53 protein-coding genes (2 of these 53 cut by a window edge) are annotated in these 57,671 nt (G+C 32.0%); 19 read left to right on the top strand and 34 right to left on the bottom strand.

Annotated features, from left to right (window positions below; genetic code table 11):
• Both ACYEKI_RS06880 and ACYEKI_RS06875 read right to left on the bottom strand, forming a co-directional pair.
• Positions 1-1,034 carry the 5' portion of a tetratricopeptide repeat-containing sensor histidine kinase gene (locus ACYEKI_RS06880; RefSeq protein ID WP_459210436.1) on the bottom strand. It extends 901 nt beyond the left edge of the window, so the window shows 1,034 of its 1,935 coding nt (coding positions 1-1,034); its start codon is at positions 1,032-1,034; the stop codon falls past the left edge of the window.
• 88 nt (positions 1,035-1,122) lie between these two features.
• Complete coding sequence (locus ACYEKI_RS06875) at positions 1,123-1,302, bottom strand: hypothetical protein (RefSeq protein ID WP_459210435.1); 180 nt, start codon at positions 1,300-1,302, stop codon at positions 1,123-1,125.
• A 346-nt stretch (positions 1,303-1,648) separates the two neighbouring features.
• Here ACYEKI_RS06875 and ACYEKI_RS06870 point away from each other — a divergent pair, with 346 nt between their 5' ends.
• The 4 genes from ACYEKI_RS06870 to ACYEKI_RS06855 all read left to right on the top strand — a co-directional run bounded on the left by ACYEKI_RS06870 (position 1,649) and on the right by ACYEKI_RS06855 (position 6,688).
• The gene (locus tag ACYEKI_RS06870; protein WP_459210434.1) at positions 1,649-2,452 is read left to right on the top strand and encodes a hypothetical protein; all 804 of its coding nucleotides are present in this window, start codon (positions 1,649-1,651) and stop codon (positions 2,450-2,452) included.
• Positions 2,453-2,569: 117 nt separating this feature from the next.
• On the top strand, positions 2,570-4,030 hold the full coding sequence (locus ACYEKI_RS06865) for an alkaline phosphatase PhoX (protein WP_459210433.1): 1,461 nt from the start codon (positions 2,570-2,572) through the stop codon (positions 4,028-4,030).
• 3 nt (positions 4,031-4,033) lie between these two features.
• Complete coding sequence (locus ACYEKI_RS06860) at positions 4,034-5,848, top strand: cytochrome-c peroxidase (RefSeq protein WP_459210432.1); 1,815 nt, start codon at positions 4,034-4,036, stop codon at positions 5,846-5,848.
• A 123-nt stretch (positions 5,849-5,971) separates the two neighbouring features.
• Positions 5,972-6,688: a hypothetical protein gene (locus ACYEKI_RS06855; protein WP_459210431.1), complete on the top strand. Its 717-nt coding sequence runs from the start codon at positions 5,972-5,974 to the stop codon at positions 6,686-6,688.
• Positions 6,689-6,725: 37 nt separating this feature from the next.
• On the opposite strand, the gene ACYEKI_RS06850 is transcribed toward ACYEKI_RS06855, so the two are convergent.
• From ACYEKI_RS06850 to ACYEKI_RS06825, 6 genes are all read right to left on the bottom strand, one after another.
• On the bottom strand, positions 6,726-7,589 hold the full coding sequence (locus tag ACYEKI_RS06850) for a hypothetical protein (RefSeq protein ID WP_459210430.1): 864 nt from the start codon (positions 7,587-7,589) through the stop codon (positions 6,726-6,728).
• Between the two features lie 10 nt (positions 7,590-7,599).
• Positions 7,600-8,292, bottom strand: coding sequence for a DM13 domain-containing protein (locus tag ACYEKI_RS06845; RefSeq protein ID WP_459210429.1), 693 nt, complete (start codon positions 8,290-8,292; stop codon positions 7,600-7,602).
• A gap of 65 nt (positions 8,293-8,357) precedes the next feature.
• Entirely contained in the window at positions 8,358-10,955 is a 2,598-nt protein-coding gene (locus ACYEKI_RS06840; protein ID WP_459210428.1) for a TonB-dependent receptor plug domain-containing protein, read from the bottom strand.
• Complete coding sequence (locus tag ACYEKI_RS06835) at positions 10,956-11,864, bottom strand: FecR family protein (protein WP_459210427.1); 909 nt, start codon at positions 11,862-11,864, stop codon at positions 10,956-10,958.
• A 94-nt stretch (positions 11,865-11,958) separates the two neighbouring features.
• Positions 11,959-12,471, bottom strand: coding sequence for an RNA polymerase sigma factor (locus ACYEKI_RS06830; protein WP_459210556.1), 513 nt, complete (start codon positions 12,469-12,471; stop codon positions 11,959-11,961).
• 83 nt (positions 12,472-12,554) lie between these two features.
• Positions 12,555-12,953, bottom strand: coding sequence for a DUF2452 domain-containing protein (locus ACYEKI_RS06825; RefSeq protein ID WP_459210426.1), 399 nt, complete (start codon positions 12,951-12,953; stop codon positions 12,555-12,557).
• A 155-nt stretch (positions 12,954-13,108) separates the two neighbouring features.
• On the opposite strand from ACYEKI_RS06825, the gene ACYEKI_RS06820 reads away from it, so the two are divergent.
• Together ACYEKI_RS06820 and ACYEKI_RS06815 are read left to right on the top strand one after the other, a co-directional pair.
• Positions 13,109-14,140 (top strand): M12 family metallopeptidase, encoded by a 1,032-nt coding sequence (locus tag ACYEKI_RS06820; protein WP_459210425.1) that lies wholly within the window; start codon positions 13,109-13,111, stop codon positions 14,138-14,140.
• 125 nt (positions 14,141-14,265) lie between these two features.
• A complete protein-coding gene (locus ACYEKI_RS06815) occupies positions 14,266-14,808 on the top strand; it encodes a hypothetical protein (RefSeq protein WP_459210424.1) in 543 nt (180 codons plus the stop codon).
• On the opposite strand, the gene ACYEKI_RS06810 is transcribed toward ACYEKI_RS06815, so the two are convergent.
• The 6 genes from ACYEKI_RS06810 to ACYEKI_RS06785 form a co-directional block, all read right to left on the bottom strand.
• A complete protein-coding gene (locus ACYEKI_RS06810) occupies positions 14,798-15,460 on the bottom strand; it encodes an HAD family hydrolase (protein WP_459210423.1) in 663 nt (220 codons plus the stop codon). The two genes, ACYEKI_RS06815 and ACYEKI_RS06810, sit on opposite strands and share 11 nt — an antisense overlap.
• A 10-nt stretch (positions 15,461-15,470) precedes the next feature.
• Positions 15,471-17,864, bottom strand: coding sequence for a TonB-dependent receptor (locus ACYEKI_RS06805; RefSeq protein ID WP_459210422.1), 2,394 nt, complete (start codon positions 17,862-17,864; stop codon positions 15,471-15,473).
• Between the two features lie 13 nt (positions 17,865-17,877).
• Positions 17,878-18,591 (bottom strand): DNA repair protein RecO, encoded by a 714-nt coding sequence (recO, locus tag ACYEKI_RS06800; RefSeq protein ID WP_459210421.1) that lies wholly within the window; start codon positions 18,589-18,591, stop codon positions 17,878-17,880.
• Entirely contained in the window at positions 18,592-20,874 is a 2,283-nt protein-coding gene (porZ, locus tag ACYEKI_RS06795) for a type IX secretion system anionic LPS delivery protein PorZ (RefSeq protein ID WP_459210420.1), read from the bottom strand.
• 207 nt (positions 20,875-21,081) lie between these two features.
• Positions 21,082-22,425 (bottom strand): NADP-specific glutamate dehydrogenase, encoded by a 1,344-nt coding sequence (gene gdhA / locus ACYEKI_RS06790; protein ID WP_459210419.1) that lies wholly within the window; start codon positions 22,423-22,425, stop codon positions 21,082-21,084.
• A gap of 184 nt (positions 22,426-22,609) precedes the next feature.
• Positions 22,610-23,749: a cystathionine gamma-synthase gene (locus tag ACYEKI_RS06785; protein WP_459210555.1), complete on the bottom strand. Its 1,140-nt coding sequence runs from the start codon at positions 23,747-23,749 to the stop codon at positions 22,610-22,612.
• Positions 23,750-23,957: 208 nt separating this feature from the next.
• Between ACYEKI_RS06785 and ACYEKI_RS06780 the strand changes: the two genes are divergently transcribed.
• On the top strand, positions 23,958-24,701 hold the full coding sequence (locus tag ACYEKI_RS06780) for a DUF3298 and DUF4163 domain-containing protein (protein ID WP_459210418.1): 744 nt from the start codon (positions 23,958-23,960) through the stop codon (positions 24,699-24,701).
• On the opposite strand, the gene ACYEKI_RS06775 is transcribed toward ACYEKI_RS06780, so the two are convergent.
• Complete coding sequence (locus ACYEKI_RS06775; protein ID WP_459210417.1) at positions 24,696-25,151, bottom strand: DinB family protein; 456 nt, start codon at positions 25,149-25,151, stop codon at positions 24,696-24,698. The genes ACYEKI_RS06780 and ACYEKI_RS06775 overlap by 6 nt on opposite strands.
• A 171-nt stretch (positions 25,152-25,322) precedes the next feature.
• Between ACYEKI_RS06775 and ACYEKI_RS06770 the strand changes: the two genes are divergently transcribed.
• Positions 25,323-25,670, top strand: coding sequence for an arsenate reductase family protein (locus ACYEKI_RS06770; RefSeq protein ID WP_459210416.1), 348 nt, complete (start codon positions 25,323-25,325; stop codon positions 25,668-25,670).
• Between the two features lie 3 nt (positions 25,671-25,673).
• Complete coding sequence (locus ACYEKI_RS06765; protein ID WP_459210415.1) at positions 25,674-26,573, top strand: DMT family transporter; 900 nt, start codon at positions 25,674-25,676, stop codon at positions 26,571-26,573.
• Here the strand turns inward: ACYEKI_RS06765 and ACYEKI_RS06760 are convergent, their stop codons facing one another.
• Positions 26,574-27,086, bottom strand: a complete 513-nt coding sequence (locus ACYEKI_RS06760; RefSeq protein WP_459210414.1) for a lactoylglutathione lyase family protein — start codon at positions 27,084-27,086, stop codon at positions 26,574-26,576.
• A 134-nt stretch (positions 27,087-27,220) separates the two neighbouring features.
• Here ACYEKI_RS06760 and ACYEKI_RS06755 point away from each other — a divergent pair, with 134 nt between their 5' ends.
• Positions 27,221-27,538, top strand: coding sequence for a winged helix-turn-helix transcriptional regulator (locus ACYEKI_RS06755; RefSeq protein ID WP_459210413.1), 318 nt, complete (start codon positions 27,221-27,223; stop codon positions 27,536-27,538).
• A 50-nt stretch (positions 27,539-27,588) separates the two neighbouring features.
• Here the strand turns inward: ACYEKI_RS06755 and ACYEKI_RS06750 are convergent, their stop codons facing one another.
• On the bottom strand, positions 27,589-28,080 hold the full coding sequence (locus ACYEKI_RS06750; RefSeq protein ID WP_459210412.1) for an acyl-CoA thioesterase: 492 nt from the start codon (positions 28,078-28,080) through the stop codon (positions 27,589-27,591).
• Positions 28,081-28,207: 127 nt separating this feature from the next.
• Between ACYEKI_RS06750 and ACYEKI_RS06745 the strand changes: the two genes are divergently transcribed.
• The 4 genes from ACYEKI_RS06745 to ACYEKI_RS06730 all read left to right on the top strand — a co-directional run bounded on the left by ACYEKI_RS06745 (position 28,208) and on the right by ACYEKI_RS06730 (position 39,317).
• Complete coding sequence (locus ACYEKI_RS06745; RefSeq protein ID WP_459210411.1) at positions 28,208-29,176, top strand: YheT family hydrolase; 969 nt, start codon at positions 28,208-28,210, stop codon at positions 29,174-29,176.
• Between the two features lie 203 nt (positions 29,177-29,379).
• Positions 29,380-32,439, top strand: coding sequence for a M4 family metallopeptidase (locus tag ACYEKI_RS06740; RefSeq protein ID WP_459210410.1), 3,060 nt, complete (start codon positions 29,380-29,382; stop codon positions 32,437-32,439).
• Positions 32,440-32,738: 299 nt separating this feature from the next.
• Positions 32,739-36,278, top strand: a complete 3,540-nt coding sequence (locus ACYEKI_RS06735; RefSeq protein WP_459210409.1) for a S8 family serine peptidase — start codon at positions 32,739-32,741, stop codon at positions 36,276-36,278.
• Positions 36,279-36,410: 132 nt separating this feature from the next.
• Positions 36,411-39,317 (top strand): M4 family metallopeptidase, encoded by a 2,907-nt coding sequence (locus ACYEKI_RS06730; protein WP_459210408.1) that lies wholly within the window; start codon positions 36,411-36,413, stop codon positions 39,315-39,317.
• A gap of 57 nt (positions 39,318-39,374) precedes the next feature.
• On the opposite strand, the gene ACYEKI_RS06725 is transcribed toward ACYEKI_RS06730, so the two are convergent.
• The 4 genes from ACYEKI_RS06725 to ACYEKI_RS06710 all read right to left on the bottom strand — a co-directional run bounded on the left by ACYEKI_RS06725 (position 39,375) and on the right by ACYEKI_RS06710 (position 42,999).
• On the bottom strand, positions 39,375-40,088 hold the full coding sequence (locus ACYEKI_RS06725) for a 3'-5' exonuclease (RefSeq protein WP_459210407.1): 714 nt from the start codon (positions 40,086-40,088) through the stop codon (positions 39,375-39,377).
• Positions 40,089-40,095: 7 nt separating this feature from the next.
• On the bottom strand, positions 40,096-41,259 hold the full coding sequence (locus ACYEKI_RS06720) for a serine hydrolase domain-containing protein (protein WP_459210406.1): 1,164 nt from the start codon (positions 41,257-41,259) through the stop codon (positions 40,096-40,098).
• Between the two features lie 115 nt (positions 41,260-41,374).
• Positions 41,375-41,869, bottom strand: a complete 495-nt coding sequence (locus ACYEKI_RS06715) for a methylated-DNA--[protein]-cysteine S-methyltransferase (RefSeq protein ID WP_459210405.1) — start codon at positions 41,867-41,869, stop codon at positions 41,375-41,377.
• 2 nt (positions 41,870-41,871) lie between these two features.
• Complete coding sequence (locus tag ACYEKI_RS06710) at positions 41,872-42,999, bottom strand: CNNM domain-containing protein (RefSeq protein WP_459210404.1); 1,128 nt, start codon at positions 42,997-42,999, stop codon at positions 41,872-41,874.
• 142 nt (positions 43,000-43,141) lie between these two features.
• Between ACYEKI_RS06710 and ACYEKI_RS06705 the strand changes: the two genes are divergently transcribed.
• Positions 43,142-43,555: a DUF3995 domain-containing protein gene (locus ACYEKI_RS06705; RefSeq protein WP_459210403.1), complete on the top strand. Its 414-nt coding sequence runs from the start codon at positions 43,142-43,144 to the stop codon at positions 43,553-43,555.
• Between the two features lie 60 nt (positions 43,556-43,615).
• Here ACYEKI_RS06705 and ACYEKI_RS06700 read toward each other — a convergent pair whose 3' ends face one another.
• From ACYEKI_RS06700 to hemB, 7 genes are all read right to left on the bottom strand, one after another.
• A complete protein-coding gene (locus tag ACYEKI_RS06700; RefSeq protein ID WP_459210402.1) occupies positions 43,616-44,557 on the bottom strand; it encodes an SDR family NAD(P)-dependent oxidoreductase in 942 nt (313 codons plus the stop codon).
• Positions 44,558-44,583: 26 nt separating this feature from the next.
• Positions 44,584-45,174, bottom strand: coding sequence for an SRPBCC family protein (locus ACYEKI_RS06695; protein ID WP_459210401.1), 591 nt, complete (start codon positions 45,172-45,174; stop codon positions 44,584-44,586).
• A gap of 21 nt (positions 45,175-45,195) precedes the next feature.
• The gene (locus ACYEKI_RS06690) at positions 45,196-45,591 is read right to left on the bottom strand and encodes a DUF4345 domain-containing protein (protein ID WP_459210400.1); all 396 of its coding nucleotides are present in this window, start codon (positions 45,589-45,591) and stop codon (positions 45,196-45,198) included.
• Between the two features lie 84 nt (positions 45,592-45,675).
• Entirely contained in the window at positions 45,676-46,512 is an 837-nt protein-coding gene (locus ACYEKI_RS06685) for a helix-turn-helix domain-containing protein (RefSeq protein ID WP_459210399.1), read from the bottom strand.
• 131 nt (positions 46,513-46,643) lie between these two features.
• Positions 46,644-47,165, bottom strand: a complete 522-nt coding sequence (locus ACYEKI_RS06680) for a DinB family protein (protein ID WP_459210398.1) — start codon at positions 47,163-47,165, stop codon at positions 46,644-46,646.
• Between the two features lie 3 nt (positions 47,166-47,168).
• Positions 47,169-47,558, bottom strand: coding sequence for a c-type cytochrome (locus ACYEKI_RS06675; RefSeq protein WP_459210397.1), 390 nt, complete (start codon positions 47,556-47,558; stop codon positions 47,169-47,171).
• A 5-nt stretch (positions 47,559-47,563) separates the two neighbouring features.
• The gene (gene hemB, locus ACYEKI_RS06670; RefSeq protein ID WP_459210554.1) at positions 47,564-48,538 is read right to left on the bottom strand and encodes a porphobilinogen synthase; all 975 of its coding nucleotides are present in this window, start codon (positions 48,536-48,538) and stop codon (positions 47,564-47,566) included.
• A gap of 220 nt (positions 48,539-48,758) precedes the next feature.
• Between hemB and ACYEKI_RS06665 the strand changes: the two genes are divergently transcribed.
• Positions 48,759-50,264 carry a carboxypeptidase-like regulatory domain-containing protein gene (locus ACYEKI_RS06665; RefSeq protein WP_459210396.1) on the top strand — a complete coding sequence of 502 codons (1,506 nt, stop codon included), beginning with the start codon at positions 48,759-48,761 and terminating at the stop codon, positions 50,262-50,264.
• Positions 50,265-50,292: 28 nt separating this feature from the next.
• On the opposite strand, the gene ACYEKI_RS06660 is transcribed toward ACYEKI_RS06665, so the two are convergent.
• Complete coding sequence (locus ACYEKI_RS06660; protein WP_459210395.1) at positions 50,293-50,724, bottom strand: PaaI family thioesterase; 432 nt, start codon at positions 50,722-50,724, stop codon at positions 50,293-50,295.
• A 385-nt stretch (positions 50,725-51,109) separates the two neighbouring features.
• On the opposite strand from ACYEKI_RS06660, the gene ACYEKI_RS06655 reads away from it, so the two are divergent.
• The 3 genes from ACYEKI_RS06655 to ACYEKI_RS06645 all read left to right on the top strand — a co-directional run bounded on the left by ACYEKI_RS06655 (position 51,110) and on the right by ACYEKI_RS06645 (position 52,973).
• Entirely contained in the window at positions 51,110-51,655 is a 546-nt protein-coding gene (locus tag ACYEKI_RS06655; RefSeq protein WP_459210394.1) for a DUF2589 domain-containing protein, read from the top strand.
• Positions 51,656-51,727: 72 nt separating this feature from the next.
• Positions 51,728-52,417, top strand: coding sequence for a hypothetical protein (locus ACYEKI_RS06650; RefSeq protein ID WP_459210393.1), 690 nt, complete (start codon positions 51,728-51,730; stop codon positions 52,415-52,417).
• A gap of 19 nt (positions 52,418-52,436) precedes the next feature.
• A complete protein-coding gene (locus ACYEKI_RS06645) occupies positions 52,437-52,973 on the top strand; it encodes a hypothetical protein (protein ID WP_459210392.1) in 537 nt (178 codons plus the stop codon).
• A 554-nt stretch (positions 52,974-53,527) separates the two neighbouring features.
• Here the strand turns inward: ACYEKI_RS06645 and hemF are convergent.
• The 5 genes from hemF to hemC form a co-directional block, all read right to left on the bottom strand.
• Positions 53,528-54,430 (bottom strand): oxygen-dependent coproporphyrinogen oxidase, encoded by a 903-nt coding sequence (gene hemF / locus ACYEKI_RS06640; protein ID WP_459210391.1) that lies wholly within the window; start codon positions 54,428-54,430, stop codon positions 53,528-53,530.
• 10 nt (positions 54,431-54,440) lie between these two features.
• Entirely contained in the window at positions 54,441-55,226 is a 786-nt protein-coding gene (locus tag ACYEKI_RS06635) for an EI24 domain-containing protein (protein WP_459210390.1), read from the bottom strand.
• Between the two features lie 183 nt (positions 55,227-55,409).
• The gene (hemE, locus tag ACYEKI_RS06630; protein WP_459210389.1) at positions 55,410-56,435 is read right to left on the bottom strand and encodes a uroporphyrinogen decarboxylase; all 1,026 of its coding nucleotides are present in this window, start codon (positions 56,433-56,435) and stop codon (positions 55,410-55,412) included.
• A gap of 5 nt (positions 56,436-56,440) precedes the next feature.
• Complete coding sequence (locus ACYEKI_RS06625; RefSeq protein WP_459210388.1) at positions 56,441-57,163, bottom strand: uroporphyrinogen-III synthase; 723 nt, start codon at positions 57,161-57,163, stop codon at positions 56,441-56,443.
• A 6-nt stretch (positions 57,164-57,169) separates the two neighbouring features.
• Positions 57,170-57,671, bottom strand: partial view of a hydroxymethylbilane synthase gene (hemC, locus tag ACYEKI_RS06620; RefSeq protein WP_459210387.1) — the 3' portion only. It continues 413 nt past the right edge of the window; the window shows 502 of its 915 coding nt (coding positions 414-915); its start codon lies beyond the right edge, outside the window; it ends in the stop codon at positions 57,170-57,172.

Genomic DNA, 57,671 nt, shown 5'->3' with positions numbered 1-57,671 from the left:
TCTCCTCTTGGATTCGATGTATATTTAGCCGTTTCTATTCCTTCTTCTATATATTGCTTTGCGTTAGCATTTTCATTATAATACAAATAACACTCAGCTAATCTTGTATAACTAGAAATCATACCTCGATAATCATTTTCTTTTTTTCGATTTTCTAAAATTTCTTCAAGATCTTTAACATTACTAATTTGCGGATGTTGTTTCCATAAAGCATATAAAAGATTTTCATTAATTCTAAATCTTTCTTTATCATCAATTTTTATCAGTGTTAAATCCTTTTTAATCTCTTGTAGAATATTAATCGCTTTTTGATATGCTTTATTATCTATTTGAGTTGCTGCTAGGTTATTCTTGAATTTTATAACATCTACTGTATCTTTAGCTGTTTTTATTGCATCTTCATATGCCTTAATAGCTTTTTTAAGTATTCCTAACTTTCGATAATTTGTACCCGCAGTATTATATAGTTTTGCTAAATATTCCTGGTTTTCACTATTTTTTAAATACCTTAAACCTTCTACTACTCTTTCTTGACTGCCATGATAGTCTCCAAATCGTTCTTGAATACTTGCCATTGTTAATAGTTTTTTACCTACTTCAAAACTATCATTAGCTTTAATATAATTCACCCTTGATTGATTGTAATATTTGAATGCACTATCTGATATTCCTTTTCTTTTAAAAGCATCGGCTATATTAAAATATGCTATCCCTTGATGAGTACAATCTTTTAAACGTTTACTTTCTTGTAACAGTAACCTATCATAAAATTCAGAGCTGTCATATTGCTTTAAAGAATAATGTAGTTTAGATTTTCTTGCCAAAATCTTTAACCAAATACTATCCTTTTCTTCATCTAGATTAAAAGCTTTATTTATTAATTTTAATCGTTGCTTTCTCAATCTCTTTTTATCATAACTCTTCAAATAATATTGATACGAAGGATTTTTTTTATGCTTTGCATTACCAGTTTTCTCATTATCGCATGACAGACATATCAAAATAACAATGATACTATAGATATATTTATACATAATCTAGGGGAGGTTCAGTTATTTCCTAAAAATAAGAAAAGACGCTATGAGATAGCGTCTTTTCTACAATTAAATATCAATAACTTCTTTAATTACTTTCTTCCCCTTCTGCTTCCTCTTCTACTTCTCTCTCTTCTACTGTTTCACTATGATCTCCTTCTGTAGCTTGTAGTTCTTCTAAAGAAACTTCTTCTTGTATTGCACTTTTTTCACATGCAGTTAAGTTAATTCCACCTATAATTAATAGTAATATAAATACTCTTTTCATTTTGATCTTCTTAAAATTTTGACATAGCGGTGGCCTTCTGAGAATTTTATTTCTCAGCTTTTTTTGCAACATGCGATGCCGGTAAACCACCTGTTTGATTGAAATTTTGGGAAGTAGGAAAATGAAATACGATAGTTAATGTTCCTTCCCGAACAAACCTTTTAACAGTCGTATTACGGTTTTCCGTAAAATCAAGTATCGTACAATTCTTATGTTAGCAACGTGTAACAGAAACTAGTTATTAATGCAAATCTACACAGCAGTAATCTTTTCATTTACAAAGGATTCCGAAGATTCCGCTTAATTCCGAGAATTCTGAAAAATTCTAATAAAGAGTGATTGTTTTATGAGTTTACGAACTATAGAAACTTATCGAAAAGAAATTTTGGCGTTCTATAAAAGAACTTCTGGAGGAGCTTTACATCATTATTTAGCAACCCCTACTCCTAGAAGTTTGAAGGATGCCTGTGAAGACCTCTATGGAAGAAGAAATGATACTTTTGATGATTATATCTTACAAGCCTTCTTTCGTTTCAAACCAGACGAAGATCCGATCTCAGTTATTAAAAACTTTGACATTGATAAATTTAAACCTATACAGAATTTTTTAAAGGAAAAAACAGTCAATACTAATAAGAATAATCTCAATTTGATTGCTTGGCTTATTGATTTTAAACCAAGGCCTCACTTTCTCTATATAAAAGAAAATACTCCCATTGAGGAAAACATTGATATGCCTCCTCAAAAAGAAAATCACACCTATATTAGAAGAGTTAAATTAGCACCTCAAAACAAACCTACTAAGCCCATTGCTCTTCTTATTTCTTTTATTCTATTATTGGCTGCATATTACCAAATAGCATCTTTCCATCTTCAACTTCCGTGGATTATACAACCTTCGACCTTTGATATAGCTATTCTTCAAAATCAAAAAGTCATTAAAGATTCAAGCTTCTATATTCATACAAATAAAGATTTAGCTAATCATTTTCATTTAAACAAAGACTCTCTTAATTTTTTAATATTTTCTAATTCAAATCAACAAAACAGTACCGTTTTAAAAATAAAGCCATCATTTTACAGTAAAACCATAATGGTTAAGCAGTCCTTACCAGACACTCTGATTATCAAATTAATAGAAAAAAACTAGTAACATTAAGTTTACACACTAAACATTAGGGTGATATTAGTTTAAAGAATATACAATATCTGGATAAAACAAATGGAGTGATCACTATAATACATTTGCAAAAAAACTCACTCTATCATGAAAAAAAAATTCAGCTTTGCTGCTTTTATTATAGCTGCAATACTTATCTCATGTAAAAATGATGATAATTCTACAAATCCTCCGATAGGAGATGCTATCGAGTTAAAACAACATTCTATTTCTCCTGTTTTAATGAAAAAGCTACCTGGTTTTAACGATTTAGAAATTTACACTTTATTATCATCTGAAGATACTTATATCCCTGATTTCACATACGGTTCTATGGCTGATGGGGCTGGGTTACTACGTAACGAAGATGGAACTTTTACACTCATTAATAATATAGAAGCCGATTATGCTATCGCTCGTATTACACTAGATGAAACTTTTAAACCCATAAGTGGAGATCATATTCTTAATGCTACGGCAACTGCTCAAACAGCTCAATGTTCTGGATCTTTAATTACTCCTCAAGAACACGGTTTTGGTCCTTTATATCTTTCTGGTGGTGAATGGGGAGGAAGCTCTAAAGGTGTTTTTGTAACAGATCCTTTTAAACATACATCTGCTGCGGCTGTTCCAGAAATGTTAACTGCTATGGGGCAATGGTCTACAGAGAATGCAGTCGCAATAGGTAAAGATGCTTATCCAGATAAAACTGTCGTATTTATAGGTGATGACCATAGTGATAATGATATTCCTTCTGGTCAATTAGGTATGTATGTTGGTAATCGTGGTGATTTGCAAAATGGAAAATTATATGGTCTTAAAGTTACTGCTCCTGGTGTTACTTATGAAATGGATATGGAAGAGAGTACATCTTATGCTGTTGAATTTGTAGAATTAGAAGAAAGAGATATAGATCTTCTTGATGCCGAAACTAAAGCTAAAGGTGTTATGGGATTCTCTAGACTTGAAGATATTGATTGGCGAAGAGGCTCTGCTGCTCATAATCGAGAAGTTTATTTCTGTGTTACAGGAAGAGACAAACCTGGTTTAATCGGGAAAGGATCTCGATCTGGAAGGATATATAAGGTAACTTTAAACCCTAATGATCCTACTGGTATTGGAACTATTACGTGTGTTCTCGATGGGGATAAACCTAATGGTAAAGCAATAGCATTTCACAGCCCTGATAATATATTGGTTACAGAAAACTATGCCTACATTCAAGAAGATCCAAATGGTATCGATGATTTTAAACCTGAAGCAAATCATTATCCTAGATTGTATCAATACAATCTAAATACTGGTGATTTAAAAGCTGTTTTAGAATGTGATCAAGAAAAAGCTGCAACCGAAGGGTATGGTAGACTTGATAAAATTTGGGAAATCACAGGTATGATAGATATCTCTGAAACTATCGGTGTTGATAAAACATTTTTGATGATTACTCAAAATCATGGTTGGGAAAAAGCCGATGGAACACCATTTACTGATCCTAATGCAAATCCTGATGTTGCAAATAGTCGTAAAGAAGGAAGTATGATGTATATCGTAAAAGGTTTAGATAGATAATTTATGAATATTTTTTTTCCATCAAATTATAAAATTAATAAAGGGGCTTATTTTTCAATAAGCCTCTTTATCATAGGACTATTATTTACTAATTGTAATTCAGAAAAAACAACAGAAAAATCCTTAAGTCAATTACCATTTCAAGAAGAAATACAAGTGCAGTTTATAACTGATATTACTCAATGTATATCTTATCTCGATAGTATTTCTTCTCATATTAAGCACGCAAAAAAATACTATACACATTCACGACTACATTTTAAGAGACTTGAGCCTATTCTAGCTGCTATTGATGTAGAAAATTATGGTTACCTCAATCAACCTAATATTTTAAAAATTGAAGAAGAATCTATTACCGATATCAAAATCAAAAATCCCAGTGGTTTTCAGGTAATAGAAGAAGAGCTTTTTGCCAAAAACATTGATACTTCTGCTGTACTAAAAAATGTTTCATTGACTTTACAACGTTTAAAATTAATTAAAAAGAATGCTCTTTTTAGTCATTTAAAAAAATATCACTTTTTGTGGTTGTTCCGAAAAGCTATACATCGAGTAGCCTTAACTGGTATCACTGGATTCGATTCGCCTGTATTAGAAAATTCTATAAAAGAATCTGCCGAAGTATATAGAAGCTTACAACAGTATTTATCTTTTTTTGAAACTAGTTTTAAAAATGCTCAACTTTATCAAAACTGGAAAGACGAGATTACAAAAACAGTAGACTATTTAAAAGGAGATTTTAATGCATTTGATCGTTATCACTTTATTAAACAGCATACACATAAACAAATGTTATTATGGAATGCTACTGTTACCGATTGGGATATTAGTTTTCCTTTTGAATTAGCAATCAAAAACGATGCTCCTTCTTTGTTTTCTGATCAAACTTTTAATATTAATTATTTTTCAGATCCTAACTTAGGTAAATTAACCAAGGAAAAAATTGCTTTAGGCAAACTATTGTTTAATGACAATCGTCTTTCTCATAACAATACCCTAAGTTGTGCTAGTTGTCATCATGCAGATAAAGCTTTTACAGATGGTAAGAAAATTTCGCCTAAAGTAACTCGTAACAGTCCTACATTGCTATATGCAGCATTACAAAAAGGTTTTTTTTATGATAAACGTGCTGGAAACTTAGAAGGGCAAATCATAGGAGTTATTACCAATGAAAATGAATTTCATTCTGATTTAAAAACATTAGAAACTGTCGTTAAAAATGATCCTGATTATCGCAAAACATTTGCCCAAGCATACTCAGGACATACCATATCTAATCATATCATTAGAAATGCTATAAGTAGTTATATAAAAAGTCTATCGCCTTTTAATTCTAAATTTGATCGAAATATCAACAATTTGGAAAACTCATTGACACAAAATGAAATTAATGGATTCAACTTGTTTACTGGAAAAGCTAAATGTGCTACTTGCCATTTTGCACCTCTTTTTAACGGTACTGTTCCTCCTGATTATAAAGAATCTGAAATGGAACTTATAGGTGTACCGCAATACAATGATATCATTAATGCAAAAATTAGTGATGACTTAGGGCGATACTATGTTTTTAAAACTCCCGAACGTAAACACTTTTTTAAGACCTCAACTATACGTAATATTAACAAGACAGCCCCATATATGCATAATGGTGTATATAACACGCTAGAAGAAGTGATAGATTTCTACAACAGAGGTGGTGGTTCTGGAATAGGTATTGATCAACCTTTGCAAACGCTTCCTAGCGATAAACTTAATTTAACTACACAAGAAACTAATGATTTGATCGCTTTTATGAAAAGTCTTGATGATAACTATTAATATCTCATATAATTGCTTGCTTTTTTTTAAAATCTTAAATAAAATTATATTTTGCATAACACTTTATGGAATGATCCTTGTCTCATTTCTTTACATTAAAAATCAATTAAAAAATGGTTAATCATGAATTTTAAATTTTTATTCTTTTTCTCATTATTATCATTAGGAATAATCTCAAATATGAATAGTCAAGTTATTCCTACTAAATCGAAACTTTTGAATACAAGTAATAGTACTACTATTATTTATACTGCTAACCATACACCTATACCTATTGAAGAAGTAAAAGGATCTGTATACCTTGATGATTCTTTTTCAAAGGGAAAAATCATTAGCGATTTAACTAAAGCTTCTCAAAATGTATACTTAAGATATAATTTATATCGTGATATTTTTGAAGTAAAATATAATCTTGCTGATGAAGAAATATTAGATTTCACAAAAGCTCCAGATTCTCATGCTGAATATCATTCAAATAAGTTTTATTTAAAATCTTATAAAGATCATGAAGGAGTATTACTTGAAGGTTATTTACAACAGTTACATACCTCTGAAACGATAGCGTTATATAAAAGATATTATCAAAAATTTCATGATCCAAAACCTGCAAAAACATCTTATGAGCAAGATATTCCCGGTAAATTAACTAATCAAATTAGTTATTATGTATTACTTGATAATAATCTTGTTTTGATGAATTCTAAGAGAAGTAAAATCTTAAATTCTTTTCCTAAACACACTAAAAAATTAAAAGCTTTTATAAAAGAAAAGAAATTAAAATTTAAAAATGATAAAGATTTCGTTCAACTCATTCAATATTATGATAGTTTAAACGGATAAAAAAAATGCGACTTGAAAAAATCAAGTCGCATTTTTTTTATTTTATATCGAGAAAAATTCCTCCAGAGTATGTTGGACTTGCATAGATAATTCTTCCATCAATAGTTGATGCAAATGTAAACGATACTCCTAACTTCTTAGTTAGATAGTACGCTAATTCTCCTGCCACACTAGTATACTCTATATTATTAGCAAAAATACTTCCTTGTGTATTTTGAGCCGAAAGATCACCATTCTGTAACGATTGTACTGCATTTAATCGCCCTATCACCCATAACTTGCTTTTTAAAAAGCTTATTCCTGCTTCTGCTCCAAAATGTAACTCGTCTGAAAAACCTTGCGTTCTATTATTATATCCTAGATATGTTTTTCCGTATGCATTTAAATCTTTAATCTTAAACGGAATTCCTAAATCTAACTGAGCTAATTGATTAAACTCTCCATCTCCAGTTTGAAAACTTCCATCACTACCTCCTGCATCATCTCCAATTGGCAAACCAAATTTTAATGTTCCTGATAATGCTAGTTTTCCTGTATTTAAAATTCCGTATCGAACTGCTATATCACTATCGCCTATTCCGTTTAAATCTTCTCCTTCTTGTAATACCTGTCCTGTTGTTCCTGAAACCTGCTCATTTTGGTATGTTCTAGAAAAAAATGGGATATACGCGATAACATCAAATCTATCTGTAATACCATATTCTCCATAAAAATTTAAGTTAAAATATCCTCTAGTAGCATTAGGATCAATAGCTCCTGTATCTGTATAGTGTTGATCTGAAGTTAATGACCATGCAGAGAGCTTATAGTATCCTTTTCCTTTTTTCTTCGTCCATTGTCCTTGAGCTATATTACTAATCAATAAAATGGCTATTGCTGTAAAAAAAATATTTTTATTCATTTGTCTTTTATTAATTAATAGTTCCGTCTCCTACTTTTACTGAAAAAGGTTTACACCAATACAATACATAATTATATTGATTAAGTGTTACATCTGGTATTTCATAAGTATGTGCTCCATTAAATGTTGTCACAGCTCCTATCTCATATGCTCCACTAATAGAATTAGGGTTATTAGTTAAGTAAACATATAATCCAGGTAGGCTCGTAGATGCAGCATAATTTTGATCAAATGAAAGTCTTAAATTAGAAGTCCCCGTCATTTCTTCAAGTGTAAAATCTCCTCTCAATAAATATCCGCTTGTTGCCCTAATACTACCTGATCTTTCCATTGTAGTAACTACAGTTTCATCTGTTATTTCAAGTGTATTTTCCACAAGAATTTCATCACCATCTTTTATGATACTAGCTGTAATAATTGAAGTTCCTTCTTGTAATGCTGTTGCTAATCCTGTTGCTCGATCAATAGTTACTACCACTTCATTAGAACTTGACCATTCAACTGACGCTTCTTCTTCTTGTCCTACATTATTAAGATATGTAGCTTCAAATTGATAAGTTTCATTTACTGCTAAAGATTGTAACGGATTATTAATTCTTAATTCTGGATCTACTGTATCTGCTATTATATCCTCTCCTATACATGAAGTATACAATACGCTGACTACAAATAGAAATAGAAAATAAAGTTTCTTTGTTTTCATAGTTGTATTAATTGGTTCTTTTGTAGTGTTGCGTCGAACCAAGACAATATTCCTTACAAGTTTTTTTAAAACTCTATTCGTAGCACAAGATTGGGAGTAATTCCTAACGAATTCATATTCACTTCTCGTACTTGAAGTTCTTGCTGAGTAGTTCTACTACCTTCAATAATTTCGTTAACCTCATATGTACGACTCAATTCGTTTTTTCGGTTATATATATTTAAAACAGAAATTCCGATTTTACCTTTCCAATTACTGTTCTTTTTAAAATCAAATTTATATGATGATGAGAAATCCAAGCGATGATATGTAGCTAATCTAGCGCTATTAATATCACCATACCTAATTATAGATTCCCCATTGTCTTCTTCTACACCTAGAGCTGGAGTATATGGTATTCCTGTTCTAAAATTCCATCCTAATGAAACTTCAAAATTATTTAGTACATATGAATGTGACCAAGAAAAGCTATGCCTTACATCAAAATTTCCAGGAAAAGAATTCCCTTCATTTAATTCGTTAAACGTAAATCTGTTCTGAGCATAAGAATAACTTATCCAACTCCTATAATCTTCAATTCTTTTCTTTATTAAAAAATCAATTCCTACAGCTTCACTTTTTCCCACAAAAACATCTTGATCCTCTGTAATATTAAACCCTCTTGTAAAAGACGTAAGTCCTTTAGTATTTTTATAATAAGACTCTATATCAATATCCCATCCATGATCAGAATATAAAATTCCTCCTGCAAACTGGTGTCCTTTTTGCACTGGTATTAATTCTTCTCCTGATAGTACCCAAAGTTGGTTTTCAAGCCCAAAATCTCTTGTTTCAAACTCTAATACTTGACTAATAACTTGTTCTTTTCGCTCACCAGAAAACCTAGCTGTAGTTTTAGGTGCCACATCAAATTCTATTTTTAATCTAGGTTCTATAGATACTCGATTTAGTTCTGAAAAATAATTCCCTCTTACTCCAAAGCTTAATTTAACCGCTTCTTTTTCATTATAACGATACTCTCCATATAATGCATGTGTTAAATTTTGTATAGCTCTATCTTCTATTACACCTTGTGTTGTTGTTCCATCTGTACTTCTTCCTAATAAAAAAGAAACATCGTTAGAAGAAAATTCGTATCCCATAAGAATCTTATTATGATCCGTTATTTTCCAATTTCCGTTAATTCCTATTCCTACATCTAAGAGTTCATTATCTTTATAGGTAGTATTTTGTTGTGTTTCAGAAAATCGACTTATACCTCTATAACTTAAGCTATAATTAGAAAAATAACCTTTTATATCATATTGAAATACATCATTTAAGGTTTGTGTTCTACTTAAACTAATCCCTTGATTTTCTATATCTAAAACATCCTGAACTCCATCTATAATATCTCCTACTTGCTCTATAAAGTTTAAATGATTTTGAGTATTTAAACTACTAAACTCCCATTTGGTTTTTTCATTAGGTTCATAGATTCCTTTTACCGTAGCATCAGAAAAATAAAATAAGTTTTTAGTTTGGGATGCATTTTCATCTACTACTTCATTATTTAAAATAACTCTAGTATTTTGAAATACTCTTCTTGAATACTGATTGTAGGTAAATGTTTCAAAAATATCTGTAAATGCTCTTCTTGCAGAAAATATTAATCCAAATTTTTCTGTTACAGGAATTTTTGCGTGTGCATCAATATGTGTCATATTAATTCCTGCTCCACCACTAAATCGCTGTGGTATCTCGTTTGCCGAAGTAATATCAATTACACCAGATACTCTCCCTCCATATTTGGCTTCTGTTCCACTTCTAGAAACTTTTACATCTTCAATTATATACGGATTAAATGCGGATAGTAGTCCAAAAAAATGTCCCGTATGGTACATTTTAATACCATCCCATAAAATTAAATTTTGATCAGGAGTTCCTGATCTTATATATAACCCAGAAGCAGTTTCTGTTGGACTTTGTATACCTGGTAAGAACTGTATAGTTTGTAATGGATCTGGTTCAACTAATCTTGGTAAAATACCTAATTTATTAGGTACAATTTTAATTCCTCCTCCTTCTTCTCTTGTTACACCTGTTGTTAAGTACTCTGTAATTAGTACTTCATCTAAATCTTCATTTAAGGGTGTAACCCATATTTTTTTACATTTATTTCGCTTTAAATCTTCAGCTTTTACCAATGAAGTAACATATCCTAAACTTTGTATTTCTATAGGATCTAATGAATGTACATTTTTTAATTCATAAAACCCATTAGCGTCTACATCAACTTTAAATCCTGTACTTCTATTAATTACTGTTGCCTGTACAATTGGTTTAGCAGTAAATTCATCTACTAGATATCCACAAATATCTATCTTGTAAGGATCCTTAACGTTTTTTAAAATATAGTAGCGTTCACTAATTTTCTCAAAAACTAAGGCTGTTTTCTTTTGTATTTTTTGTAGAATTTCTTCTAAAGAACCACTTTCTTTAATACTCAAGCGTTCTTTTGCTATTGAAGTTGTATTGTAAGAAAATTTAATTTTGTATTGCTTTTCAATACGTTTTAAAACTTTAGTAAGCGGTATTTCTTTATTATTATAAGATATATCTTTCTGTGCAAAAGCACAAAAAAACATTAGAAAACACCATAAATTACAAATTATCAGCTTCATTTACCCCTTTAGAAGAACAACTTTATTTTTGTTCTTAAAGGTATATTTTATTTCCATAGGATCAAAAACTGTTTGTAATGCTAATGTCAAATTTTTGTGTGTAAAACTTCCCGTATATCTAGCATCACTATCAATATTTTCTTTCTCAAAATTAATTTGATATTGTTTTTCTAGAGCTTCAATTACATATTTTAACGGTACATTATCAAAAGAACTTTCTCCTAGTATCCAATCAGGTTGATCTGTCGTTACGACTAATTGTTCTACATTATTGTCTAATATTCTTACACCATTACCTCTTTCTAACAATACTTCCTTTTCTATAGAAGGACTAACTTTAACTTTCCCTTCATGGCAACGTACTTCAAAATACTTCTCTTCTGATTTTACATTGAATTTTGTACCTAGAACAGTCACTGTTCCTTGATCCGTAACCACAGAAAAAGACGATCCTTTTGTTACTTCAAAAAATGCCTCTCCATTTAATGTTACTTTTCGTTCATTTTCCCAAGATTTCTCATCGAATTCAATTGCAGATTTTGCATTTAATTTAACCAAAGAACCATCTGGTAAATTTACTGCTACTTGTTCTCCAAAACCTGTTGTTACTGCTGTTGTAGAGGATAAAAAGAAATTTATTCCAATAGCTATCACAAATAATGATGCTATTGCATAAGTCCAATACGGAATTAATCGTTTTACTTTGATTTTTTTACTTGTTGCTTTTGTTATATTGTTAAACACCGCTTTTTGATCAAATTCAGGCCTTTCAAAATGCTCCATTGCAGCAATAATCTTTTTATAAGCTACAAAATCTGATGTATTTTTAAACGTTTCTTCTTCTTGAGAAGAAAGTTTACCAGATAGCCATCTTGCTAAAAAAGTATCATCTGAATAATTCTCTTTCACGGTTTTATCATTTAAGGTTCTCCTACTATTTTATTTAGTATTCCTTCCTGATTCTATGTATAGAACAGTCTTAAATTGCTCTACCCTACTTTTTTTATATTTTTCCTATTCTTTCTCTTAAAATTTCTAATGCCTTATGCATTCTTTTCTCAACTGCTTTAACCGATATTCCTACTATTTCGGCAATTTCTTTGTATGTTTTCTTCTCCATTCTAGATAACAAAAAAACTTCACGTTGTCTACTTGGCAAATCCGCTATTGCTTGTTGTAGCTTGTCCATAAATTCCTTTTCTTCTAAAAGGTATTCTGGCGTTTCTTTATTAGTTTTATTCGTAGAATCTAATTGGTACTTCAACACTACTTTTTGATGTGCTACTTCATTAAGGAATTTATTATTTGCAACTGTATATAAAAAAGACTTTGCTTTTTCATAGATCACTTTTGCACAATTATCCCATAATTTAATAAAAGCTTCTTGGACTATATCTTCAGCTTGTTGCTTATCTCCACATTTGTAATACACAAAGCTATGCAATGTTCTTGCATGCGTATCAAATAGTATTTCAAAGTTTGATTGTTTACAAACTGATTTATTTTCTTCTGGCATCAAAAAATGAGATTCTTGTATTACTTTCTTAGTTCTGTTATTTAGAAAAGAGTCTTAACTAGATTTTCAAAAATATCTTTTTTTTATGATTTTTTCATCCACATTTTATCACTATTAAGTGTAAAAGTACCTATATGCTTAAAATTACATTCATGTGGAGCTATCATTGACAAAAAAACGCTAGTACCTTTACTTTCATATAAATGATACGTTTCTCCAACAACAGGTTCAAAACTAAACTTTGAGCTATAAATAAGATTATTGTATTCATATTGCTCCATCATCTTTTCGTATTGCATTTTGATGGCCTCAAACTGCGTTTTAAATTGATGGTTTACTCTATTAATATTGGTGTTTTTCCAAGTCGTTACATCCTCTGTTTTAATTACAGGTGCTCCTACATTTGTAGCATACGTTTTTAATTTGGAATCGTATTGTGCTTCTTCTTCATTATAGACAACTTGATCTGGTCTCTTTTTCATCTACTCTGCTTTTCTACAAAAATACTCTAAATCTTTGATTCTGTATAAGATTCTTTTCTTTGGTAAATTTTCTTAAAAAAACATCTTTTACACTATACAATAATATCATTTTTTACTAGTTATAATCTCTCATTAACTAAAACACAAACTACATAATGAAAAAAAATGGATTTTATATGCTGTTAGCAGCATTAGCTATTGCCTCATGTTCTGATAAGGAAACTTTAAATGAGGAATCTTCTTTAGATTTAAATATTGATTCTTTTAAAGGTGCCGAAATTGCTTTTTCTAATGCCGAAGGATCTCTAGGAAAAGGATTCTATAATGGTATTGAAGTATCTTATGAAAAGATAGACAATCAATATGTCTATGAAGGTGATATTATTTTACCTAAAGATCAAGTATTTTCTTCTATAGAAAACTTAATCTTATTACCTGGACAGGAACCTACTTCAAACCGAAGTGTAGGAAGAACCTCTGGTCGATGGCCTAATAATACAGTGTATTATACTATTGATGCTAATTTACCTAACTCTTCTCGAGTTACCTCTGCCATTAACCATTGGGAGGCAAATACAAATCTAAGATTTGTAGAACGTACAAATCAACCTAATTACATTCGTTTTGTTTCTGGTGAAGGATGTTCTTCTAGTGTTGGAATGGTTGGTGGTTTACAGTTTATCACTTTATCTAATAACTGTTCTACTGGAAATACAATTCACGAAATAGGACATGCTGTAGGATTATGGCACGAACAAAGTAGAGTAGATCGAGATCAATATTTAAATATTCATTTTGACAATATCAAAAATGGGAGATCTCATAATTTTCAAACTTATGAGCAACGTGGTCGAGATGGTGATGAATATACTGCTACTCTAGATTTTGGTTCTATCATGATGTATGGAGCATATGCGTTTTCTAAAAATGATCTTCCTACTATCACTAAGAAAAATGGACAAACATATCAAGCTCAACGAAATGGTTTATCTAATGACGATATAGAAGGAATTGCTCAAATGTATCCTAGTAACGATACTAATCAACCTGTTTATCAAAATGGACAATATTATACCGTAAATGGTTTAAGAGTATATCGTCATAATGATCAATGGTATTACTATAGTTCTACATCTGGATGGAGACCAGTTGTATATACTAATGGACAATGGTATTATGCAGATTAATTTTAAATGATTAATTCAAATTAAATTGTTAACCTTAGGTACTTTGAGTACTTAAGGTTTTCTTTTGGTTTGATTTTAAAATACATTACTTTTGGCCTTATTAATTATTGCTTTTTTCTGTTTTTATGAAATCGTATTTATATTTAATTGCTTTATGTACTATTTTAATAAGCTGTAAAGACAAGGTTCAGGTAGTTGCTACGCCTCCTGGATATACTCCTCTTGATAGTTTATCTCAACAGAAAAGTGATATTAAACTTTATGCTCTTTCTGCTCAAGCTCAAAAAGATTTAGCCGATTCAGATGATTTTCAGCATTTACATAAGAAAATACTCAATATTGCTAAGGCAAATCCTTTTTATATAAAAAGACAACTTGATAGTGTCTCTGAAGCTTTACAAAATTTTGAATCTCATTTGAGACCAAAGCAAAAAATCAAGCCTATTGAGTCTCGTATCTTAGTTTTAAATACAGAAATTGGACTCTTGCAAAATCTCATTGACAAGAGATTCCCTAATTCAGAAAATATCCTTAATAACAACGGTAGGTTACTTATTGCTTATAATAGTCTTATTGTACAGCTTAACGAGTTATCTCTAGCTATCCCTGAGAATATCAAAAATGAATTATTAAATGACAGTCAGGATTTAAGAGAGCTTAATAATTAAACTCAACACTTTTTAATAAGCTTTTCAAATCAGGATACCATTGTTCCATTCCTAAAGTCGTTAATGACTTATAGTTTTTCTCACCAATCCCGATAAAGTCTATATTTAGATTTTTTGCAGTAAGTAAATCCCACACACCATTGCCAATGGATACAATCTTATCAAAAGTGTCTATTCTATAATATTTCTTTGCTTTATCTATAGCTTCCAAGACAAAACCTTCTCTATCTTCATGTGTCTTTGAAGTCGCTAATAAAGCCTTATCATACCATAAATCACATTCGCTTAGTTTTAATAATGCTGGATTAGGTAACGAGCCCGTAGCAAAGCAAAAAGGTGTTTTTTGTGCTCTTAATTGGTCCAAAAGTTCTTTTGCTCCTAATATAGGTTTCATCCTCGTGCAGTCAATAGATGCTATTAGTGCTGATTCGAATGCATCAATTTTTTCAAGCGGCATACTCTCATTAAAATTACGTTCATAATTATACCGTAATGCATATCGATCTGTATGGTGCTTATAGTTATTAAAGTTTGTATCGATTTCTTGAATTCCAATAGTATTTAACGCTTTAATCACTGCTTCATGATACATCTTTACACTATCTGTTAAAGTTCCATCAATATCAAATACGTATAGTTTTTTGGTATTCATATTTTTAATTCTACAAACTATATTTTAAGGATACTATCAAATTCCTTCCTGCAGCCGCAATTCCTGAAGAATATGTTCTATAACGCTGATCAGTTATATTTTCTAATGTTGCAGTAGCTTGTAAACTTTTTGATATTTGATATTGACTACGTAAGTTTAAGGTATACCATGAAGGTGAGTATGGATTACCATTATCATCTATAGCATACAAATTATCTTTACCTCTTTCTGTAGGAGATAAATCTTCAAAACTAAACGCTCCACTATACATAGCATACGCATCAAATTTCCACTTGTCTTTGGTTAAAATTAAATGTGAATTCCCAAACTGAGGTGCTACATGCCTAGCTGGAGCTACTTCTCCATTATCTAATTCTTCCTCACCTCCTATATATGAATATTGAGTAGTAAATCTTAATTGATTGGTTATATCTATTTTTGTACCAAATTCAAACCCAAATATTTTTGATTGTGCAGCATTCTGTATAGCTTGTACATTACTTAGTTCCCCTTGATATTCTATTTCTGTTTCTCCGTCTAAAGAGAAATCTCTTCTCACTAAAGCATTATTTAATAAGGTATAATATGTAGCAAAATCAAAAGAAATACCTTTTGTTACTTTCACCTTTAACCCCAACTCTCCGTTGTATGCATATTCATGCTTTAAATCTGGATTAGGTACTACTACTGATCCTGGTTCTGAATCAAATATTTTACCTACATCATCAACGTTTGGAGCTCTGAAAGCAGTAGAAAAATTAAATTTCCATTGCAGTATATCATTAGGTAACCAGCTTAAGCCTATATTACCTGTTAACGCTCCTGTATCCAAATTTGCTTCGTCAAAAGGAAAATCAAAAAAGCGATCATCAAATTGAGAATATAAAATCACATGATTATATCTAGCTCCTGCTTGTAATGTTAATTTTTCTGTAAACTTATGTTGTAAACTAGCATATAAAGCTGCAGATTGCCAAGTAGCCCCATCTGGATATCTCGATGCTGCATCTTCACTTTCATTTGTTATGATATTAATATCTCTACCAGTAGATCCGACCTCATTAATCACATATTCTCCTCCATAATAAAACGTTGTTTTATCCCATAAAGCTTTTTCAAAATCAATATTGAATGAATAGGCATCGACCTTTTCTACATTTTCAGATAATATTTCTCTATTAATACGTCTACTATTACGACTTTCTTCAAAATGCTGATATGCCGCTGTTATTTTCATTTCGTCATAGATACCTCTTAAAGCTTTATGCGAAGCCTGTAGATTTCCCATTAACCATTCTTGAGGACCATAATACCATTCTGCAAATCTTAATGCTCCATCTCTGCGTTGTGTCAAACGGTCATATCTAGGGTAATCTGATGTAGTTGTATAGATAAAACTAGCGTCAAAATTCCATTTTTCATTTGGAGAAAAACGAACTTTCTGCATTAAGTTTGTTTGATTATATCCTGTAAAAACCTGTTTTTTTGGGTCTTTATTTTGAACTATTACATCTTCTCCATTAATACGTTCTACATACGCTGTACGTAAATATTCTTCTGGCCCATGACTTCCCATTTTAAGATCCTCAAAATCTGTATAACTTATACTTGTTAAGAAAGCCCATTTATCAAACCCTATATTAAAATCTACATGCCCAGTCTTTTCTTCATTTGCAGTTGCATATCTAACTAGAGCATTTACATCTATTTTTTGAGCTCCTATTTTCCCTAAAGTAGGCTTCTTTGTATAAAAATTCATTACTCCTCCTACAGCATCACTACCATATACTATTGACCCTGGTCCCAAAATAACCTCTGTACGATCTATAGTAAAAGGATCTATCGATATTACATTTTGTACATTACCTCCTCTAAAAATAGCTGTATTCATTCTAACGCCATCTACTGTGAGTAACAGTCTATTTGTAGAGAAACCTCTTATAATAGGGCTTCCTCCACCTAGCTGACTTTTTTGTATATAGACCTGTCCACTTTGTTGTAGTAAATCTGCTGAAGTTTGAGGATTAGTAAATGTTATATTTTCTGAAGAAAAGCTCACTATTTTTTGAGAAATATCTTTTGCTTTTTGAGCCCATTTTGAAGTAGAAATAACAATCTCGGATAATGCATTTTCATCACTTTCTAATATAACAACTTCATAAATGTCTGAAACCTTTATATGTTTAGTAACATGTGCTACATGCTTAAAAATAAGAATTTCATTTTTGTTAAAATTCGAAATATCAGCTTTTCCATCAAAATCTGTAATAACACTTTTTGTCTTGCTTTTATTAAATATTGCTACATTAGGAATTGGTGCTTGAGATTCTTCTGTAAGCACTTTAATTTGTTGTGCTTGCATACTCCCAAAGCAAATTAATAATGTAATAATAAATAAACGCATTCTAGCTGATTTCTTAATTGTAAATTTCGTTTAATATAGAAAGAGATTTTGGCTTTTTAAAGCCGTGCAAATGTAACTCAAAATATGTTAAAAGAGTATTAATTAGGTTACTTCTTATCTCTTTGTTTAACTTCAGTTTCATACTTTCATCAAAATTCGTACCTAAAAACTTTTTTAAAAATTCAACTTGAATTCCTTCTACGTTATTTGCTCCTATTAAATCAAAACATCCTTCTTGTAAATTAAAACTAGGTAATGCTACAGTCGAAGTATCTGGATAAAAGCCTAGATATTGTGTAAGTTTAAGCATAAATGCTATATGGAAATTAGCAATTTCTTCATGCGTATCTAACCATAAAAATGCAGTTTCCAAGAATTGATATAATGCTGGGTTTTCTTCTTCTTCTTGAATAGCGTTTTTAAGTATTTCTGACAAAAAAAGTACCAGAGAGCTTTTAATCATTTGAATATGCAATGTTTTATATGGGATTGCTATTCTAGCTTCTTTAATACGTTCTAAATTACCTTTATTTTTATGTACAGCTTCTATTTCCAAAATCGTTAAAGGTTGAAAAAACGATGCTTTTAACTTTCCTCTTTTCGATTTTAAAACTCCTCTTATATGATACGAACGTAATCCTTCTGCTTGTGTAAATAATTTTACAATGAGATCTGCTTCTCCATACCGTAAAGCATGCAATACTATTGCTCGAGTTTGTATGGTCATTTATCGTACGATCATCAATTTTGACACTTTAGTTTCTGCTTGATCTTCTGCTGTAATTAAAATCAAATATACTCCTGAAGCTACCTTGTGTTTCCCAAAAGCTCTCGTATCCCATTGAATACTTCCTCCACTACTCACTTCTTCATATACAAGGTTTCCTTCTATGTCTGTGATTTTTACATTTGCTCTTGATGTCAAACCTCGAATAGTAACCATACCACTAAACCCTGGTCTTACTGGATTAGGATATGCAGATACAGCTTCAAGAGATGTATTAGGATCTGTTGCAGATCCATTAAATTCGATTAAACCTTTTGTAGTCGCAAAATATACTTTCCCAGTTTGTCCGTCAATAGTTATATCTTGAACAGTATTTGATGGTAATGGTGAATTCTCTGTTGTATAATGTGCTAATGTTTCTTGTCCATCTGGAGATAAATAAAACACTCCAGACGACCCCGTAGCAATCCATTTATTATTGGAACCATCTACTTCAATATCAGAAATAAATTGTTCAAAAAGTAATTCTTGCGGTACTCCATTATCCAGAATAACAATATTACTACTCGTGGGATTTGATTGTTCAAAAGCACTTTGCGTATTAAAAAACACACGCAAGCCTCCTCTTGTTCCTATCCACAATTGATTATTTTGATCTACAGCTAATGCTCTTACATCTTCTAATGCAAAACTAGAATCATTACCTGCATCAATCTTACGTACAGCTCCGTTTTCTGGATTATATCCAACAACACCATTTAATGATGATCCAAAAAACACATTCCCTCTTCTATCTAACACCAGTTTACTAAATCCATTATCGGCTGATGGATTAGATACTGCTCCTGAAATGTTAATCCCTGTTACCTCTTTTGTTTCTGGGTTAAATAATTTTAATCCATCTCTTATTCTTGAATTTACAATCCATAAATTTCCATCGCTATTAAATGCTGCCCCATTCAATCTTACCACCTCATCTCCTGTTACCAAAGTTTCAAAACCACTATTAGAAGAATTATACAATGCTGTTGCATTATTTTCATTTAACTCTAGTAAACCATCTTGAAAACTACTTATAAAAACTTGTTCTGTATTATTAGGGTTCACGGCTATATGAACCAGAGATGTAGCTCCTAAAATATCATCTTTTGAAATATTTATCCAACTTTCTCCTATAGGTAACCTACTAACCCCTTGTCGTTTTAAAGGAAATGGATTAAATAGTACATCATGTTCACCATACGTAACCCATAAATTATCATCTACAAACTGTACTGCAAAAGGATCATTTGCCAAAGGTCCTGATGGTGTAATATTGGTATACTCAGTTCTTCCATCTGCAATTGTCATTTTTATTGCACCTATGTCACTAGCTCCAATAAAAACATCTTCTCCCATACTTATAGCCACTGTGGGTAAAAAACTATCAAACCCTGGATTAGCTATTGATCTTATAAGTTGTAGTGAAGTATCATATAATCGCACATTATTACCTGACGTTACTACTAATTCTTCTCCCGATGATCGCATTGAGTTTATTGTAGTAGGTAATGTCAATACTGTATTTAATGAATTTCCTTGTAATCTTCTTATTAAGTTTGAATTTTGTTGCAAGTACAATTGATTTCCAAATAATTGCACTCCGTTAAAATTCCCTCCACTAACCAATGTCCATTGATTAAAATCTACCAAGTTTGGATTAGTTTCACTAGCTCTTATTAATCCATTAGATCGTGTTGCCGCATAAATATTACCTTCAAAAAAGGCTGCTTGAGCCACTTCTATCTGTGTCCCTCCTGCTCCTATAAAATAGGTGTCTCCAAACTCTAGTTTATCAAGATTTAATTCTACTATACCAAACCCTGTTGACACTAATACACGTCCATCTTTTTCTACAAAGTGATTAATTTTTCTTCTATCAGGAGCAATTGTAGGCTTATCTCTAATATCGATTAAAGTAACAATATCATCTTCATTATCCTGTATAATTTCAATTAATCCATTTTCATAACCAATTAAAGTAACTTCAAAGGCTTCACTTCGAAAAATTGCTGAAATAAGTTCTCCTGATAGTCCTTCTACAGTAGAAAATGTATTGATAAGATTACTATCTATATCATAAGTAAATAAAGCATTTTCTGAAGCAATATATAACTGGTTATCTCCAGCACTCATATCTTTTATCTGAAAATACGAATAATGTCCTTTCCATTGTCCACTAAAATTTTGAGCTATTCCAGTAAACGGAATTAAAAGCAATAACAAACAATATAATGCTCTCATATATTTATGTTTTTCTACTAAAGTTTTATTATTAAAACTCTATCTGTGTGATTCTATCTATGTTTAAAACACGCTAAAATACTAATTATTATAACCAATTAGTATGCTTATTCTTTTTCTATATAGAAAATTCGTATTTGATAATCTTTCTTCATAAAAAAAGCCACTCAAAAGAGTGGCCTATAAACTTATTAACTGATTCTAAATTTATACTACTCCTTGAGCAAGCATAGCATCTGCTACTTTTACAAAACCTGCAATATTTGCTCCTTTTACATAGTTTATAAATCCATCTTCTTCTGTTCCGTATTCAACACATTTTTCGTGAATATCACTCATAATGTCACGTAACTTACCATCAACTTCTGCAGCTGTCCAGCTATAACGAAGTGAGTTTTGAGACATCTCTAATCCAGATGTAGCTACTCCTCCTGCATTTGATGCTTTACCTGGAGAGAATAAAATCTTAGCTTCTAAGAACTCTTCTACTGCATCTGCTGTACATGGCATATTAGCTCCTTCTCCTACACAAATACATCCATTAGCGATTAATGCTTTTGCATCATCTAATTGTAATTCGTTTTGTGTAGCACAAGGTAATGCGATATCACAAGCTACAGTCCAAGGTGTTTCTCCTTCTACATATGTTGCTTCTGGGTATTGAGATACATACTCTTTAATACGTCCTCTCTTTACATTTTTAAGCTCCATTACATAAGCTAACTTCTCTGCATCGATACCAGCTTCGTCATAAATATATCCTGAAGAGTCTGATAAAGTAATTACCTTTCCTCCTAATTCGATTACTTTCTCTGTCGCAAATTGAGCTACATTTCCAGATCCAGATACTACAACACGTTTTCCTTCAAAACTTTCTCCGCGTGTTTTTAACATGCTATCTGCGAAGTATACATTACCGTACCCTGTAGCTTCTGGTCTAATTAAAGAACCTCCATACTCAAGACCTTTACCTGTAAGTACTCCTGTAAACTCGTCTCTTAAACGCTTGTATTGACCAAATAAATATCCTATTTCACGACCTCCTACACCGATATCTCCTGCTGGAACATCTGTATTAGCACCGATATATTTAGATAATTCAGTCATGAAACTTTGACAAAAACGCATTACTTCTGCATCTGACTTTCCTTTTGGGTTAAAGTCTGATCCTCCCTTACCACCACCCATAGGTAGTGTAGTTAAACTGTTTTTAAACGTTTGTTCAAACGCTAAAAACTTTAAAATACTTAAATTAACAGATGGGTGAAAACGTAATCCTCCTTTATATGGTCCAATTGCCGAATTCATCTGTACACGATAACCTCTATTTATTTCTATTTCTCCTTTATCATTTGTCCACGGCACTCTAAACATAAATACGCGCTCTGGTTCTACCATACGCTCTAAAAGCTTCGCGTTTTGATATTTTTCATTCTCTTCAATGAAAGGTATCACAGTTTCTGCTACTTCTCTTACTGCCTGCATAAATTCTGGCTCGTTAGCATTTCGCTGTGCTACAGAATTAATGAAATTTTCTATACTTTCTTTCATTAGTATTAAAGTTATGTTGTAATTCTTTTTTTTAACTGTATTGCGAACTTTATTTCGCAAATCTTAAACTTTGTACAAATATATATATCTTAAAATTTTCAGCCTTATTTTTTATGAGTTTTGCATTACGAAAACGTTTTTTATTTTCATTTTCATAATTTCATCTAAAATAATTCTTAAAAAATTATGATAATGCTTGTTCTAAATCAATTATTAAGTCGTTAATATCTTCAATCCCTACACTTAATCGAATTAAAGAATCTTTAATTCCTGTTTTTTCTCTTTCTTCTTTAGGTATAGACGCATGAGTCATGCTAGCAGGATGTCCTGCTAAACTTTCTACTCCTCCTAAAGATTCGGCCAAAGTAAATATCTTCAGTTTTTGAACTACATTTACAGCTCCCTGTAAAGAATCTTCTTTAGTCGAAAAAGAAATCATTCCACCATAACCATCCATTTGTGCTTTTGCTATATGATGATTAGGATGATCTTCAAATCCTGGCCAGTATACTTTATCTACTTTAGGATGATTTCTTAAATATCTAGCTATTGCTTCACCATTTTCACAATGCCTTTGCATACGCACATGTAATGTCTTAATTCCTCTTAGTACCAAAAAGCTATCTTGAGGTCCACATATAGCTCCACTTGCATTTTGGATAAAATATAATTGCTTTGCTAATGTTTCATCTTTAACAATAAGTGCTCCCATCACCACATCACTATGTCCACCCATATATTTTGTAGCACTATGCATTACAATATCTGCACCTAAATCTAATGGTCTTTGTAAATATGGTGTTGCAAAAGTATTATCAACAGCTAGTAGAATATTATGTTTTTTTGTTACTTCTGCTATAGCTTTAATATCAATTATATTCATCATTGGATTTGTAGGAGTCTCTACCCAAATCAATTTGGTCTTTTCTGTTACAAATCTTTCAACATTAGAAGATTCATTTAGTCCTACAAAGCGAAATTTTATACCAAAATCTTCAAAAATCTTAGTAAACAATCTGTAAGTTCCGCCGTACAAATCATTTGATGATATTACTTCGTCTCCTGGTTTTAATAATTTCATCACAGCATCAATAGCTGCTAATCCTGATCCAAATGCTAAACCATATTTCCCATTTTCTAAGCTTGCAAAAGCATTTTCTAATGCATTTCTTGTCGGGTTATGTGTTCTACTATACTCATAGCCTTTATGTTTCCCTGGAATTGACTGAGCATATGTTGATGTTTGATATATTGGAGTCATCACAGCTCCATATGCAGGGTCATGTTGCTGCCCGCCATGAATTGTTTTGGTATTAAACTTCATATCTTCCTCCATTATTACTTTTGCTTATTAGCAAGATATTTTGACATATAATTTTATATGATATTTATACATAAAAAGTCAGTGCAATACTGTACTTTTAGCCATAGCTATATCTAAATATATTCAGACCACAAATTTATAATTTTAATTTATTCTAATTATAGATATTTATCAGCTTTAGTAGAGGATTAACATTAAAACTATCTCATTGCGTAATTTATTTTTATCAGTATTTCTATTCATTAGTTTATTTGGGTGTACCAAGAAAGAGTCTCTTATTTTTGATTCTTTAACTATTGATCCACCTGTTTTTAAAAACTGTGAATCTTTAGGGTGTGCAGAAATCGCTATATCGATTCCTAAAAGTGTTATTGATGGCGATATTTCTATAAAGATTAATAAAACTATTGAACAACATGTCTGTAAAATATTAGATATAGAAGAATCCTCAACTACTTCTATCACTTCTGCTATTTCAAGCTTTAATACTTCATTTCAGCAGTTAAAACAAGAATTCCCCGATACTATGTTCACTTATGAAGCTTCTATAGACGGGGAAGTATTATATCAAGATGATAACATTATTTCTATAACCATCTCTTCTTATCTTTTTACAGGTGGTGCTCATGGAAATCAGAATGTAACTATGCTTAATTTTAATCCTTCTACAGGAAAACTATTAACACATACAGATATTTTTACTGATATTCCAGCTTTTAAATCGTATGTAGAATCTATTTTTAGAACACAATACAAGATCCCTCCATCAGAAAGTATTAATAGCACTGGCTTTTTCTTTGATAATGATCAATTTGTCTTACCCGAGAATATTGGATTCTTAAAAGACCATATCATTTTCATATACAATCAATATGAAATTGCTTCTTATGCTGATGGAGTTATAGAATTCTCTATTCCAAAATCAGATCTTAACAAACATCTTAAATTATAAAGCTTTTTTTAAGGCCAAAATATATCCTAAATGTATCCCTTCGTGAAAATTGTTAAATGCTATAGCATCGCTTAAAGATGTTAACACAAAACCTGTACTTGTAGGGTATTCTTGATATGATGTAAAAATTTTATCCTCTATATCTTTTTCAAGCATATCTAATGTACTAAATAATGAAGCTTTTATCTCAGCTACATCTCCTTGAGTTACATCTCCTTGAGTTTGTGTTCCTTTTTTATACTTCTCGACTAATGCCTCACTAACTTTCATTGGCAAACCACTTAATTTGTACACAAGAAGTTGTTGTGTAATCACTACATGAGCGATATTCCATATTAAATTATTTCTAAATCCATCTGGAACCTTATTCAGTTGCTCTAAAGTGTGCCCATCAAGAATTTTCTCCATGAGTTTCCTATTCACTCTAGTAATTGCCAATTGTTCTTTCATTGCTAATCGATTTTTATTTTTTAATACAAGTTCCAAAAATACCATTTTACTTGAATCAATTGTCGATTTTGATTTAGCTTTAACATCTCATCAAAATAGCTTCTTTGTAAATTACATTTTCGTTTATAGATATATCAAAAAACCTACTATTTTTGCGCTAAAATTATAGCTATGAAAAAAATATATTACCTCTCTACTTGTGATACTTGTAAACGTATTTTAAACGAATTACAACCAAGTGCAGACTATATACTACAAGATATTAAAAGTGATCCTATTACAGAAGAACAATTAGAGAACATGAAATCCTTGTCTGGAAGTTACGAAGCTTTATTTAGCAAAAGAGCACGCCTATATAAAGAAAGAGATTTAAAAAACCAACAACTCATTGAAACTGATTATAAAAATTTAATTCTGGAACATTATACGTTTCTTAAGCGTCCTGTAATTATAGTTGAAGATACCATCTTTATTGGTAATTCAAAAAAAACGGTAGCTGCTGCCAAGGAAGTTATTTAAATTATGAGTAAAAGAACTTTAGCCATTATAGCAGCAAGTTTTGTTGCTATTTTTTATGCTGCAAATTATAGTATTGCAAAAGATGTTATGCCTCACTATATAGAGCCTTTTGGTTTTATTATTTTTAGGGTTTTGGGTACTATGATTTTATTTTGGTTAGTTGGTGCTTTTTTTGGTCCCAAAGAAACTATTGCTCGAAAAGATTTCAGAAGAATTGCTGCTGCTGCATTATTTGGTGTTGCTATAAATATGCTTGCTTTTTTTGAAGGATTGAATCTTACAACACCTATCAGCGCCTCAGTAATTATGGTAACTTCACCTATGATTGTTTTAATTTTATCTGTATTATTTCTCAATGAGAAACTTCTACTCTCAAAAATCATCGGAATCTTAATTGGACTTAGTGGTACTTTATTGATTATCTTATATGGAAAAGGGAATGCTCAAACTGCAACTGATCCTGTTTTAGGTAATTTCTTGATTTTTGTCAACGCTGCTTCCTATGCAGGATATATTATTACGGTAAAGACAATAACACAAAAGTACCATCCATTTACCTTTATGAAATGGATGTATACTATTGGTTTTGTGATGGTTTTGCCATTTGGATTACATCAAGTGTTGAGAATGCCTATAGAAACAGTACCGTTAGAAGGTTTTCTTAAAATAGGTTATGTTGTTCTATTTGCAACTTTTGGGACATATATTCTTAACATATTTGCAATTAGAGAATTAAAACCCACAACCGTATCTGTTTTTATTTATTTACAGCCTTTATTAACAACACTCATAGCAATAGCATTAGGAAGTGATGAGTTAGATCCTATAAAAATTTCGGCCGCTGTTCTTATCTTTATCGGTGTTTACCTTGTTACAAAACCTCCTTTAAAGAGTAAAACCTAATTATTTGGTATACGCACCAGAAGAATAGGTTAACTCATAACTATGTGTATACACTTCAAATACTATCCCAAATGGATCTTCGACATAACACATCTTATAAGGCTTTTCATTTGGGTAATATGACCGTATAGGCATTCTTTGTTTTCCTCCAGCTGCTACAATTTTATTTACTAATCCTTCTATATCTGGATCTTGAACACAAAAGTGAAACAATCCTGTATTAAATGGGTTAAATTCAGGGGCAGTTGTCTTTGCATTTGGAAAAGAAAAAAGCTCTATCCCTATACCATCTGAAGTAGATAAATGCGCTATTTCAAAAGAACCCCATCCTTCGCCAAATACATCTATACACATTTGTCCTATAGCCGTTTCTTTTTCTTCTTGTATTATTGCAGGTTCCATAATAATGTACCAACCCATTACTTCTGAATAAAACTTAACTGCTTTTTGTAAATCTGGTACTGTAATTCCTATATGTGAAAATGATTTGGGATATCTTGATGTTTCATTCATAATACATTATTTTATCTATTTCATATCCCAAAATTAACTTATATTTCACTCAAAGACAACACCTTACCATTTTGAAACATAGTTACCAAAAGCAGTAAAATAGTCTTTTACAGTACTTTATAAACTTATAAATAATGAAAAAACATATCTGTCCGTTACATTTCACAATGGACATCATAGGAAATAAATGGAAACCTCTTATTCTATTTCATCTTCTAGATGGACCACTTAGATCTGGTATATTACAAAAAACAGTTTCAGGTATTTCTAATAAAATGTTTACGCAATCGGTAAGAGAATTAGAGCGTGATTTTTTAATTCAAAGAAAAGTTTATCCCGTTGTTCCTCCCAAAGTAGAATACCAACTTACTCCTTTAGGACAATCTTTAGAATCCATATTAAAAGACATGGATCAATGGGGAAAATTTGCTATGTCTCAATTAGAATTATGATATTCATTAATTAGCCCTTTATATTAAAGGCATAAAGGGCTATTATATAATTATTTTAATTCTTCTGGATTTTTATCTGCTGGTAACTTACCGTGTTTACGAGTATCCTCTTTGGTTAACACTTTGAAGTTCTCTGCTCTAGGAAATTTTTCAATCTTTTCGGCTAGTGCTTCTGGCAGAGATGTAATCTTACGTTCTTTAAGATTCATCCATGCTCCCAACATTTCGCAATGTGCTAAGTTTCTTCCTTTTTGATCATAAAAGTTATGTTTAAACTCAAAAAAGCATAAATCTTCGCTCATTCCTGTTACCTCAACACTCACTTTAATCGGTTTACCTTGAAACACTTCTCTAAAATAATAGATATGTTCATAAAAAATTACTGGCCCTACTTCGTATTGTGCCATATCTTTTTGACCGAAACCATTCTCTATTAAAAATGCCATACGAGTATGACTCATAAAATTTTGATAAGCACTATTTGCCAAATGCCTATTGGCATCTAAGTCACTCCATCGTATTTCAAATTCTTTTATATACATCGTTTTATCTTTCTAATTAAATTACAAAAATAAAGTTATTTTATTATGCTTGCATAATATTTAATATTACAATGGTATTAATACGTATTTGGTCAAAGCTTTGTACATTTACCACAAGTTTTGAATTATGCCTATTATTACATCATCTTATAAGCCTAGTTTTTTATTTAGAAATGGTCACTTTTCTACTATTTATCCCAATTTAACACGAAAAGTAACCGGAGTAATTCAAACTCGTGAACGTATTGATCTCAATGATGGTGACTTTATTGATATAGATTGGAGTCATGCACAACAAAAAACATCTAATCTACTTATTCTTATACACGGATTAGAAGGCAATGCTCAAAGGCAATATATCTTGGGCGTAGCAAAACATGTAAATCAACATGATTGGGATACACTTGCCATCAACTTACGTAATTGTAGTGGTCAAATTAATAGATTATACCGTTCATATTATGCTGGTGCAACAGAAGATCTCCAAAGTGTTATTCAACATGTTTTAAAAAATTATCACTATAAACATATTGCTCTTAATGGTTTTAGCTTAGGCGGAAATATTGTATTAAAATTTTTAGGAGAAAACCCTGTCCTTCCAAAAGAAATAATGGCTGCCGTAGCCATCTCGGTTCCTTGTGATTTAAAAAACTCTTTGGATCAATTAAACTCTCCTAAGAATTTTATTTATACACAACGTTTTATTAAACATCTTAAAAGCAAACTTTATGAAAGAAGTCAAGCTTTTCCTGAAAAACTAAAAAAAGAGGCTGTAAAAACTTGTAAATCTCTACAGGATATTGACGATCTATACACTAGTAAAGCTCATGGATATAGGGATGCTTTAGATTATTATACGCAATGTAGTAGCAAACAGTTTCTTGAATCTATACACATTCCGACATTACTTATTAATGCCAAAAACGATTCTTTTTTAGGTTCACAATGCTATCCTTTTGATGAAGCAGAAAAAAATGACTTCTTATTTTTAGAAATCCCAAACTACGGTGGTCACGTAGGTTTTGTGGATAAATCACGTATTTTCTATAATGAAAAAAGAACTTTAGAATTCATTTCCAACAACTTACTAGCCTAATGTGGCGAGATATACAAGTAGGAAAAACCGTCACACTCTTAAATATATTTCCTTGTATTTCAATGTTTTTGATGTAGTGTATGGATTTTTCCTTTCACCTTATCGAAAACACCGTAACACTTCGTCTATTTTTCGGAATTTTAACACATTGTTTACGAATAGTTAAACTACACTCATTTTAACTTAACACAAACTCAACTAAAATGAAGAAAACTTACAAAAAAGCCTTAATGCTTTCTGCATTGGGGTTATCCTTCTGGACTGTTGTTGCACAACAACATCCAGAAAAAGAGTATTTGAGAAAAACCCCAGGTTTAATTACAATTGATCAAAGTACTGATGTTTCTACAAAAAGTACTCAAGATCTTTTTTCAAAATACCTAAACCTTTCTCAAAACAATACCTTAAATGCAATAGGACAACACACGGACAAACTTGGATTTGTTCATGAAAAATTTCAGCAAACTTATAAAGGTATTAAAGTCGAATTTGGAAATGTCACATTACACTCGCGTAACGGAAAAGCATCATCCTTGAGTACCGAATCTTATGACATTAAAGAGATGTCGGTTACTCCATCAATTACTAGAGAAAAAGCATTTCAAAATGCTTTAGATCAGATTGGAGCCTCTTCTTATTTATGGGATAATCCTTCAGCTTCAAGAGCTATTGCTTATCAGCAACCTACTGGTGAACTTGTTTTATTGCCTATGTTTGACCATAATGATAATGTAGAGGTAAAACTAGCTTATAAGTTTGACATTTACGCTACTCAACCTTTAAGTAGAGGAGATGTTTATATTGACGCACACACTGGTAATCCTTTATTTTACAATGCTACTATAAAACACCTTGATGAATATAGTAACTCTTCTAAAAATTTAGTAGAAGTACCTCACCATAATGAAGCTACTTCTTATGAGGATTTTTCTTTAGCTACAGGAAATGCAGCTACTCGCTATAGCGGAAATAGAGAAATCACTACTCGTCAAATCGGTAGTAGTTATGCATTAAGAGACAATACTAGAGGTAATGGTGTAAATACGTATAACAGTAATAGATCTACTAGTTATCCTACAACAAATATTACCGATAATGACAACAACTGGACTAGTGCCGAGTTTGATAACTCTAATAAAGATAATGCCGCATTAGATGCGCATTGGGGAGCAGCTCAAACTTATGATTATTTCAAATCTGAACATGATCGCGATAGTTTTGATGGCAATAATGCAGCTATCAATAGTTGGGTTCATTATGGTCAAGCTTTTGATAATGCGTTCTGGAATGGTAGTGTTATGACTTATGGGGATGGTAGTTCTAATGGAAACGAAGGTAATGGAATTTTTGATGCATTAACTAGTATTGATGTAGCTGCTCATGAAATAGGTCATGCCGTAACTACAAACACAGCCAACTTAGCTTACCGTAGAGAGTCTGGAGCATTGAATGAAGGATTTTCTGATATCTGGGGTGCTGCTGTTGAACATTTTTCAAAAGGTAATGGAAGTGATACAAATCCAGATTTATCGGTTTGGTTAATCGGTGACGAAATTGATAGAAGAAGTGGTTCGGCTGCATTGCGTTCTATGAGTGATCCTAAATCTCTTGGTTATCCAGATACGTATCACGGTGATAACTGGAAAGCTGCTACAGTTGCCGAAGGTTGTATTACTCCTATTAGAGGCCCAGAACCACAGGGAAATGATTATTGCGGTGTACATACAAATTCAGGTGTATTAAATCATTGGTTCTTTATCCTTACAACTGGTGCCTCTGGTACTAATGATGTAGGTGATGTTTATGATGTTACTGCTATAGGAATGACCAAAGCAGCAAAAATATCGTATAGAACATTAAGTGTTTATTTATCTGCTAACTCAACATTTGCAGACGCTAGAGCAGGAGCGATACAAGCTACTAGAGATTTATATGGTACTGGTGGTACAGAAGAAATTGCAGTTACAAATGCTTGGTATGCAGTTAATGTTGGTGATGCTTATAACGGTGGTGGGACTGGTTCTACATGTACTACAACTGTAGCCACATTCCCATATAACGAAGGGTTTGAAAATACTTTAGGTGCTTGGTCACAAGGAACTGGAGATGATATTGATTGGGATATCAATAGTGGTGGTACTAATTCAAACAATACTGGACCATCTAGCGCTACTCAAGGTACTTATTATATTTATATAGAAACTTCTGGTAATGGTACTGGATATCCTAATAAATCTGCTGTATTAAATTCTCCTTGTTTTGATCTTAGTGGACATAATCAAGCTACTTTTAATTTTAAATATCATATGTATGGAGGTTCAACTGGGACTTTAGTATTAGAAGCAAGTACAGATGGATCAACATGGAATCAAGTATGGAATCTAAATGGTGATCAAGGAAATTCATGGGAAAGCGCTTCAGTTAATCTTAATAGTTATACTGGAGATACTGTTAGGCTACGTTTTACCGCTACATCTAGTACCTCTTATACTAGTGATATAGCACTAGATGACCTTTCTTTAGTAACTACTGGAGGTAATACAAATCCTGATCCTACAGGTTATTGTGCATCTAATGGTGATAATGTAAGTGATGAGTATATACAAAGAGTACAATTAGGTAGCATTGACAATACATCTAATGCTTCTAATGGAGGTTATGCTGATTATACAACTCAATCGACTACTTTAAATGCAACCAATAACACTATTACTATTACTCCTGCATGGACAGGTAGAGTATATAGTGAAGGTTATGCTGTTTGGATAGATTTTAATAGAGATGGTGATTTTGAAGATGCAAATGAATTGGTATTCTCTCAATCTCCTACACAAGCCAATACTGTTTCTGGTAGTTTTGATGTACCTGCAACAGCACAAAGTGGAGCTACTAGAATGCGTGTATCTATGAGGTATAATGAAACACCTGCTACTTGTGGTTCTTTTGATTACGGAGAGGTAGAAGATTATAATGTTACCATTACCAATACAGCTGTAGATACTTCTTTTACAACAGAAAACACATTAAGTACTTCTTCTACATTTAAGATGTACCCTAACCCTGTTTCAGGTAATAAGATTAATGTCATATTACCAACTACTGGTGTAGCTTCATATAGTATAACAACCCTTTTAGGACAAGTAGTAAAACATGAACTTCTTAAAAATAATCAAATAGATGTAAGTAATTTGAATTCAGGAATGTATTTACTTCAAGTAAAAACAGATAATCAATTATTTTCTAAAAGATTTATAAAAGACTAATTAATATTTATATCAAATTAAACTTTTAGACAAGGTCATCTAATAATTAGATGGCCTTGTAATTATAAATCAAGTATTTATACAAGTTAAATAATTAAAAAAACGCTTATTAATGTAGGAAATTTACTACTTGATTTGTTTTTTTAATAAAAACTTAATCTTATGATAACTAACTACGTAGCAGTTTATTAACCGTTAATCGAAAACTTTTTGAGCATTAACAATAATTTATGATTTTTACAAAAACTTATACGCATTTATTAAGAATTATTAATAATGTTAACTAAAACTCAATTAAAATGAAAAAAAACTACAGAGGTGGTAATTCCCCAAACAATTATTCCTCATTTAAATCTAAAGTTTTTAAAAGTGGTTTATTATTCACTATGCTTGGGCTTGGGCTTTCTCTAAGCTCTTATGCTCAAACAGAAAACCAAAAAGCTAAGATTACGCAACACTACAACAAAACGACTCTAAACACACTACAACAAAAATTTCACAAACGCTCTCTCGAACAGAAATCTGAAGCTATAGCTATAGCTAAAAGAAAAGGCTGGGATGTAATTATCAATCTTCCTAATAACAAAGGGTTTGCAGAGTTACAAAGAGTAACTCCAGATGGAAAACCTGTCTATTATTCAATTTCGAATGTAGATGCTGCTCGTTCTACAAGAACTAATCATATCAATTCTGGAGGATCATTAGGATTAAATCTTGATGGACAAAACATGACTGCCCATGTATGGGATGGTGGAGGAACTCGTCCTACACATCAAGAGTTTGATGGACCAGGAGGTAATAACAGAGTTACCATTATTGATGGATCAACCTTAAACGGAAACAGTTTCCATGCACAACACGTAACTGGAACTATCATGGCATCTGGTGTACAACCAAATGCAAAAGGAATGGCATCTCATGCCAAAGCAAGAACTAGTGATTGGACAAACGATTTAGCTGAAGCAACTACTGAAGCTGCAAACGGAATGCTAATTTCTAACCACTCGTATGGTTTTGCATTTAGAAACCCTAACACTGGTCAAGTACAATTACCACAATATTATTTTGGAGGATACATTGACGAATCAAGAAATTGGGATGAGTTAATGTTTAATACACCTAATTATTTGATGGTTGTTGCTGCAGGAAACGATGGTAACGATAATAGTGCTAACCAAAATCCAACAGGTGGTTTTGGTTATGATAAATTAACTGGACACTCAACATCAAAAAATAATCTAGTTGTCGCAAATGCTCAAGACGCAAATGTCGATGCAAACGGAAATTTAATTTCTGTAGCTATAAATAGTTCAAGTAGTGAAGGACCTACTGACGATTTCCGTATCAAGCCAGATATTACAGGAAATGGTACAGGTGTATATTCTACATATGACAATAGTGATACAGCATATAACTCTATTTCTGGAACTTCAATGGCATCGCCTAATGTTACAGGATCTTTATTACTACTACAACAACACTATAACAATTTAAATAATACGTTCATGAGAGCGGCTACTTTAAAAGGTATCGCTTTACATACAGCTAGTGATGCTGGTGCAAATGGACCTGATGCTGTTTTTGGATGGGGATTACTAAATGCAAAATTAGCTGCTGAAACTATTACTAATCGTGGAGATGAATCTCGAATAGAAGAATTAACACTTACAGCTGGGCAAACTTATACTATCACTGTTGATTCTGATGGCTCTAGTCCTTTAATGGCTTCTATTTCTTGGACAGACCGTCCAGGTACAGCCGTTACTTCTGTAAACTCTACAACTCCTGTATTAGTTAACGATTTAGATATTAGAGTATCTCAAGGAGGTACAACTCATTTACCATATAAATTAACTGCTCCTTTAACAAGTACTCAAGCAGATAATAATGTTGACCCTTACGAAAGAATTGATATTGCCAATGCTTCTGGTACTTATACAATCACAGTTACTCACAAAGGAAGTTTAACTGGTGGTAGTCAAGATTTCTCTTTAATTGTAACAGGTGTATCTGGTACACCAGTAGTTTGTAATGCTACTACTCCTACTGGAGTATCTACTTCTAACATCACTTCTAATAGTGCCGAAGTAAATTGGACAGCTGTACCACAAGCTACTTATGATGTAAGATATCGCAAAACTGGTACGTCTTCATGGACAACAACTGCTGTTTCTGATGCTACAATAGCATTAAGCGGATTAGATGCTAATACTACTTATGAAGTTCAAGTTCGTAGTAAGTGTACAGACGCTAACTCATCTTACAGTGCTTCAGTAAACTTTACTACTGAAGAGATTCCTACTATAAGTTGTTCTACAACAATAACTGCTTTTCCATATGCAGAAGGATTTGAATCTGGAGATGGATGGGCACAAATTACTGGAGATGATGGAAACTGGGTAAGAAGAAGCGGAAGTACACCTTCTTCTGGGACAGGACCTAGTAGTTCTGCTCAAGGATCTTCTTATTTATTCTTAGAAGCATCTACTAATGGAAGTACAGGTCAAATTGGACACAATGCTACTGCAATTTTAGAAAGCGATTGTATAGATTTAACAGGAAAATCTTCGGCTACATTTAGTTTCGAAAACCATATGTATGGTAATAATGTAGGTTCCTTAAAAATTCAAGGATCTTCAGATGGTACATCTTGGACAGATTTATGGTCTGCTTCTGGAAATAAAGGAAACCAATGGAATTCTGATTCTGTTGATTTAAATGCATACTTAGGTTTAGTAATGAAATTAAGAATTGTAGGTACTACAGGTAATGGATGGTCTAGTGATATTGCTGTAGACGATTTATCAATTACAGTAGTTGATGATGGAGCAGATACACAAGCACCTTCTACACCATCTAACTTAACAGCTTCTAATGTTACTCAAACTACAGCAACTTTAAGTTGGTCTGCTTCTACAGATAATGTTGGTGTTACTGGTTATGAAGTATTTAATGGAGGTACTAGTGTAGGTACAGTTACAGGAACATCAATAAACTTAACTGGTCTTACAGCAGGTACATCGTATACATATACAGTAAGAGCACAAGATGCTGCTGGAAATAATTCTGCAGCTGCTAGTGTTACATTTACTACAACTCAAGATCAAGTTGACTATTGTACTTCTAGTGGTAATAGAACTACTTATGAGTGGATTGATTATGTTGCCTTTGGAGGAATGACTAATAGTACAGGAGCTAATGGCGGATATGGTGATTTCACTAATTTGATAGCTACTGTTGCTAGAGGAACTACAAATCAACTTACAGTTAGTGCTGGATTTAGAAGTACTGCATATACTGAGTATTGGAAAGTCTGGATTGATTATAATCAAAATGGAACTTTTGAAGCTAGCGAAGAAGTTACTGATGGTTCATCTTCAAGTGCAGCAAACTTAACTGCAGATATCGCAATTCCTACATCTGCACTTACGGGACAAACAAGAATGCGTGTTTCTATGAAATATAACGCTGCTCCTACTGCATGTGAAAACTTTGGAGATGGAGAAGTTGAAGATTACACTGTAAATATCACTAATACAACTAATGCCATAACTACTAGTGATACTACAACAAATGGTAATAGTATAGCTTTAGGTCATGAAGGAACATCGTTTGGATTCACATTATATCCAAACCCTACACCTAATAATACTATTACAATTAATGTTATTGGAGCAAAAGATGTATCTTATGCTATCAAAAACATGTTAGGTCAAACTGTAAAAGCTGCTGCTGTAACCACATCGGCAATTAATATAGGAGATCTACAAGCAGGATTGTATATAGTTGAAGTGACAGATGGTCAAAAATCTATCACTAAAAAGCTAATCAAACAATAATCTTTTTAAAATTAGTTAATTGAAATTAGGGGGAATAGATACAATTTTATTCTCCCTTTTTATTAAAATAATAACCCCCAAATAAATTAAATCATGAAAAATTAAATTATTTAACCTAAAACACAAATCATAATGAAAAAGAGTTTTTTTACTCTCATCATCTTGGCTACGATGATGATCTCCCCGCTTACTTATGCACAAAAAGCACATAGTACAACTGTCAATTTTGACACAAACATCAATGAGCAAAAAGCGATCACGCAATTCATGTCCAAAGGACGTCTCAGTTCTAACAACACCTTTCAACTTATCAGGTCTACTACAGATAAGATGGGATATGTACACAATCGTTATCAACAGTATTTCAGAGGAATTAAAGTAGAATTCGGTACCCTTATTACACATAGTCTTAATGGTAACGTAGTTTCTATAACTGGAGAGGTTTATCCTATTTCTAAACTAAACCTTTCTCCTAATATTTCTGAAGATGCTTCTTTATTAAAAGCTGTTCAACATTTAGGAATTAGTAGATCTACTTGGTTTGAAAACGGAAACTTAAAAAGGTCTGCTGATATGCCAGAAACAGAATTATTGATCATCCCTGATTATTCAAATGATTTAAAATCTGTTGTCTTAGCATATAAACACAAAGTTACAGCTAGTGATCCAGGATTAGTAGGAGACGTATACATTAATGCACATACTGGTAGCAATGTTTTATACAACCCTATCATGAAGCATTTTAATCGTAAGTTTGAGAAACCACATGCTTCACCTTCTCATGCAATCAATAAAACAACGACAACAACTGCTTATGTTCCTGGAACTGCAGAAACAAGATTTTCTGGTACAAGAACAATAGAAACAAGGTTAGAAAGTAATGGAACATATACTTTAAATGATGAAACCAATAACATCTTTACAAAAGACGCCTTAAATGGTCATCAAGGTTCTAAGCCATATTTAAATGGTGTTTTTGAAGAGTTTACTGATAATGACAATAACTGGACTGCTGCAGAACATAATAATGCAGCTAAAGATGATGCTGCACTAGATGCTCATTTTGGAGCTATCGAAGTAAAAAAATACTGGGAAAATGTTCATAACAGAGATAGTTATGATGATAACGGAGCTTCTATTTTTAGTTTTGTTCATGTAGGAACCAACTACTTTAATGCGTTCTGGGATGGTGTAGCGATGTCTTATGGTGATGGAAACTCTAACCCTTTAACTGGATTTGATATTTGTGCACACGAGATTGGTCATGCTGTAACAACACATACAGCCAATCTAGTTTATGCAAATCAATCTGGTGGATTAAACGAAGGTTTTTCAGATATCTGGGGAGCTGCTATTCAACATTATTCTTTAGGAACTGGAACAGATGCCACTCCTGATAATAGCGTATGGGCTATAGGAGAGACTATAGGTACTTTACGTTCTATGAGTAATCCAAAAGCATATAGTAGTCCTGACACTTATTTAGGAACGTTCTGGAGAGAAACAGCAGATGAAGGAAATTGTGTTCCACATCCTCAAAATAATGACAACTGTGGTGTTCACTTTAATAGTGGAGTATTAAATCACTGGTTCTATATTTTAGTAAATGGTGCTGCAGATACAAACGATCTAGGTGATGTTTATGATGTTGATGGTATAGGAATGACCAAAGCAGAAGAAATTGCTTATTTAGCACTAAGAGATTACCTTACACCTAATGCAACTTTTGCAGACGCTAGAACAGCTACACTTACCGTAGTTTCAAATTTATATTGTTTAAGTAGTAGTGAAGCAGAATCTGTGCAAAATGCATGGTATGCTGTAAATGTAGGTGATGCTTACTTTAGTGCTTCGGATGATATTCACTTAAAGTCTGTTTCTAATGGATTGACTGTAGATTGTAGTAATACTGCTTTTATTCCTGTTGCAAATGTACAAAACGCTGGTTCTAATCTTATCACTGCTATCGACTTAAGCTATACTGTTGATGGAGGAACTCCAATTACAGATAATATTAGTACTTCATTAAATACTTGTGAGTCTGAGCAAATCAACTTACCTCTTCCTGCTTTAGGAATCGGAGTTCACACTGTTGATGTTACGACTACAATTACAAATGACGAAAGAGTAGAAAACAATACACAGTCTGCTGTTGTTCTTGTTAATGAAAGTGGTACACTTGGAGAAGTTAATACTTTTGAAAACTCTAGTGACATCCTTCTTGCTTATAATGATGGGACACCTCAAAACTCTTTATGGGAAAGAGGTACTGCTTCTACAACCTTATTAAATAGTGGTTCAAATAATGTTTATGCTACTAATCTTGATGGTAATCATCCAGTAGAAACTAAAGCTTTCTTAGTAAGTAAGTGTTATGATCTTTCTAATACAGATGCTACACTTAAATTTAATATGGCATTTGATCTAGAAGCAAACTGGGATATTCTTTATATGGAATATTCTACAGATGGTGGTTCTACTTGGACTATTTTAGGTAGTGCTTCTGATCCTAACTGGTATAACAGTGATCGCCCTGCTGGAACAAACAATGATTGCTTCAATTGTCCTGGTGCACAATGGACTGGAAATGGAGAAAATGACTCTAACGCTACATCAAAAGAATACAGCCATAATCTAGATCATCTTGATGGAAACTCTGGATCTCCAGCTACAAATGTTGTCTTTAGATTTACATTCCACTCTGATCAAGCTGTAAACGAAGAAGGTGTTGTTATTGATGATTTTGTAGTAGAAAGTGCTCCATTATCAATTAGAGAAGAAAATGTTTTCCAAAACTTTTCTTATGCTCCTAACCCAACAAACGACGCTTTAAATGTTCGTTTTACACCTAATAGTTTTGATCAAGATATAACAATTAGTGTATTTGATATTAGCGGACGTAAAGTATTATCTAAATCCTATACACCAGAAAATGATTTTAATACCACGCTTAACTTAGGTCAATTTAATGCTGGTTTATACTTAATGAAAGTAGACCAAAATGATCAAAGTCAAGTAGCTAAAATTATCATTAAATAATTTTAATTAACCAACTAAAAAAATCATTAAAAGCGACCTTAAATAAGGTCGCTTTTTCTATACTGATACTATTTCTGATTCATCTAATAACTCTTCTTGTCTCAATCGCAATATAATCTGCGCTACAGCTACCGTATCTTTTTCGCAGTATTTAATAATCCTATCGATGTCATGTTCTTTATAATATACCTCTTTTACTTGACTTCCATCAATATCATCTTTTGGAGAAGGTATTCCCAATACATGAGTCATTAATTTTAAAGATGTAAAATGTTTATAATCTCCAAACTTCCACAATTCCATAGTATCGAGATGCGGAACTTCCCAAGGTTTTTTACCGAATAGATTTAATTTAAATGGCAAAGAGATTCCGTGAATAATCATCCTTCTTGCGATATATGGGAAATCAAATTCTTTTCCGTTATGAGCACATAAAATATGTTGTGGTTTACTAAAATGTAATTCTAAAAGGTTCTTAAAAGCTATCAAGAGTTCTTTCTCTTCTCCATAAAAAGATGTTGTTCTAAAGGTTCTTATATCTCCTTTAAATGCAAAATAACCTACCGATATACAAACGATTTTACCAAACTCTGCCCAAATCCCAGCTCTATCATAAAACTCTTCTGGAGTGTATTCATCTTTTCGTTGATATGCTGTTTTATCTTCCCATAAATATTGTTTTTCTTTATCTAAAGCATCAAAATTCTCATATTCTGGAACTGTTTCTATATCTAGAAACAATATATTTTCTAAACTAATTTTGTGTAACATCCATCTTCTATTTTAAATTCCTTTTCTCCATCATTTTATATGCTTCTTCTACATATACATAAAAATCTTCTTTAAAAGGTTTATCTACAAATTTTCCTCTTTTATGACCTAATCTTACAATAACAACTTGATCTTCTGGAATAGCAATTACATATTGCCCTAAAATCCCTCTCATCACCACTATTTTTTTCCCTAAATGATCAGATAACCAAAGACCATATCCATATTCTGGACTATCTTCAAATCTATTTGTAGTTATTTTCTTTATAAATGATGCTGGTAAAATTTCTTTTCCATTAAAAGATCCTTCATGATTAATCATACTCCCAAAACGTGCAAAATCTCTAGCATTACTCGAGATACAACAATATGCCTTTTCTAGTCCATTTTCTTCACTATCTAATTGCCATAATGCATCTTGTTCCATTCCCATAGGATCCCAAAAATATTGTGTTAAATAGGAACTTAATTCTTGATTTGTTGCCGCTTCTATCGCCATGGCAAGTACTTGAGTATTTCCACTAAGATATTCAAAATATTGCCCAGGTTGTTCTACCGTTTTTAATCCAAGTATCACCTCTCTAAGGTTTTTTGTATAATACGATCTAGCTGTTATCGAAAAAGGACTCGAATATGATTCGTCCCAATTTAAACCTGAAGCCATTGCAGAGAGATCTCCTACAGTCATTTCTTTGGCTAATCCATTAGAAAATTCTGGAAGAAACGTACCTACAGGTTCATTGAGTTCGTTAATTTCTTTATTCATAATAGCCTTTCCTAACATAAACGTAACTATGCTTTTGGCCATAGAAAAAGAATTTGTTTGTGACGTAGCTCCATATCCTTCGGTATACATTTCATGCCACAAACTATCATTTTTAATAATTAAATATGCAACAGTCCCTAGTTTCTTATGAAACGTTTCAAGTCGATCTGTAGGCTGAATACTATTGTATTCTTTATGCTTTTTCCAAGGAATTGGATTCACACTTTTCTTAATGACTCTATTATCAAAATAAGAATGATCATCTATAAATGCAGAGGTATGTCCTGTAAAATACACAACCCTAACTCCTTTAAGGATATAGTCATAATCAAATAGATATAGCAAAAGGATAATGGGTACAAAAATGATTAACAGTATCTTGATTACTTTTTTTAAGAATCTCATAAGTTTGACGTTTTATAACTATTATTGATGAGTTCTACTAAGGTAATCAATTAGCCCCGAGATTTCTTGTCTATTTTTCCTTTATTATCACTGTTATTTAAGTGTATCTGTATTTTTAAAAGAGTGTTTGTTGCTTTACTGGATTTTCATGATCCAACAACCATTTTTTTCTCCACAAACCACCAGCATATCCCGTAAGAGAGCCATCACTACCTATCACTCTGTGACAAGGAACAATAATCCACAAAGGGTTTTTACCATTGGCAGATGCTGCTGCTCTTATGCTTTTTACATCGCCTAATTGCTTCGCTATATCTAGATATGAATTTGTTTTTCCGTATGGAATGGTCAATAACTGTTCCCATACTTTCTTCTGGAATTCGGTTCCTTGTGGATTTAGCTTTAGATCAAAATCCACTCTCTTTCCTTCAAAATATTCTTCTAGTTGACTTACTGCATCTTTTAGTACTTCTGGAACAGTTTTATTAAGAACTGTAAGGTCATCTATTTCTTTTTGGATAGAAACTTTGCGTAACCCTATTTGATCTCCTTCAAGAGTAGCAATACCTAAAGGTGTTTCAAGATACGCTATTTGAATTTCTTCTTCCATTTTTATTCTGCTTCTGAAGCTCCATTCTCTTCATCCAAGATTCCCATGCGTTTAGCTCTTATCTTCCAGTTACGTCTCGCTATGGTCTGCATATCTGCCTCTGTATCGCTTTCGTCCATAATCTCTAATCCTAATAAGGTTTCTATCACATCTTCCATACTCACTAATCCATTTATAGAACCGTACTCATCAACAACCAAAGCTACATGCTCTTTATGTTCGATAAGTTTTTCAAATAAATGAGGAACAGCAACATTTCTATCAACAACAAACATTTTGCGTTTAAGATCTCTAAGCGAAAGTTGATGCTGATCTTCGGCTAATTTCTTATATACCTCATCTTTTAAAATATACCCTGTGATATTATCTGGATTATCTTTATAAACAGGAATTCTAGAAAAACGTAATTCTTTATTTTCCTCAAAAAATTCAGTTATATTCTGTTCTTCTGATGCTATTTTTAAAACACTACGAGGTGTCATAATATCTTTGGCAGCGATCTCATTAAAGTTTAAAAGATTTTTAATCACTTGGGATTCTGACTCTTCAAAAACACCTTCTTCTTGAGCGATATCTGCCATTGCCGAGAAATCTTCTCTACTCAATACACTCCCATGACCACCTTTACCAATCAACTTTGTTGTCAACTGCAATAACCACAAAATTCCTGTCCATTTCAGTGGAAAAATCAACACATTAAGAGCTTTGGCTGTAAAGTTAGCTAGCTGCTTCCAGTATGTAGCACCTATTGTTTTAGGTACAATTTCTGAAGCCACTAATATCAATATAGTCATAATTGACGATACGACACCAACCATTATATCTTCGGTCATTTCGATCCCTAGAAAAGATCGAGTTTCACTTCCATACATTTCTGCATAAGCGACTTTTGCTTGAACCCCTACTAAAATTGCTCCTACGGTATGTGCAATTGTATTTAAAGTCAATATAGCGATAAGAGGCCTATCTACATCTTTTTTTAAATCTTCTAGTGATGTAGCATATCCTTTACCCTCTTTCTTTTTTACATTAATAAATGTTGGTGTTACACTCAACAGTACAGCTTCTAGAATTGAACATAAAAAAGAAAAGAAAATTGATACAATTCCGTAAAGGATTAATAAGGTCATAATGATAAGGATTGATGATGCTAATTTACTGTGAGTTCGGGTATATTCCAAAATTGAAATTTGATTATCTGTTTTTTCATCGCTTTTCTCCTTAAAAATCAGTACATTTAGTTTGTTTTCAATTTGAATTATTTCACACAACATGGTACTATCACTTATATTGACTTTTATATTTTTAATTTTAGGAATTATTCATTTTAACTGGGTTATTGGAGGTCAATTTGGATTTGTTCAAGCCATACCTACCAAAGAAAATGGGGAACGTGTTTTAAATCCTAAAAAAATGGATAGCGCAATTGTAGGAGCGGGACTATTAGTTTTTTCTTTTTTTTATTTAATCCTAGCTAATCTAATCCCATTTGATTTACCTCATTGGTTTTTGAAATACGGGATATGGATCATTCCTTCTATTTTCTTGTTACGAGCTATTGGCGATTTTAAATATATCGGTTTTTTTAAACGTATTCGTCAAACTGAATTTGGGAAATGGGATACTAAACTATTCTCTCCTTTATGCTTAGTTATTGCGCTTATAGGTTTTGTACTTGCTTTTTAATAGCAAAAAACACTTCTATATAAGAAGTGTTTATCTATAAGATTATAATGTTCTTAGATCTTAATTAATAAATCTACGTATTGCTTCATTGGCATTATTTTGATAGACTTCATTTTTTAAATCTTGAAAGATTCTACTCTGGTCCACTATTGGTCCTGTAAGCACATTTTCTTTACTTGCATAAAAAACTCCGCTTTGTAAAGCATCATTATTAATACTATCTACAAAACGTTCTGCTCCTTTACTCAATTTGTGTGATAATCCCATTAATGGCATAAAAACGGGCATTCCTATATATTTAAATAGAATTCGCTTTACAAATGGCAAATCGTTCATTCCTTCTGTTCCTCTTGTCCCACCTGGACTTACACTTATAAATTTTATCGAAGGATACTTTCTAGCCATATAAGACATCCATAATGTTCCTCCATATTTAACTACACCATAAACTTGTAATGGATCAAATTTATCTCCAAACAACTCTCCATTAAACACTGCTTCAAACTCTGCAACAGATGAGTCTTTTAAATCAGGACGTTTCATCCCTGTTTGTTTAATCCCTCTTGCCGCTTCTGAGCTTGCATATAAAACTACATTGTTTAGTTTATCTTCTTTAAGGAGTTCATCGACCAAAACAACATGTCCTAAAAGATTAACCGCAGTAATTGTAGTAACTCCTTCTTTTGTTAATTTTCTAGGAGTTTTTCCACCAACACCTCCTGCATTTAAGATTACCGCATCTATAGCTTCGTTTAGTTGTTTTACAGCTTTTCTTACCGAGTCTGGACTAGTTACATCCATAATTACTATTTCAAAAATAAATCTGCCTGTAATTTCTTCTAACTCTCTCTTTGCTATTACTGCTTTATCTTTATTTCTACAGGCTAAATAAACCTTTTTTGTAGTCTTTAACAATGCTAATTGTCGTGCTGTATCTTTTCCTATACCGGCATTAGCACCCGTGATTAATATCGTTTTATTATTTAACTTGGACTTTTTCATTTCTTCTTTTTTATGCTTTAAAAAGCTTACTTACTATACTTCTTCTTGATCGCTTTAAAATTGTCTTTAGTCACGTTTTCTCCTGTAAGTACATGGTGTTCTACTGCTAATAAATAATCTGCGATATCCTTTTTAAAACTTCCTTTTGCTAATGGTCCTAAAAAAGCTGGTTTTGTTCTTACTCCCATTGTCATCGATAGTTTACAAGAATTAGCATCAATAGGTGTTACTTTATACACTCCATAACTATATTCTGTATCCAAGGGAACTTTTCCTGCATGAAAAATTTGCACTTTAAATCTGTAATTCTCTGGATCGTATTCTAATTGTTTCTCTTGTAAATACTTCGTTCCTTTTTCATTAAAATTACAAGTTCTGATAGCATTTTCTCCTCCTGTAATAAATCCTTGATTATAATTAGAGCTAACAATCTTAGGATGCGAATTAGCAATTGCTCCAAAATCCTCTCCTACTACCTTCCACACTCTTTCGGCAGCTGCTTCTATTTTTCTTTCTACAGTAAATGTGATTACCTTTTTATCTTTCTTTTGTGCTATTACATTAAGGCTTAATAGCATTACCACTAGTGAGAGACCTATTTTTAACGTTGTTTTCATAACTCTTTCTATTTTAATTTTTTATTTATTTTCTCGGTATTTTATAAAAAGGAAGGTTCCTATAATTCCTAAGACAAATTCTAAGGCAGTAGCTTTTATTAATCCATCTGCAGGCATTCCATCTAATATGATACTTAACAATCTCCCTCCTCCTAAGGATAGAAATAGTAATGACGAAATAATAGTTGTACTGTAGGATAACTTATGGATCAAAGCTCCCAAAATGCTGAAGATTCCTACGGCTAGCAATAAGGCGCTAAAGGCTCTTACATCATTCATTGCATTAATACTTCCTGCAATATCAATTTCTGCAGTAGCTTTCATAGTTACAGGAAGAAATAAGGTAGCTCCTCCTATAAAGGAAAGTAATAATCCAGAGAGGATTAAATAGATTTTTAATACTTTTGATTTTTTCATAACGTTGCTCTTTTTATTCTACAGAGCAAAAGTCATGAAAAGGGAAGTTCTTAATTTCTCGTTTTAGTTCAAAGACATATCATTTTAGCTCAAACGATATTCTGAAGGCGATTTTCCGTAAATATTAGTGAAATTCCTATTAAAAGTAGCCAAAGATTCAAATCCCACATCATAAGCAATATCTGAAACACGCAAGTCATTTGATTTTAATAATGCTGCTGCTTTTTCTACTTTCTTTTTTATGATATAGCGTTTTGGGCTTTCGCCAAAAACCGTTTTAAACTTTCTTTTAAAAGAAGATATACTTAAATGACAAAGTGTTGCCAATTCTTCTATAGATAGATTTGCATATAGGTTATGCTGAATTGTAGTTTTAAAGTCTATTTCGTTAGGCTTAAATAAAGCCGCTAAAAAATCTAATTGAGAAGGTGCTTGCTGAGACTTAGACATCAATAAAACAAATTCTTTTAGCTTTGTTTTAATCATATTCTCATCTGCTAGTTCTGGATGATCTAATAAAATATTGATACTCTCTTTATAGTTTTCTAATAAACGGTCTACTTCGATCTTTTTTAAATTAAAATCAAAAGTATAATCTGAGGTGGTCACATCAAACTCAAATAATTCTTTTACCATAGATGGATATAAAAATATTCCTGTAGACTCTACTCCATCATCGCATTTTTTTTGTTCATCATTTGCCTCAAAGAAGTAATTTAAACATTTTGCTAATACGGCAGTATCTTTATTCAAATTCATATAGTCATCTTGTGACCTAATAGAAAAAGCTCCTTTATTAACAAACATAAAACAAGCTTCATCTTTTGCATATTGCTTTTGAACTCTATCAAAATACGGCATTGATAGTCTCATAAAAACAATCTGATCTTTATATTTTATGACTTTTTGTTCGTATTTCACGTTTATCTATATTACTACTATTGAGATGCTATTGGAACTACAAATTAAATAGAATTCTGTAATTTTAAATAAAAATGCTGCACTATTTTTATGTAGTTGCAGCATTAAATACTTTAAAATGTTTTATAGTATTACCAACCTACAAAACGTGGCGGCTTAATTTCATTAAGATTTAAATAGACTATAATTTGTCCTCTATGATGCGTTACATGATCTTGAATTAAATTAAGAATTTGCAACTTAGACTTAGGTCCTGCAAAAAACTTCACCTCTTCTTTAAATGTTTTTGGATCTGTATCCTTAATAATTTTTGCTACCTCATCAAAAGCTTTTTCTATAGCTACTATAAGTGCTTCTTTATCTTTAAATTGTTCTTTTTCTATAGCATCTCTATCAAACTTTTTATCAGTAAAATAGGTTGTACTTAACCACAATGAGTTTTCTCGTATATGCAACAATTGTTCTTCAAAACTCATTTCGCGTTCTGTAGGTTTATATACATATTTTTCTTGTGGCATAGCCTGAGCTATTTTTACTAAATAATCCTTTGAGTTATTCCACTTTTCTAAAAAAGCATCTTTTACTGTAGTTTGTTGTGCAAATGCAGGCATTATCATTAGGATCATACAAATCCTCAAAAAGTTCTTTTTCATAAGCTATTCTTGTCCTATTTTTTTCATATAAGCGATTAAGGCTTCTAGTTCTTTATCTTTAAATGTTTTTAAAATGGCATAATTAGTTTTCATTACCGCAAAACTTTCAGGAGCTACAATAGGCGGTTGTTCTTCTTTAAGAAACCCCAACAAATCACCTTTTTTCTCTTTATATACAGCAACTATTTCTTTAACGCTTGGTCCTACAGTTTTCTTATTTACTTGATGACAAGCTATACATTTCCCTTTACCATTAAATAGTTTTTTTCCTAAAGCAACAGGATCTTGTTTTACTTCTTTGGTACCAATTACGATTTCTTCTTTTTCTTTCTTTTCAGATTTACAAGCTATTAATACACTCATCAATATACTTGCTGCTATTATTTTCTTCATTTAAGTTATCCTAATAGTTTAACCGCATCTTTGGCAAAATATGTTGCAATTAAATCTGTCCCTGCTCTTTTAAAAGCCATTAATTGCTCCATCATTACAGCATCATGATCTAACCATCCTTTTTCTGCAGCTGCTTTTACCATTGCATATTCACCACTCACTTGATATGCTGCAACAGGAACATCTACTACATTTTTTACATCTCTAATAATATCAAGATAGCACAATCCTGGTTTTACCATCACGATATCTGCTCCTTCTTCTACATCCATCATTACTTCTTTAATCGCTTCGTTACGATTTGCAAAATCCATCTGATATGTCTTTTTATCTCCAAATCCTGGTGCCGAATCTAATGCATCTCTAAAAGGTCCATAAAATGCAGATGCATATTTTGCGCTATAACTCATGATTCCTGTATTCTTAAAACCTTCTTCTTCTAATGTTTCTCGAATTGCAAAAATCCTTCCATCCATCATATCACTAGGTGCTACAAAGTCTGCTCCTGCTTGTGTATGAGATAATGCCATTTGAGCTAATACTTCTGCTGTAGGATCATTAACAATATATCCATTTTCTACAATTCCATCATGACCATAAGACGAATATGGATCTAAGGCAACATCTGTCATCACCAACATATCTGGAACAGCATCTTTTATTGTTTTTATACCACGTTGCATTAATCCGTTAGGGTTTAACGCCTCTGTTCCTTTATTATCTTTTAAATCATCTGGTACTTTTACAAACAGTAAAACAGCTTTTAGTCCCATAGCCCATAACTCTTTTACTTCTTGTTGTAATAAATCCAAACTATACCTATAATAACCTGGCATAGATGCAATTTCTTCTTTAATTCCTTTTCCTTCAACAGCAAATAACGGAACTAAAAAATCATTAGGTGTAAGTACGTTTTCTCTAGTTATAGATCGTATAGCGTCATTGACACGTAGTCTGCGACTTCTGCGTAGTTGTTGCATAATTGGGTATTCTTTTTTAGGATATTCAAAGATACACATATCCACTTTCTTAGACTAGTAAACTACGGGGATTCCTTCTTATATTATAAGTATTGTTTATGTAAGTATTTTTGATATCACATGACCATTACTTTGTAACACCATAAAAATTATTTCGTCTTCATAATAACTATTTATCAAAAAGTATTTTAACTTCATTGTCTCTATCAAATCACTTGTTATGCACACATTTTTACGCTTATTATTTTTTACTCTTATTTGCTTCAATAGCAGTTATGCACAACACATTTCTAGTCGTGTTCTTGATAAAAAAACATTAGAACCAATTCCCTATGCTACTGTTCAATTTTCTCAATATGACGGAATCATTACTAATGAAGAAGGACGTTTTAGCTATAGTTTGGAAAAAGCTCCTACATCACAAGACTCTTTAATTATATCCTCTGTAGGATATGATCGTACTGCATTTGCTTTAAACACTACTATTGATAGTGTACTCTATATTGAACCTAAAGCTATCGAACTTAAAAGCGTTTTTATTTCTAATAAAAACTTAAGCATAGAAGAAATAATAGAAAACGTGGAGGATCGTCTTTCTCAAAATTACAACAGAGATTTATCTGAGAAAAAGATTTTTTTACGAGAATCATTTTTCAACAATATACACAAAACCAATATTAAAGTAAAAAAATCCTCTATAGAAGAATTGAATAAAGATCTCATTGATAGTATTGTAAGAAGTATTCCTAAAAAAGCATCTGCTTTTACAGAATCTCTCGCTACATTATATGGTAATTACGAAAAACAAAAATTGAATATTGTTAAAGCTGCTCGTTTATATGACAAAAACAATGAGGGAACTATCAAGCAAATGTCTGATCGTATTCAAGGGATCTTAAAGAAAAATGTAAAACCCAATTCTTATCTCAAAATCAAATCAGGTTGGTTTTTAGGTACAAAAATTCAGGTGGACTCCTTATTAAAAGATAATGCAGAAGCTGCCGAATTAAAAGAAGATGTAGAAAATCATGAAAATAAAAACAAAAAGAATTATTTCTTGAAATACAAAAAGAGAAATTTAAAGTTCTTATTATCTGAAGTATTCTTTGAAGATGATGCTAAACTCAATTTCATCAATAAAAGTGGTCGTTATGAGTTTGAGTTAAAAGATTATACGTATATGGATGATAGCAGTGCTTATGTCATTGATTTTAAACCTAAAGGAAGTCAAGATTTTAAAGGTACATTTTATGTCAATACTGAGGATTTTGCTATTATGCGTATAGATTATGAAAACGTAAATCCGTTAAGAAGTATTAGTTTATTTGGTTTTAACTATAGAGAGTCTGTATTTAAAGGAAAAACTATCTTTAAAAAAGATCCTCAAACTCAAAAATACGACATTCAGTTTATCGAACTCCAAACTGGAGGAAGTGCTGGTGTTGACAGGCCTTTAAAAATCATTGAAAAAAATAAATTTGTCAAAGGTAGACGTAAACAAAACGAGTTATCACTAAATATAGATGTGCAGACATCTAATCTTACCAAATATGAATTAGTTATTTATAATTCTAAAACTATTTCTGAAGCCTCTTATAATGCTAGCAAAGAAAATAACAATATAGACCCTCAATATATGTCTAGATACAATCCTGATTTTTGGAAAGGTCATCACATTATGGAACCCAATGCTGCAATCAAACAGTTTGAGGTTATTGAAGAGTAATAAAAGGCGTTCATAATGAACGCCTTTTTTATTTATACCCTATTTCTTCGGTCAAAGCTACTTTGCTTTTTGCAAAATGCCCTGTCCCAAATGCAACCTCTTTTCCATCTTCATTATACAAAGTGCTTTCTGCTATATATAAATTTCTTGATCTAAATTTTACCTTACCAACTGCTTTTATTGTTCCTGAGTTTACAGGTCTAACCAAATTAATATTAAAATTTGTTGTCAGTACAAAAGCATCTTTTACTATAGAATTTACCGCAAAAAACGCTGCATCATCTAGTAATTTAAAATATACAGAGCCATGAATCGCACCTAACGCATGAAAATACTTAGGTTCTATAGTCAATGAGATAGTTGCCTCTTCTTCTGCTATAGTAATTGTTGTTGTAGTATATATTTCTGTATTAAGATTCGCATCAAGATACATGCGTTCTAATTTTCTATAGTGTTCCATAAGTTCTTTATTCTAGATGATCAGCCGTGAAGATACTAATACCAATACTCACTTCAAAAAGACACATTTTACAGAAACAAGAAACATTTTTAATAAAAAAACAATAACACTAAACATATTACGCCTCAAAATATGCATAAAATCAACATTTTACAAAAAAAAACAAACATTTAACATAAAATACATTGTAAAATGTTTGCACACAAGGAACATATGTTTTATATTTGCAGTGTACTTCTTAATTAAGATTACATTTTTAAGCTTAAACAAATCATTGAATAAGGTATTTCGCGAAGCCTTATTGTATTATTACAAATTAATCAAACTAGGAGTAAACCGAAAATCCTAAACCAAAGAGTAGGTCAATCATTAAATCAAAACAATTATGCCAGTTAGTCCAAATGAAATTGCAAATATCAATTTTAGCGCAATGCTAGGAAAACCATTAACCGCTGTAATCGACGCACAAGCTGCCGCAGCTTTATCTACTGTTGATTTTATCAACGAAGTAGGTCTTGACGCAGACGGTAATGTAAGAAATGTGAATTTTACATATTCAAAATTAGTAGATGGTACTCCAACAGATTTAACCTTATCTACTCCATTACTTACAATCATTCCTATTCCGTATTTGAGAGTTGCAGACACTACAATCGAGTTTAACGCTAAGATTTCTAGTGTAACAAAATATTCTCAAAGTACTTCTCATGACTTAAGTTTAAGTGCTGACTTAAGATTAAGATGGGGATTCGGGAAATTGCACTTTAAAGGAAGTTATGCTTTCAAAAAGAAAACTCGTTACTCTGATGAAGCTAAGCGCTCATACAGTATGAACGTAAGAATTAACGCTGTACAAGAAGAAGCTCCTGCAGGAATGCAAAGAGTATTAGATATTCTTGAACAAGTTATTACTGAAAACGAATCAGTTTAACCATTTTCTTATTTCTAACTTTTGAAGGAAGCCTCTACGGAGGTTTCCTTCTCCAAAAAAACAATTCTAATCATGATTACATTAAAAGATTATATAGGTGGCTTACATAAAGAAATCACTAATGCCAAAGTACAATCTGATATAGAGACTCTAATGATAGCCGAAGAGTATGCAAAAAACCCATTATTAAAACATTTTTCGGTTCCTAATATCAGAATGAAAAATATCGAACTTGATATTCCTGTTGCAATAGATACTGTAAATCCTCCTATTAGAGATAAATTTACAGAAGAAGGAACTCAAAAAGTATATGTCCGTTCGTTTGAAAAAGCGTATATCAATTTCTATCCTCAATATACTGCTACTCCAAGAGATATCGAACAAGAAGTCACAAAACACGCTCAGGAAGTTGCTAAAGTTTTTATAGCTGAATACGATAAGGTATCTGATATCGAGTCTAGAAACGAATTAATTAAAAAATATGCTAACGTTTTTGCTAGAAATACACATCAATTTGTAGAACGTGTTACTGATTTTAATACTTATAACGCGTATTTATATCCTGTAATCAACGAAGATTTAAAAACTGATGAAACTGAAATAGAAAATGTTCCTGTCATTGTTGAATCTCGTTTATTAAAAGAGATTAATGACAACGACAGTATGATTAAAATCAAAATGACGGTTTATGATGATGCGATGACATGGACTACAGAAGCTGATGAGAACGGTAATAGCGTTCCTGTTTTAACATATGAGTAATTAATTAAAATTTCAACACATGAGAACTAGTATTATCGATAAACATATTTTTTTTGAAACTTCGATTACTCAAATAGGGCTATTATCTGAATTATTTCGTTCAAAATCCTCTCGCTTTTCTAGAGAATTAGAAAACTGGTTATCTCAAAACGAGCAAGGATTAAAAAAATTAGGATATACTGAGTCTAGTCGATTTAGTATTTTAAGAAATCAGCTTTTTTCTTTAAAACTTCAAACCGGAAGTCAGCAACGAAGACAACAACTTGTCGCATCTGGAAAATGCTTAGAACAAGGACATGATATTCTATCTAATTTACATGAGCCTATACATATAAAGGTCACTCAAGGTAAAGAAGTTGTTTTACAAATTCTAAGTCTAATTCATGGATTACCAGAATTTTCTAAAACACAAAAAGAGACATTCAATTCTTATATCAGAAGATTATGGAATACCATCAAATCAAACGAACAGTTTAAACAGGTTGCAGTACAACTACAATCTGTATTACCAGAAGTTGATATTTTAAGAATCATCGCAGAAGAAATCAAGTTATAAATAACAATCGTTACTTTTTAATCACACATCACAAACTCATTATACCCTATCTACGATAAACTTAATTTCACTAACACACTCAACTTCAATCATCATTCATCAAATGACAGTTTTCTGAAATAGGACAATATTTCCCTAACCTTTTCAGAACTATAACAAAGCGTAGTATAACTACTACTCATATCTTAGCTACGCTTTGTTTATTTATCATCAAAAAACGAACATTATCAAAATCTTGTGTGGTTAAAAATCTATGAATGTTTTTACATTACGTTAAATCTCAATACAATTTTACTTAGTTGTTCCACATAAAATTATCCGACCTAACACGAGCTGTTCTATTTAATTTATTCTTTTTTCCATCTCCGAAAAAAGAATCAAAAAGTCTAGGCTTACGAAACCATAGCTAAATTTATTATTTGGAAGCTAAACTTAAGACAAACTCGCTAACGCTCAAACAGTCCAAAGTTTTTACGCTTCTCTTATTACAAATTTTACACTATACTCTCGATAGTCCATTAAATATCGATTGCTGATTTTAGATTATGCTCGAGTTAAACCCAAGCTACAGGATTTTGTAATACTTTTATTAATTTTTCTTCTTCACTACCTTCTTCTGGATGATGATCATATCTCCATTGTACATGTGGAGGTAAACTCATTAAAATACTTTCTATACGACCATTTGTTTTCAACCCAAATAATGTTCCTTTATCATGTACTAGGTTAAACTCTACATAACGTCCTCTACGAATCTCTTGCCAATCTCTTTGCTCCTTAGTATAGTTTAACTCTTTTCTTCGCTCTACTATAGGTGTATAAGCATCTAAGAAACTATTACCTACTTCGGTAACAAAATCATACCATTGTTGCATAGACATCGATTTTGTTTCTTTACAGTAATCAAAAAACAATCCACCTACTCCTCTACCTTCTCCACGATGACCATTATAAAAATACTCATCACATCGATTCTTATAGGTTTCATAAAAGGCAGGATCATGTTTATCACATGCTGTTTTACATACTTGATGAAAATGTTTTGCATCTTCTTCAAACAAATAATATGGAGTTAAATCTTGTCCCCCACCAAACCATTGTGTTACGATGTTTCCTTCTTTATCATACATTTCAAAATAACGCCAATTGGCATGAACTGTAGGTACCATAGGATTTTTAGGATGAATCACAAGAGATAAACCACAAGCAAAGAAATCACAATCTTTAACCTTAAAATAGTTTTGCATAGCCTCTGGTAAAGCTCCGTGAACAGCCGAAATATTTACGCCTCCTTTTTCAAAAACATTACCATTTTCTATAACACGTGTTCTACCACCACCACCTTCTGGTCGTTCCCACAAATCTTGTTGAAATGTAGCCTTACCATCAATAGTTTCTAACTTTGATGTTATTGTATCTTGTAATTCTTGTATATATTGATAAAACTGATCTTTCATCAGGTATTTTTTATTGATTTGTTATTTCTTTTTTAACTGCTATTGATTCGGCTATTACTGCCTCTTGCTTTAATAAGGTTACCGTTTCTGTCGAAGCTGCTACTACCGATATCGGTAATACGATAATAATCCCTATGATAGGAATAAACAACATTAACATAAACACGATACCGTTACCAATAGCTGTTCCTTTATGTTTACCTACAAAATTAATACTTTCTTTATAGGAGAAGTGACGTTCCATTGTATAATCCATATTTCCAAACCCTACATAATATGCCTGAATCAAGAATATTAACATTGTAGTTATAATACCTACACCTGGAATTAACCCAATGACCACTAACGGAATCACAAATAAAAATTCTTTGAATAAGTTTCTAATATTAATTCTCACACCTCTTACTAATTGCTGACTAAAATTAGTTTTTCTATGATGATGATTTGTTTCTCCCAGTATATGTTTTTCTATACGTTCTGATACTGGACTCATAAACGGTGCAGATAATGCTAATATGATATGTTTATATAATATTAATCCAAAGACCAAAACGATAAACCCACCTAAGAATCTGCTAATAGTTGCAAATGTTTCTGCTCCCCACTCCCAAATCCATAATTGATCAATAAAGCTTCCTATTGGTGTTGATAATGTATACGCTAAAGCGATACATGCAATTCCAGTAAAAAAACTAATCCCAATAGGAATAGCAAAATATTTCCAAAGCTTTAATTGAGACAAAAGTCTTAATGCACCTGCATATGCTTTAATTCCTTTAAATATTGCTTTAAGCATAACTTAAGTTTTTTGATTCTTTATCATTAGTAGTTTTTTGCTATAGATTGTTTCAAGAAAAATACTGTATCTGCTTATATTCTTCCTTTTTAAAGATACTACATCCTTTTATTCAAAAAACAAAACCACTTAAAATCATATCGATTTTATAGTGGTTTTATCATATCTTTTTTAGCTATAGTCTTATCCTCTATATTCTTTTACTGCCTCTACAAATGCTTTTGCATTATCTACAGGAATATTAGGTAAAATTCCGTGACCTAAATTTGCTATATAACGATCTTTACCAAACTCATTAATCATCTGCGTCACCATCTTTTTGATCTCTGCTGGAGGGGATAGTAATCTAGAAGGATCAAAGTTTCCTTGAAGTGTAATATTTCCTCCCGTTAAATAACGTGCATTACGTGCAGAACATGTCCAATCTACTCCTAAAGCAGAAGCTCCAGATTTTGCCATTTCTTGTAAAGCAAACCAGCATCCTTTACCAAATGCAATTACTGGCGTTTCATCTTTTAATGCATCAATAATCTGCTGAATGTATTTCCAAGAGAATTCTTGATAATCTACAGGAGATAGCATTCCTCCCCAACTATCAAAAACTTGTACAGCATCTACTCCTGCTGCAACTTTTGCTTTTAAGTATGCAATCGTAGTATCTGTAATCTTTTGTAATAAGGTATGAGCAGCTACTGGATTTGTAAAACAGAATTCTTTTGCTTTGTCAAAATTCTTTGATCCTTGTCCTTGTACTGCATAACATAAAATTGTCCATGGAGATCCAGCAAATCCTATTAAAGGAACTTCGTCATTCAACGCTTCTTTTGTCATCTTTACTGCATCCAATACATATCCTAGAGTTTCTTCGATATTAGGAACGATTACTTGGTCTACAGCAGTTTGAGTACGCACAGGATTAGGTAACCACGGCCCTATTCCATCTTTCATTTGTACTTCGATATTCATAGCTTGTGGCACTACAAGTATATCACTAAATAAAATTGCAGCATCTGTACCTACTTGATGAATAGGCATCACTGTTATTTCTGTAGCCAATTCTGGAGTACGACACCTAGTAAAGAAGTCATATTTCTCCTTTAATTTCATAAAATCTGGTAAATAACGTCCTGCTTGACGCATCATCCATACTGGTGGTCTCTCTACTGTTTCTCCTTTAAGTGCTCTTAAAAATAAATCGTTCTTTATCATATCGTCTATCCTCTTTCTTGAGTATTAAAATGCTTGATTGCTTGAACAATCACATTTTCTATAGTGGGTTTATTTGCCACTACTATTTTATCTGTATACTTTTTTGCTTCGGTAGCTGTCGTCGCTCCTATACAAAAAGTAATTTGATTTTCTAATTTGTTTTCTTGTACAAAACTAGTTACTGCAGATGGACTAAAAAATAATATACCGTCAAAAAAACGTTCTATTTTTTTAGATCTCCATTCAGTCTTATAAACAATAACTTCTTTTAATTTTATACTTGCCTCTTTTAAACGTTCGGGTAATTCGTTTCTTCTTTTATCTCCGCAAAAAAACTGAAAATCCTGATCGGCATATTGTTTTATTATAATTTCGGCCAACTCTGCCGCATTTGTCGCAACCTCAACAACCTTAACGTCTTTTTCTTCACATAACTTAGCCGAACTTCCCCCTACACAAAACACTTTTATTTTTTGTAATTCTTCTACAGAAAAACTAGCTAGTACTATTTGTGTTGCGTGTTTGCTAGTTAAAATAACAGCTTCTTTAAGCGACTTTATGTCAACGGTCAAAGGTGTTATCTCAATAAAATTATATGACACATAACCTAATCCTGCATTAAGCAATAATTCTTGCTGAGCTAAGGTCATTTTTTTTGTCACAAGAACGGTAGCTTTATCCATAGAAGCTAAAGATTTCATACTAGATGATTGCTCTTGTGATTCCATATTATTTTAGGAGTTAAGCGTTGCCTTTATTTCCTTCATCAAATCCGCCGCTCCATCATTTAATAGTTCCAAAGCACATTGCTTACCAAAACCTTTATGATTAGCAATCGGTATTGTTTTCTTTATTGTAAACTTTTGTTTTCCGTCTAAGCTAAATAAAGCACCTTCAAAATCAACCTCATCTTCGCGCACTTTAGCCAAAGCTCCTATCGGCGCTGTACAACCACCTTCTAAAGTCCTTAAAAACTCACGTTCGATATGTACTGCAATTTCGGTTTCTTGATGATTTAGTTTCGCCAAAGCTTCTCTACAAAAAGCATCTCCTTCCATAGCCACGACTAACATTGCTCCTTGTGCTGGTGCCGGAATCATCCAATCTAAATCAATATAAGCTTCTGGTTTTAAATTAATACGTTCTAATCCCGCAGCTGCAAAAATTGCCCCATTCCAATCATTATCTTCTAATTTTTGCATTCGAGTATTTACATTCCCTCTTAAATCAACAACT

Origin of the sequence: Aquimarina rhabdastrellae (genome assembly GCA_947387485.1) — a bacterium.
Taxonomy (GTDB): Bacteria; Bacteroidota; Bacteroidia; order Flavobacteriales; family Flavobacteriaceae; genus Aquimarina.
This window is presented reverse-complemented; position numbering and strand designations above follow the sequence as displayed.

What these genes read in the sequence shown, in the direction of transcription:
- ACYEKI_RS06765 (WP_459210415.1), top strand. Translation starts at nt 25,674, where the DNA reads ATGAGTAAAAGAACTTTAGCCATTATAGCAGCAAGTTTTGTTGCTATT.
- ACYEKI_RS06865 (WP_459210433.1), top strand. Translation starts at nt 2,570, where the DNA reads ATGAAAAAAAAATTCAGCTTTGCTGCTTTTATTATAGCTGCAATACTT.
- ACYEKI_RS06725 (WP_459210407.1), bottom strand. Translation starts at nt 40,088, where the DNA reads ATGTTACACAAAATTAGTTTAGAAAATATATTGTTTCTAGATATAGAA.
- ACYEKI_RS06675 (WP_459210397.1), bottom strand. Translation starts at nt 47,558, where the DNA reads ATGAAGAAAATAATAGCAGCAAGTATATTGATGAGTGTATTAATAGCT.
- ACYEKI_RS06690 (WP_459210400.1), bottom strand. Translation starts at nt 45,591, where the DNA reads ATGAAAAAATCAAAAGTATTAAAAATCTATTTAATCCTCTCTGGATTA.
- ACYEKI_RS06775 (WP_459210417.1), bottom strand. Translation starts at nt 25,151, where the DNA reads ATGAAAGAACAATTGGCAATTACTAGAGTGAATAGGAAACTCATGGAG.
- ACYEKI_RS06735 (WP_459210409.1), top strand. Translation starts at nt 32,739, where the DNA reads ATGAAAAAAAACTACAGAGGTGGTAATTCCCCAAACAATTATTCCTCA.
- ACYEKI_RS06645 (WP_459210392.1), top strand. Translation starts at nt 52,437, where the DNA reads ATGAGAACTAGTATTATCGATAAACATATTTTTTTTGAAACTTCGATT.
- ACYEKI_RS06650 (WP_459210393.1), top strand. Translation starts at nt 51,728, where the DNA reads ATGATTACATTAAAAGATTATATAGGTGGCTTACATAAAGAAATCACT.
- hemB (WP_459210554.1), bottom strand. Translation starts at nt 48,538, where the DNA reads ATGCAACAACTACGCAGAAGTCGCAGACTACGTGTCAATGACGCTATA.
- hemE (WP_459210389.1), bottom strand. Translation starts at nt 56,435, where the DNA reads ATGATAAAGAACGATTTATTTTTAAGAGCACTTAAAGGAGAAACAGTA.
- ACYEKI_RS06830 (WP_459210556.1), bottom strand. Translation starts at nt 12,471, where the DNA reads ATGCCAGAAGAAAATAAATCAGTTTGTAAACAATCAAACTTTGAAATA.
- ACYEKI_RS06740 (WP_459210410.1), top strand. Translation starts at nt 29,380, where the DNA reads ATGAAGAAAACTTACAAAAAAGCCTTAATGCTTTCTGCATTGGGGTTA.
- ACYEKI_RS06635 (WP_459210390.1), bottom strand. Translation starts at nt 55,226, where the DNA reads ATGCTTAAAGCAATATTTAAAGGAATTAAAGCATATGCAGGTGCATTA.
- ACYEKI_RS06660 (WP_459210395.1), bottom strand. Translation starts at nt 50,724, where the DNA reads ATGGAACACTATAGAAAATTAGAACGCATGTATCTTGATGCGAATCTT.
- ACYEKI_RS06665 (WP_459210396.1), top strand. Translation starts at nt 48,759, where the DNA reads ATGCACACATTTTTACGCTTATTATTTTTTACTCTTATTTGCTTCAAT.
- ACYEKI_RS06820 (WP_459210425.1), top strand. Translation starts at nt 13,109, where the DNA reads ATGAAAAAAAATGGATTTTATATGCTGTTAGCAGCATTAGCTATTGCC.
- ACYEKI_RS06845 (WP_459210429.1), bottom strand. Translation starts at nt 8,292, where the DNA reads ATGAAAACAAAGAAACTTTATTTTCTATTTCTATTTGTAGTCAGCGTA.
- ACYEKI_RS06695 (WP_459210401.1), bottom strand. Translation starts at nt 45,174, where the DNA reads ATGAAAACAACGTTAAAAATAGGTCTCTCACTAGTGGTAATGCTATTA.
- ACYEKI_RS06815 (WP_459210424.1), top strand. Translation starts at nt 14,266, where the DNA reads ATGAAATCGTATTTATATTTAATTGCTTTATGTACTATTTTAATAAGC.
- ACYEKI_RS06860 (WP_459210432.1), top strand. Translation starts at nt 4,034, where the DNA reads ATGAATATTTTTTTTCCATCAAATTATAAAATTAATAAAGGGGCTTAT.
- gdhA (WP_459210419.1), bottom strand. Translation starts at nt 22,425, where the DNA reads ATGAAAGAAAGTATAGAAAATTTCATTAATTCTGTAGCACAGCGAAAT.
- ACYEKI_RS06760 (WP_459210414.1), bottom strand. Translation starts at nt 27,086, where the DNA reads ATGAATGAAACATCAAGATATCCCAAATCATTTTCACATATAGGAATT.
- ACYEKI_RS06875 (WP_459210435.1), bottom strand. Translation starts at nt 1,302, where the DNA reads ATGAAAAGAGTATTTATATTACTATTAATTATAGGTGGAATTAACTTA.
- ACYEKI_RS06730 (WP_459210408.1), top strand. Translation starts at nt 36,411, where the DNA reads ATGAAAAAGAGTTTTTTTACTCTCATCATCTTGGCTACGATGATGATC.
- porZ (WP_459210420.1), bottom strand. Translation starts at nt 20,874, where the DNA reads ATGAGAGCATTATATTGTTTGTTATTGCTTTTAATTCCGTTTACTGGA.
- ACYEKI_RS06710 (WP_459210404.1), bottom strand. Translation starts at nt 42,999, where the DNA reads ATGACCTTATTAATCCTTTACGGAATTGTATCAATTTTCTTTTCTTTT.
- ACYEKI_RS06680 (WP_459210398.1), bottom strand. Translation starts at nt 47,165, where the DNA reads ATGAAAAAGAACTTTTTGAGGATTTGTATGATCCTAATGATAATGCCT.
- ACYEKI_RS06840 (WP_459210428.1), bottom strand. Translation starts at nt 10,955, where the DNA reads ATGAAGCTGATAATTTGTAATTTATGGTGTTTTCTAATGTTTTTTTGT.
- ACYEKI_RS06755 (WP_459210413.1), top strand. Translation starts at nt 27,221, where the DNA reads ATGAAAAAACATATCTGTCCGTTACATTTCACAATGGACATCATAGGA.
- recO (WP_459210421.1), bottom strand. Translation starts at nt 18,591, where the DNA reads ATGACCATACAAACTCGAGCAATAGTATTGCATGCTTTACGGTATGGA.
- ACYEKI_RS06745 (WP_459210411.1), top strand. Translation starts at nt 28,208, where the DNA reads ATGCCTATTATTACATCATCTTATAAGCCTAGTTTTTTATTTAGAAAT.
- ACYEKI_RS06825 (WP_459210426.1), bottom strand. Translation starts at nt 12,953, where the DNA reads ATGAAAAAGAGACCAGATCAAGTTGTCTATAATGAAGAAGAAGCACAA.
- ACYEKI_RS06705 (WP_459210403.1), top strand. Translation starts at nt 43,142, where the DNA reads ATGGTACTATCACTTATATTGACTTTTATATTTTTAATTTTAGGAATT.
- ACYEKI_RS06720 (WP_459210406.1), bottom strand. Translation starts at nt 41,259, where the DNA reads ATGAGATTCTTAAAAAAAGTAATCAAGATACTGTTAATCATTTTTGTA.
- ACYEKI_RS06805 (WP_459210422.1), bottom strand. Translation starts at nt 17,864, where the DNA reads ATGCGTTTATTTATTATTACATTATTAATTTGCTTTGGGAGTATGCAA.
- ACYEKI_RS06810 (WP_459210423.1), bottom strand. Translation starts at nt 15,460, where the DNA reads ATGAATACCAAAAAACTATACGTATTTGATATTGATGGAACTTTAACA.
- ACYEKI_RS06625 (WP_459210388.1), bottom strand. Translation starts at nt 57,163, where the DNA reads ATGGAATCACAAGAGCAATCATCTAGTATGAAATCTTTAGCTTCTATG.
- ACYEKI_RS06700 (WP_459210402.1), bottom strand. Translation starts at nt 44,557, where the DNA reads ATGAAAAAGTCCAAGTTAAATAATAAAACGATATTAATCACGGGTGCT.
- ACYEKI_RS06750 (WP_459210412.1), bottom strand. Translation starts at nt 28,080, where the DNA reads ATGTATATAAAAGAATTTGAAATACGATGGAGTGACTTAGATGCCAAT.
- ACYEKI_RS06850 (WP_459210430.1), bottom strand. Translation starts at nt 7,589, where the DNA reads ATGAATAAAAATATTTTTTTTACAGCAATAGCCATTTTATTGATTAGT.
- ACYEKI_RS06870 (WP_459210434.1), top strand. Translation starts at nt 1,649, where the DNA reads ATGAGTTTACGAACTATAGAAACTTATCGAAAAGAAATTTTGGCGTTC.
- ACYEKI_RS06655 (WP_459210394.1), top strand. Translation starts at nt 51,110, where the DNA reads ATGCCAGTTAGTCCAAATGAAATTGCAAATATCAATTTTAGCGCAATG.
- ACYEKI_RS06785 (WP_459210555.1), bottom strand. Translation starts at nt 23,749, where the DNA reads ATGAAGTTTAATACCAAAACAATTCATGGCGGGCAGCAACATGACCCT.
- ACYEKI_RS06715 (WP_459210405.1), bottom strand. Translation starts at nt 41,869, where the DNA reads ATGGAAGAAGAAATTCAAATAGCGTATCTTGAAACACCTTTAGGTATT.
- hemF (WP_459210391.1), bottom strand. Translation starts at nt 54,430, where the DNA reads ATGAAAGATCAGTTTTATCAATATATACAAGAATTACAAGATACAATA.
- ACYEKI_RS06770 (WP_459210416.1), top strand. Translation starts at nt 25,323, where the DNA reads ATGAAAAAAATATATTACCTCTCTACTTGTGATACTTGTAAACGTATT.
- ACYEKI_RS06855 (WP_459210431.1), top strand. Translation starts at nt 5,972, where the DNA reads ATGAATTTTAAATTTTTATTCTTTTTCTCATTATTATCATTAGGAATA.